Origin of the sequence: Spirillospora sp. NPDC000708 (assembly GCF_040299565.1) — a bacterium.
Lineage (GTDB): Bacteria > Actinomycetota > Actinomycetes > Streptosporangiales > Streptosporangiaceae > Spirillospora.
This window is the reverse complement of the sequence record NZ_JBEPCJ010000075.1, coordinates 1-54524: the sequence shown is the minus strand read 5'-3', so window position 1 is coordinate 54524 and position 54524 is coordinate 1. Positions and strand designations below refer to the sequence as shown.

The following is a 54524-nucleotide window of genomic DNA, read 5'->3' as shown; positions in this document are numbered from 1 at the left end:
ATCAGCTCGTCGGTGCCGACCTCCGCGTACTCCTTCACGGTGCGGCGGATGGTCTCGGCGTCCTTGAGCGTCGCGTCGGCGACGCGGTCCGCCACCCATTCGGAGAACGAGTAGTAGCTGCGCAGGTAGTCGCGCGCGTGCCGGTCGGCGTCCTCGCCGACCGAGAAGTACGCCAGCGCCTGCAGGAAGGGGGCGCCGTCGCGGCCCGCCGCCTTCCAGGCCCGCCGCGCCTGCTCGGCGCCGCCGGCGAAGGAGTCCGCGCCGTCCGCCCCGGCGATCCAGCCGTCGCCGAAGCGCGCGACGCGGCGGAACGACCGGGGGGCGAACCCGCCGATGATGATCTCGGGGGCCCGGCAGGACGGGCCGATCCCGCCCTCGCCCGCCCAGACCGCGGTCATCTCCGCCAGCATGCGGTCGAACTCCTTCCCGCGCTCGGCGTAGGAGGCGTTCGAGGCGACGTAGTCGTCATCGCGGCCGCCCGGGGCCATGCCCAGCACCAGCCGCCCGCCGGACAGCTTGTTGACCGAGGCCGCCTGCTTGGCCAGCAGCGCCGCGTTCAGCCGGCAGGGCGCGATGACGACGCTGGTGGCGAGCCGGATCCGGCGGGTGACCGCGGCCGCCGCGGCCAGCGCGACCAGCGGCTCGTAGTTGTCGAAGACGATCCGGTCGATGGCGGACAGGCAGGAGTACCCGCGGTCCTCGGCGCGGCGCGCCCATTCCAGGATCTGCTCGGGGCCGGCGCCGGGGATGTTGGCGGGCAGGCCGATGCCGATCTGCATGTCGGCTCCTTTCGGGGGTCGGTCGTACTGTTCGCCGGGCACGTGGACGGAGCGCCCGCGGGTGTGGGCCGACACCGCGGGCGCTCCTCGGCGGGGCGCGATTCGGGACCGTCAGGGGGTGAGCAGGACGCGCCCGCGCACGCCGCCCTTGGCGAGCATCGCGTGCGCCTGGGGCGCCTGCTCGAACGGGAAGTCCTGCGCCACCCGGAGGGTGAACCGGCCCTGCTCGGCCAGCGACACCAGCTCGGCGAGCCGCGCGCCGTCGGCGGTCACGTGGACGCGGTGCACGCTGATGCCCCGCTCGGGCTCGGGCGTCTTCGGCGGGGTCAGCCCGGCGTACGCGCCGCCGTCGCGGACCGCGGCGATCATCTCGGGACCGATGGTCGCGGCGTCGACCAGCGCGTCCACGCCGTCCGGCGCGTGCGCCCGCAGCGCCGCCACCGGGTCGTCGGAGCGCGGCACGAACACCGCGCCGAGCCCGGTGAGGAACGCCTCGTCCTGCGCCGACGCGACCGCCAGGACCCGGTGGCCCCGGCCCGCCGCCAGCTCGGTGGTGTAGCCGCCGACGGCGCCGCCCGCGCCGGTGACGGCGATCGTCGCGCCGGGCGCGGGGTCGAGCAGCTCCAGGATCCGCAGCGCCGTGAGGCCGTTGACCGGGATGGTCGCGGCCTGCAGCGGGGTGGCCCCCGCCGGCGCCCGCGTCACCGACGCGGCGTTCAGCACCACGTACTCGGCGTAGGTGCCGGCCTTGGTGTCGAGCCAGTCCGACATCCCGATGACGGCGTCGCCGGGGGCGAGGCCGGTGACGTCGGGAGCGACCGCGTCGATCTCGCCCGCCACGTCCCAGCCGAGGACGTACCGCGGCCCCGCGGGGAGCATCCCGCCGAGCCGGCCGGCGCGCGCCACCAGGTCGAAGTTGTTGACCGTGGCCGCCGCGACCCGGACGCGGACCTGGCCCGCCTCCGGCTCCGGCGTGGGGATCTCGACCACCGACAGCACCTCGGGGCCGCCGAACGAGGTCATCGCCACTGCTCGCATCGTCGCGTCCTCTCCGCCTCAGGCCTGGTCGTGGAGGTAGGCGAGCCGGCAGGGGTTCGGGTCCACCGAGGTGATGATCCCGCTGACCTCCTTGAAGTAGGACTGGAGGTCGGAGCGGGCGCGCATGTCCTCGAAGGCCTCCTTGCTCTCCCACTCGGTGATGGTGATGAGGCGCTTGCCGTCGTGGCTCAGGTGCATGGCGACCCCGACGTTGCCCTTGTGCGCGCCCATGACGTCGGCGCCCTTGGACATCACCTCGAACAGCCTCTCCTGGTGCTCGGGCTCGGTGTCGAAGATGTTGACCATCGTGAAGTGCGCCTTGTCGGCGGGAATGCGTGCCATCGGGTTGGCGTCCTTTCAGTCGTGCCCGCGGTGCGGGCCGTTACCTCGTGGTGGGGGCGATCTCGTCGTGGGTGTAGGCGACGCGGCAGGCGATGAGCTGCACGTCGCTGACCAGGCCGTGGACCTCGCGGAAGTGCTCCTGCCGGTCGGGCAGGGCGCGCATCGCGTCGAAGGCCTCCTTCTTCTCCCACTGCGCGTAGCCGATGAGGCGCGTGCCGTCGTGGCTGAGGTGGAGGCCGGCCGACACCAGGCCGGGGAAGCCGCGGAGCCGCTCCTCGCCCTCCTTGATCACCTCGAAGAGCCGGCGCTGGTTCTCCGGCGTCGTGGTGAAGACGGTGATGGTCGTGTAGTAGTCGTCGTCGGTCGAGATGTGCACCATGGCCGGTCCTCCGCATCGGTGGCTGGCGGGCTCGGGAACGGGCGGTCGGGGGATCAGGGGGTCACGGCGGCGGCGCGGCCGGTGACGGCGTCCAGGACCTTCGTCAAGGTCGTCCCGGCGTCCTCGGCCGCCTCCTCGGCGCGCCAGGCGACGAACCCGTCGGGCCGGACGAGCACCGCGCCCGAGGAGCCGATCCCCGCCGCCTCCGGGAACGCGCCGCCGGGGTCGTCGAGGTCCATGGCGGGTCCGACGGTGTACGCCCGCAGCGGCATGCCCGAACGCTCGGCCTCCCGCCGGGCGGCGCGCGTCCAGGCCGCGCCCTCGGGCCCGGCCAGCAGCGCGTAGGCGTCGCCAGCCAGGTCGACCGAGGACACCCGCTCGCCGTCGCGCTCCAGCCAGACGTGCGGCACGCGCATGCCGGGGCGGCCGTCGATGTTCAGCTCCTCCGGGAGCGCCTCGGTGAACGCCTCCCCGGCGACGGCGTCCGACGCGTAGCGGTAGCCCATGGTGATGGTGGTCTGGTCGCGCTGGTCGTACTTGGCGGCCTCCTTCGGGGCGCTCCACTGGATGTGGCGCATCCACGCCTGGTCGGCCGTCTCCTTCCCGACGGGCCGGCGCTCGGCCTCGTAGGTGTCCAGGAGCGCCTCGCCGGCCCAGCCGTTGATGACCGCGGCCAGCTTCCACGCGATGTTGTTGGCGTCCTGGACGCCCGCGTTGGCGCCGAACCCGCCGGTCGGCGGCATCACGTGGCAGGCGTCGCCCGCGAGGAAGACCCGCCCGGAGCGGTACCGGTCGACGACCTCGTGCGCCATCCACCAGCCCATGGTCATGTGCACGTCGATGGGCAGGTCGGGCACGCCGGTCGCGGTGCGGATCAGCTCCGCGCACTCGGCGTGGGGGATCCTGCCCTCCTCGATGTCCTCCGGCCCGCAGAACAGGCCGAAGATCCACCGCTCGTCGTCCAGCTTGAACAGCATGCCGGGCGCGGTGCGGTTGGTCAGGTAGAGGATGAGGAACCGCCGGCCGCCCAGGATCGCGTCCAGGTCGGCCTTGAACAGCACGTTCAGCACGTGGCCGACGGTGCCCTCGCCCGACCGCCCGATGCCGAGCGCGGTCCGGATCCGGCCGCCGGCGCCGTCCGCGGCGATCATGTACCGGGCGCGCACGGTCCGCTCGGCGCCGGTGGCGCGGTCGCGGACCGCCGCGGTGACGCCGTCGGCGTCCTGCTCGAACCAGAGCATCTCGGTGTTGAACTCGGCCCGCGCGCCGCGCGCGACGGCCTCGCGGAGCATGATCGGCTCCACCCGGTCCTGGCCGCACCAGACGGGCTCGACGGGGCCGACGTCGTCGAACCGGTTGACGCCCTGCTCCATGACGATGACGTCCCCGTTCACGACGTGGGCCAGGGAGTCGGCGCGCAGGATGGCGCGCGGCAGGTGGTGCGGCGGCAGGTCGGTGCGCGACCAGTACTCGCCGCGCACGACCTTCTCGGCGGTGTCCCAGACGGCCTGCTGGACGCCCACGGTGCGGAACAGCTCCATCGTCCGCGGGCTGACGTGGGTGGAGCGCAGCAGCTGGGAGGTCGTCGTGTTGCGTTCCACCAGCAGGCAGTCGACGCCGTTCTGCCGGAGGAAAAGGGCGGCGGCAAGGCCGGTCAGCCCGCCTCCAATGATCAGTACGGGAACCTCGACATCGGGCACGGTGCGTCCTCATTCGGTCGTGGGCCGCATTGATGAGCGACCAGCCTCATGCGGTAAATCACTCTGCGGCAGATGCTGACCAATCGCTCTAGATTCTCACTGAGGGATCTGTGAAAGGCCACGTCAGACTGCATGTGGTGCAGTTATTGGCGGGCCGACGCTGATCGTTCCAGGGTCTGATAAAACCCTGGAGAAACGCTAGAATCGCTTTCCTCTGTCCTGATCCGGACATTGCCGTCCGGCGGCCTTGTGAAAAGAAATGCGCGTGCCGAGTATGGGGAATCGATGTCGCCCGGTAATTGGCATCGGGCAGTGCACATCCAGCGGACAGTAGGACTTGCAGATGAGCCAGATGACCCTGGAAGAGTTGATCGACATCACCCGCGCCCAGGCCGGCGAGGCCGAGCAGGGCGTGCTCGACGGCGATGTCATCGACGTGCTCTTCGAATACCTCGGCTACGACTCGGTGGCCCTGCTCGAGGTCGTCAGCGAGATCAAGCACCGCTTCGGCGTCGACCTGTCCGACGAGGCGGTCGGATCGGCCCGGACCCTGCGCAAGCTCCTCGCCCTGATCAACCAGGCCATCGACGGCGACGTGAAGCGAAGGAGCGCGTGATGCCCGCTACACCGGCCACTCCGGTCAACCCCGTCCCGGACGACCTCCACGCCCAGCACCTGATCCTGCTGGCCTGCTCGGGCCGGCTGTCGCAGCTGGTCGAGCTGCTCATCGAGTTCGAGATCGCCGACCGGCTCGCGGACGGCCCGCTGCCCGTCGAGACCCTGGCCGAGCAGACCGGCACCCACGCCCCCTCGCTCTACCGGATCCTGCGGACCGCCGCGTCGGTCGGCCTGTTCGCCGAGACGGAGACGAAGGGCACCTTCGAGCTGACCCCGCTCGCCGACGGGCTGCGCTCCGGCAACCCCCGCGCGGTTCTCGCCCTCGCCAAGTACAACCGCATGGACCTCACGCAGCGCGCCTACGCCGAGCTGCGGCACAGCGTCCGGACGGGCGAGCCGGCCTTCGAGAAGGCGTTCGGCGTCCCGTTCGTCGAGTACCTGCAGCGGAACCCCGAGATCGACGCCTACTACGACGGCTTCATGTCGCACTGGAGCCGGCAGTTCGTCGAGCAGGAGCTCGCCCAGTGGGACCTGGCGCGGTTCCGCCGGATCGCCGACCTCGGCGGCGGCGACGGCTTCTTCCTCGCCCACGTGCTGAAGGCGTTCCCCGAGACCACCGGCCACCTGATCGAGCTGCCCTGGATGGCGGAGAAGGCCGCCAAGCTGCTCGCCGAGCACCAGGTGGGCGACCGCGCCGAGGTGGTGGCCGGCGACCTGCGGACCGCGGGCGTCCCCGGCGACTGCGACTGCTACTTCATCAAGGCCGTCCTGCACGACCTGAACGACGAGGACGCCGGGCTGGTCCTGCGCCGCGTCCGGTCGGCGATCGGCGACCGGGACGCCCGGCTGCTGGTCGTGGACTCGGTGCTGGAGCCGGGCAACGCCTGGGACCACGGCAAGTTCCTCGACCTGGACATGCTCGTCCTGCACGGCGGCCGGGAGCGCACCCTCGACGACTGGAACGCGCTGTTCGCCGGGGCCGGCTTCGAGCTGATCTCCGAGCCCGTCTACCACTGGACGCTCCTCGAGTGCCGTCCGGTGTGATCACCGAACCCAGGAGGTACCCCATGCCCGCGCCCGCGGTGCCGCGCGAACGGCTGCACGACATCCTCACCACGCACATCGGCCTGGAGCCCGACCAGATCGACGACGCCCTGTCCCTCGCCGAGCTCGGCATCGACTCGATCGGCGTCATCGAGCTGGAGAAGGTCCTGCAGGACGACTACGGGATCAGCCTGCCCGACGAGTCGCAGGCGATGACCATCGCCGAGATCCACGCCCACATCAACGCCGCTCCGGGGAGTGAGAACTGATGGCCAACTCGATCGACAACTCCATCCACATCGACGCGCCGATCGAGCTGGTCTGGCGGACCATGAACGACGTCCGCCGCTGGCCGAGCCTGTTCACCGAGTACGCCTCGATCGAGGTGCTGCACGAGGAGGGCACCACGGTGCGGTTCCGCCTCACCATGGTCCCCGACCCCGACGGGACGGTGTGGAGCTGGGTCAGCGAGCGCACCTGGGACGACGCGACGAAGTCGTCGCGGGCGCACCGGGTCGAGACCGGGCCCTTCGAGTACATGCGCATCTACTGGGACTTCCGCACCGAGGGCGAGGGGACCCTCATGCGGTGGCGGCAGGAGTTCGAGGCCAAGCCCACGGCGCCGTTCACCGACGAGGAGATCACCAAGCGCCTCAACGACAACACCGCGATCCAGCAGGCGGTGATCAAGGAGAAGATCGAGCGGATCGCGCTCGGCGGGGCCGAGATCGGCCGCAAGTGAACCGGACGGCCCGCCCGCGCGCCCGCACGGCGCGCCAGCGGGCCGTCTCGAGGAGACAGCCATGCCACAACGGACCCTGCACTCCCGGTTCGCCGACTCGGCCGCCCGGCACCCGGACGCCGTCGCCCTCGAACTGGCCGGCGACCGCCTCACCTACCGCGAGCTCGACGAGCTGGCGGCCCGCGTCGCCGGCCGGATCGCCGCGCGGTGCGGCGGCGCGCCCCGCGCCGTCGGCCTGCACGCCTCGCGCACGCTCGCCGCGTACGCGGGCTACCTGGCGATCCAGCGGCTCGGCGCGGTGACCGTCCCGCTCAACCCGTCCTTCCCGGCGGAGCGCAACGAGCGCGTCATCGCGGCCGGACGGGTCGAGGCGGTGGTCTCGCAGGACCCCGGGTTCGCGGCCGCCGTGCCCGTCATCGGGCTGGGCCCGTCGTTCCCGGACGAGCTCGCGGGCGAGCGGCCGGCCCCGCCCGGACCGGCCGGGGACACCGCCTACATCCTGTTCACCTCGGGATCGACCGGGGTCCCCAAAGGGGTGCCGGTCGGCCACGACAACCTGTCGGCCTACCTGGACCACGTCGTCCCGCGCTACGGGCTCGGCCCCGGCTCCCGGGTGTCGCAGACCTTCGACCTCACCTTCGACCTCTCCGTCTTCGACCTGTTCGCCTCCTGGGCGTCCGGCGCGGCCGTCGTCGTCCCGCGCCGCGGCGAGCTGATGAACCCGGCCCGCTTCGTCGCCGGGCGGGGGATCACCCACTGGTTCTCGGTGCCGTCGCTCATCTCGGTGGCGCGCCGGCTCGGCCGCCTCACCCCGGCCTCGATGCCGGACCTGCGATGGAGCCTGTTCTGCGGTGAGCAGCTCACCGTGTCGCAGGCGCGGGCCTGGCGGGACGCCGCCCCGAACGGCGTCCTGGAGAACCTGTACGGGCCGACCGAGCTGACGCTGAGCTGCACGCAGCACCGCTACACCGAGGGCCTCACGCCGCTCAACGGCACCGTGCCCATCGGCGACCCCTATCCCGGCCACGACGTCCTGGTGATCGGCGAGGACGGGGTCCCGGCGCCCGCCGGCGAGCTGTGCGTGCGCGGCCCGCAGCGCTTCGCCGGCTACCTGGACCCCGCCGACAACGCCGGGCGCTTCGTCGCCTTCGAGGCCGGACGCGCCACCGCGTGGGACGGTCCCGGCCCGCCGGGGCCCGAGCTCTGGTACCGGACGGGCGACCTCGTCCGGCGCGAGGCCGGCGGCCTGGTCCATCTCGGCCGCACCGACCACCAGGTCAAGGTGCAGGGCTACCGGGTCGAGCTCGGCGAGATCGAGTCGGTGCTGCGCGACCAGCCCGGCGTCCAGGACGCCATCGTCGTGGCGGTCTCGCAGGGCGACGGCGCGATGGCGCTGCACGCCGTCCACACCGGCGAACGCCTCGGCCACGAGGAGCTGAAGGCGGCGCTCGCGCGGCGGCTGCCGCCGCACATGATGCCGCGCTCGCTCACGCACTGGGAGACGCTGCCGCTGAACGACAACGGCAAGGTCGACCGCCGCACCATCGCCGACTCCATCGCCGAAGAGAGGGAGCACTGAGATGCAGCGAGTGCTGTTCATCGACCGGATGCGGCCCGAGGACGCGCCGGCCGTCGCCAAGATCTGGACCGAGCACGACCGCACCGGGCTGCCAGAGCGGATCGGCGTCGTGAACCGGACGCTCTACCGCTTCCACGGCCTCTACGTCCACCTGGTGGAGGCGCGCGACGACCTGCCCGGCGACCTCACCGAGCGGATCTTCGCGGCCCGCACCGATCCGGCGTTCGTCGACACGCGCGACCGCCTGGCCGCCCATCTCGAGCCGTACCTGCCGGAGTTCCGGACCCTGAAAGACACCCGAGCCGAGCAGTTCTACCGCTGGCAAGCATGACGGAAAGGCCTTCCATGTCCGGTCTGACCAAGGTGTCGATGGAGGACGTCAGCCCCAGCCGGCGGCTCGGCGGCGGCATCCGCCCGCTGCTCAGCCCCACGTCGGTCGGGGCGACCGCGGGCTTCCTCGGCACCATGTCGCTCGACCGCGGCGACTTCGTCGCCGCGCACTACCACCCGTACTCCGAGGAGTTCATCTTCGTCGCCGAGGGCCGCGTGCTGCTCCGGATCGACGAGGACGAGCTGCTCCTCGGCACCCACGAGGCCGCGATGGTCCCGAAGACGCGGTCGCACCGCATCGAGAACGTCTCGGCGTCGCCGGCGCTGCTGGTGTTCCAGATGGCGCCGCTCGCCCCGACGCCCGAGCAGGGCCACGTGGAGGTCGAACCCGTTCCCTACCCGGACGCGCCCCCGCCGTCCCTGCGGACGAGGTGACCACGATGCGCAGAGCCGTCATCACCGGCATCGGGGTCGTGGCGCCCGGCGGGGTCGGGACCAAGCCGTTCTGGGAGCAGATCACCTCGGGGCGGCCGGCGACCCGGCGCGTGACCCTCTTCGACCCCGAGGGGTACCGGTCCCAGATCGCCGGGGAGGTGGACTTCGACCCCGTGGCCGCGGGGCTGCGCCCCGACCAGGCGGCGGGCCTGGACAGGATGGTCCAGTTCGCGCTGGTGTCGCTGGCCGAGGCCCTCACCGACGGCGGGCTGCCGCTGGACGGCGCCGACCCCGGCCGGATCGGGGTGAGCGTCGGCACGGCCGTCGGCTGCACGATGGGGCTGGAGAGCCAGTACGCCAAGACCAGCTCCAACGGTCGCGACTGGCTCACCGACCACACCCTGGCCGCCGACAACCTCTACGACTTCTTCGTCCCGACCTCACTGGCCCGCGAGGTCGCCTGGGCGGCGGGCGCCGAGGGGCCGGTCACCGTGGTCTCGACCGGGTGCACGTCGGGCCTGGACGCCGTCGGCCACGCGCTGGAGCTGGTCCGCGAGGGCGCCGCCGACATCATGATCACCGGCGCGACCGACGCGCCGCTGTCCCCGATCACCTACGCGTGCTTCGACGCGCTGCGGGCGACCTCGCCCGACAACCACGACCCCGAGGGCTCCTGCCGGCCGTTCGACCGCACCCGCAACGGCTTCGCGCTGGGCGAGGGGTCGGCGATCTTCGTGCTGGAGGAGTACGAGCACGCCCGCCGGCGCGGCGCGCACGTCTACGCCGAGCTGTCGGGGTTCGCCACCCGCTGCAACGCCTACCACATGACCGGCCTGAAGGCCGACGGCAAGGAGATGGCCGAGGCGATCCGGTCCGCGATGGACCAGTCGCGGATCAACGCCGACGGCTTCGACTACATCAGCGCCCACGGATCGGGCACCCGGCAGAACGACCTGCACGAGACGGCGGCGTTCAAGGACGCCCTCGGCGCCGCCGCCTACCGCACCCCGATCAGCTCGATCAAGTCGATGATCGGGCACTCGCTCGGCTCGGTCGGCTCGATCGAGATCGCGGCCTGCGCGCTGGCGATCGAGCACGGCGTGGTCCCGCCGACCGCCAACCTCCGCGAGCCCGACCCCGACTGCGACCTGGACTACATCCCGCTCGTCGCCCGCGAGTACCCGGTCGGCGCGGCGCTCACGGTCGGCAGCGGGTTCGGCGGCTTCCAGAGCGCGGCGGTGCTGCGCAGACCGGAGGCGGCATGAGCGGCCGGATCGTGGTGACCGGGGCCGGGGTGCTCGCGCCGAACGGCCTCGGCGTCGCCGACTACTGGCGGGCGACCCTGGCCGGGCACGGCGGCGTCGCCGTGCCCGAGCGGCTCGACCTGTCGCCGTACCCGCTCAAGGTGGCCGGGGAGATCGCGGGGTTCGAGCCGGCCGGCGTCGTGCCCGGCCGGCTGATCCCGCAGACCGACCGCACCACCCGGTTCGCCCTCGCCGGGGCGTCCTGGGCGCTGGAGGACGCCGCCGCGGACCCGTCCGCGGCGGGCCGCTACGACGTCGGCGTGGTCACGGCGAACGGCTGCGGCGGGTTCGAGTTCGGGCAGCGCGAGCTGCAGAAGCTGTGGAGCCAGGGACCGCACCGGGTCAGCGCGTACCAGTCGTTCGCCTGGTTCTACGCGGTGAACACCGGCCAGCTCTCGATCCGGCACGGCGCGCGCGGCCACGGCTCCGTCGTCGTGACCGAGCAGGCCGGGGGCCTGGACGCGCTCGCCGCCGCGCGCCGCAAGCTGCGCGACGGGACGCTCCGCCTCGCCGTCACCGGAGGGGTGGAGGCGCCCCTGTGCCCCTGGGGCGTCACGGCCCAGCTGCCCAACGGCCTGCTGAGCGAGGTGCCCGACCCGGACCGCGCCTACCTGCCGTTCGACCGGGACGCCTCCGGATACGTCCCCGGCGAGGGCGGCGCGATCCTCGTCATGGAGACCGAGGACGCGGCCCGCGAGCGGGGCGCGCCGCACGTCTACGGCGAGATCGCGGGGTACGCCGCCTCCTTCGACCCGCCGCCGGGGTCCGACCGGCCGCCCGTGCTCACCAAGGCCATCGCCGGGGCGCTCGACGACGCCGGCGTGCGCGCCGACCAGGTCGACGTGGTCGTGCCCGACGCGATGGGCGTGCCGGCGATGGACCGCGCCGAGGCGGCGGCGCTCTGCGAGGTGTTCGGGCCGCGCGGCGTGCCCGTCGCCGTGCCCAAGACGATGACCGGGCGGCTGTACTCCGGCGGCGGCCCGCTGGACGTCGTCGCCGCCCTGCTGATGATCCGCGACGGCGTGGTGCCGGCCGCGGCCAACATCGGCGACATCCCCGCCGAGTACGGGCTCGACGTGGTCCTGGAGCGGTCCCGCGACCTGCCGGTCCGCACCGTCCTCGTCATCGCCCGCGGGCTCGGCGGCTTCAACTCCGCGCTGGTGGTGCGCGGGGTCCCGCAATGACCCGCCACGGAACGGAGGCCCTCTGATGGGACGGATCTCGGTCGCGGACGGCTACTACACCCTGGTCAACATGTTCACCGTGCGGCCGGAGGACCAGCGCCGCATGTACGACGAGATCGTCGACGTCACCGGCGTCATCAGGCGATTCCCCGGCTTCGTGTCGGCCAACGTGCACCTGAGCGAGGACGGCACCCGGGTCGTCAACTACGCGCAGTGGCGCAGCCGCGAGGAGTTCGAGGCGATGCAGACCCACCCGAGCGTGCAGGACCACTTCAGGCGCTGCCGCGCGCTCGCCGAGATCGACTCGGTGTTCTGCTCGGTCGCGTTCGCGCACGGCGGCGCGGCCGGCGCGCCGGTCGCGGGAGGCGGGCGATGACGGTCACCAACGGCGGGCGGCCGCGGCCCGGCCCGGCCCGGACGGAACCGGCGGCCGAGGACGCGTGGCTGCGCTGCGACGGCTGCGGCGCGCTGGTCTACGGCCGCAAGTTCGACCGCAACCTGAAGGTGTGCCCCGACTGCGGGCACCACGGGAGGCTGACCGTCTGGGAGCGGCTCGAGCTGCTCCTGGACCCCGGCAGCCTGCGCCGTTTCGGCGAGACGGTCCGCTCCACGGACCTGCTCGGCTTCACCGACACCAAGCCGTATCCCCAGCGGCTGGCCGAGAACCGCAGCCGGACCGGCAACCCGGCCGCCGCCGTCTGCGGGCACGCGAGGGTCGAGGGCCGGCCGGTCGTCGTCGCGGCGCTGGACTTCGCCTTCCTTGGCGGCAGCATCGGCGCCGCGGTCGGTGAGCTCGTCGCGCGGGCGGCCCGGACCGCGCTGCACGACCGCGTCCCGCTCGTGATCATCTCCGCGTCGGGCGGGGCCCGCATGCAGGAGGGCGCCATCTCGCTCATGCAGATGGCGAAGACCAGCCAGGAGCTGAACCGGCTGCACGCGGCCGGGATCCTGGTCGTCAACCTCAACCTCAACCCCACCTTCGGCGGCGCCACCGCGTCGTTCTCGATGCTCGGCGACGTGATCATCGCCGAGCCGGGCGCGCGGATCGGGTTCGCCGGGCCGCAGGTGATCCGGCAGACGATCCGCCAGGAGCTGCCGCAGGGGTTCCAGACGGCGGAGTACCTGCTCGACAACGGCCAGATCGACATGGTCGTGCCGCGCGAGGGACTGCGCGCGATGCTCGGCCGCGTGCTGCGCCTGCACGCCCCCCGGCCGCGGAGGCGGGCGCCGCAGGACGAGGGACGTCCGCCCGCCGCCACGGTCACCGACCCCGCCGAGCTGGCGGAGCGGCCCGCCGCCGACGTGGTGGCGCGGGCGCGTTCCGTCGAGCGGCCGACCACGCTGGACTACTGCGCCTACATGTTCGGCGACTTCGTCGAGCTGCACGGCGACCGCGCCCGCGGCGACGACCCGGCCGTGGTCGGCGGGCTCGCCGACCTCGACGGCCGCACGGTCGTGGTCATCGGGCACCAGAAGGGCCACGACGTCGCGGAGATGGTCCGGCGCAACTTCGGGATGCCGCACCCGTGGGGCTACCAGAAGGCGTACCGGCTCATGCAGTACGCGGCCAGGTTCGGGTTCCCGCTCGTCACGTTCGTCGACACGCCGGGCGCCTACCCCGGGATCGAGGCGGAGAGCAACGGGCAGGCGTTCTCGATCGCCCGGTGCCTGGAGCGCATGTCGGACCTTCCGGTCCCCGTCGTCTCCGTCGTCACCGGGGAGGGCGGCAGCGGCGGCGCCCTGGCGCTGGCCGTCGCCAACCGGGTGCTGATCCTCGACAGCGCGTACTTCTCGGTCATCAGCCCGGAGGGATGCTCGACGATCCTCTTCGGCAGCGCGGAAGCGGCGCCCCGCGCGGCCGAGCAGCTCCGCCTCACCCCGCCCGACCTGCTGCGCCTCGGCGTGGTGGACGGCGTGATCCGCGAGCCGGGCGAGGGCGCGCACGCCGAGCACCTGGCGACCGCCGACCGGATCAAGGCCGCGCTGCTGGAGGGGCTCGACGAGCTGGATGCGCTGTCCGCGCGGGAAGGCCCCGGCGCGCTCGTCGAGGCGCGCTACCGGCGGTACGCCCGGTTCGGGGACCCGGCCGGGATCACGACCATCGAGGACCGGGACCATGGACGGCGTTGACACCGGCGCGGGCGCCGGGGACATCGACCGGATCCGCACGCTGAGCAGCACCGTGAGGGAGATCGTCGACGGGCTCCCCGGACGCGTCCAGCGGGTGACCGTCCGGGCGGGCGAGCTCTCGGTCGACCTCAGCTTCCACACGCCCGAGGGCGGGACGCCCGCCGCCGCGGTTCCGGCCGCGGCGGACCAGGCGGTCCCGGCAGGCGCGCCCGCCGAGGCCGGGGCGGCGGACGGCACGGCCGGCGAGGCCGTCCGCGCCCCGCTGGTCGGCACCTTCTACGGGCGGCCGTCCCCGGACGAGCCGCCGTTCGTCGAGGTCGGCGACGTCGTCGAGGAGGGCCAGCAGGTCGCGCTGATCGAGGCGATGAAGCTGTTCAACGCGGTCACCGCGGCCGTCCGGGGCCGGATCGCCAAGGTCCACGTCGCCGACGGCGACATGGTCGAGTACGACCAGCCCCTGTTCGACCTGGTGCCGGAGGGCTGAGGAGGACGCCGTGTTCAGCAGGGTGCTCATCGCCAACCGCGGCGAGATCGCGGTCCGGATCATCCGGGCCTGCCGCGGGCTCGGCCTGTCCACCGTCGCCGCCTACTCGACCGCCGACGCGGACTCGCTGCACGTGGCGCTCGCCGACGAGGCCGTGTGCGTGGGCCCGCCGGCGCCGCGCCGGAGCTACCTCGACATCCCCAACGTGATCGGCGCCGCGCTCAGGACGGGCGCGGACGCCGTCCACCCCGGCTACGGGTTCCTCTCCGAGGACCCGTACTTCGCCGAGATCTGCGCGCAGAACGGCATCACCTTCATCGGCCCGCCGCCGGAGGTCATGGAGTCGGCGGGGGACAAGGCGATCGCGCGCCGGCTCATGGGGGAGGCGGGGCTGCCGCTGCTGCCCGGCACGACCGAGCCGGTGGCCTCCCTCGACGCCGCGCTGGAGGTGGCGGACCGCGTCGGCTACCCGGTGGTGCTCAAGGCGGTCGCGGGCGGCGGCGGCCGGGGCATCTCGATGGCGGCGTCGCGCGCCGAGCTGCGCGAGACGTACGCCAGGACGCGGAGCGGGGCGCAGGCGGTCTTCGGGGACAGCCGCGTCTACCTGGAGCGCTACCTGCCGGTCGCCCGGCACATCGAGTTCCAGGTGCTCGGCGACGCGCACGGCCGGATCGTCCACCTGGGCGAGCGCGACTGCTCGGTGCAGCGGCGCCACCAGAAGCTCGTCGAGGAGGGGCCGTCGCCGGCCCTGGACGACGACCTGCGGGCCGAGATGGGGGAGGCGGCGCTGCGGGGCGCCAAGGCCCTCGGCTACCGGGGCGCGGGGACCGTGGAGTTCCTCCTCGACGACGACGGCCGGTACTGGTTCATGGAGATGAACGCGCGCATCCAAGTCGAGCACCCCGTCACCGAGATGATCAGCGGCGTGGACCTGGTCACCGAGCAGATCAGGATCGCCGCCGGGGAGCCGCTGGCCTTCGACCAGGCCGACGTGCGGCTGACCGGGCACGCGATCGAGGTGCGGGTCAACGCCGAGGATCCCGACCGCGGCTTCGCGCCGACCCCCGGGACGCTCGCCGAGTTCCGCGCGCCCGGCGGCCCCGGGGTGCGGATCGACTCGCACTGCGCGCCCGGCGCCGCGATCCCGCCGTACTACGACTCGATGATCGCCAAGCTGATCGTCTGGGACCGGGACCGGCCCGCGTGCCTGCGGCGGCTGCGCACGGCGCTGGACGAGCTGAAGGTGGAGGGCCCGGGGCTGCGCACCACCGTGCCGTTCCACCGGCGGGTCCTGGAGCATCCGGTGTTCCGCGCGGGCGGGACCCACACCGATTTCGTCGACCGGCATCTGCGGGGGTGACCGGCGATGGCGACGACGAACGACGTCTGGTTCCTCGGCGGGCCCGCCCCGGCGGAGGCCGACCTCGTCCTGTTCTGCGTGCCGCACGCGGGCGGCGGCGGTGTCGGCTACAAGCCCTGGAGCGCGATGCTGCCCGCGTCCGTCCACGTGCAGCCCGTCCAGCTCCCAGGACGGGAGACGCGGGCCGCCGAGGCGCCGGACTTCGACCCCGCCGACCTGGCGCGGGCGCTGGCCGCCCGCGCCGGGGGCCTGCCCTACGCGATCTACGGCCACAGCATGGGCGGCGTGCTCGCCCAGGAGGCGGTCCGCGAGCTGATGCGGCTGGGCGAGCCGCTGCCCGAGCGGCTCGTGGTCGGCGCGAGCCACCCGCCGCACGTCGAGAGCGCGTGGATCGGCCGCTGGCGGAGCCTGCGGGACGAGGAACTGCTGGAGGAGATCATCGCGCTGGGCGGCACGCCGGAGGTCGTGCGGCGGCATCCGCGCCTGCGGGACCGGCTGGTGCGCGTGCTGCGCGCCGACGTCGGCTGGCTGTCCGGGTACCGGCTGCCGCCGGCGGAGGAGATGCCGCGGGAGCTCCCGGTGCCCATCGCCGCCATCGCGGGCGCGCGCGACCCGATCGCCCCGCCCGAGGCGATGGCCGCCTGGCGCGACCTCACCTCGGTCGGGTTCGCGCTCACCGTCATCGACGCCGGCCACTTCTTCCACCTGGACGCCCCGGCCGAGATCGCCGGGCTCCTGCCGGCCGGGCCCGCCCCGGCGAGGACGCCGACCGGCCCGTGACCCGCTCCCGGTCGCGCGGCGTGTCAAGAGGCGCGAAGGTGAGCACCGCGTCACCCGCGCCGCCGGAAAATAAGGGCGCCCTGCGGCCGGGTAATTTGGGCGCCCGGTGCAACCCTCCGTGATGTGCACTCTGCATTCCGTCATTCATTTGCCGCGAGAATGATCATTCGCATTCGCGGTCACTTGTGCCGGCCGCCGGTATCGGGGGTTCATCGCCTCGTCAGCGGACGTTATATCCGATGGCCTCGCCGTTTCCGCCGGACCGGCGGTCGCGGTGGCCGGATACGGCCAACGGATCCCTTGAATCACGCCCGGCGTGGACATAGATTTAAATCACCCGAACACTGCTAGGTTGTATGCGTTGTAAACGTATCGACCGGCATGCGATGAAGGGGGTCCAAAGACGGCGGCCGGCGCATTTACTAGAAAGTTGAATTAGTTTCCGCCTGTGTTGGTCGGATGTTTCTTTGCGGTGCCGGACGGTCTCCGTAGGTGGCGGACACCGGGGCGGCGAGTGCAACTGGGGATGATGATTCCATGCAGTTTCGACTGTTGGGCGGTCTTGACGTCTCTACGGGCGGTGAGGAGCGGATCATGCTCCCGCCCAAGCTGCGCACCATCATGGCGATGTTGCTCATACTGCACGACCAGGTCGTTCCCACCAGCCAGTTCATCGACGAGATATGGCTGGGGGACCCGCCGGTCACGGTCGTGGCCACCATGCAGACCTACATCTACCAGCTCCGCAAGCTGCTCGGCATCGGCGAGTCCGGGCACGAGCAGGGCATCGCGCTGCTCACCGAGCCGTCGGGCTACCAGCTCCAGGTGGCCCCCGAGTGCATCGACGTCCCGGTCTTCGAGCGCTGCTTTCAGGCCGGCCAGAAGGCGTTCGCGGAGGGCGACTACACGCGGGCCGCCAACTCGCTGGAGAGCGCCCTGTCGCTGTGGCGGTCCCAGGCGCTCGCGGACGTCCAGAAGGGACCGTTCCTGGAGTCGTACGCCGCGCACCTCGAGGAGACCAAGATCCAGGTCACCGAGCTGCGCATCGACGCGTACCTGCAGCTCGGACGCAGCCTGGACGCGATCCGCGAGCTGAAGTCCCTGATCATCAACCAGCCCCTGCACGAGGGCCTGCACTCCAAGCTGATGCTGGCGCTGCACCGGTCCGGCCGCCGGCACGAGGCGCTGGCGGTCTTCGGCCGGCTGCGCCGCTCCCTGGTGGACGAGCTCGGCATCGAGCCGTCGCCGCCGGTCCAGCGGCTGCACCGCGCGCTGCTCGCCGCGGACCCGTCGCTGGACCTGCCCGCGGTGCGGGCCGCCGAGGACGTGCTCACCGCGCCCACGGTGGTCGCCGTGCCCGCCCAGATCCCCGCCGACATTCCCGATTTCATCGGCCGCGATTTCGTGCTCGGCCGGCTGGAGCAGACCTTCCTGCAGAACGGCAGAAAGCAGGCTCCGCCGATGGTCTCGATCACCGGAATGGCCGGGGTGGGCAAGTCCGCATTGGCGGTCCGGCTCGCCCACCGGGTGCGGCAGCGCTTTCCGGACGGTCAGTTCTTCGCCGCGCTCCGCCGCAACGGGGCGGCGGTCGATCCGTCCGATGTGCTCGCCGACCATCTGCACGCGATCGGTTTCGCGCACAGCCAGATACCGGCCGCGCTGGAAAGCCGCAGTCAATTGTTCTGCAGCTGGTGCGCGGACCGCCGGGTGCTCATCGTCCTCGACGACGCGATGAGCGAGGAACAGGTGCGGCCGCTGCTGCCGGGAAGCCCGCACTGCGCGGTGATCATGACGAACAGGTCACCGCTCTACGGGATTTCCGGGCTGCGCACGTTCGAGATCAATCCGCTCGCGGAGGACGACGCGATCGAACTGCTCGGGATGATCGTCGGCCGCCGGTGGAGCGGTCCCGAGCGCCAGGCCGCCCGGTCCATCGTCGACTACTGCGAGAACCTGCCGCTGGCCGTGCGCGCGGTCGGCGCCCGGCTCGCCCGTCCGGCGTCGCCCTCGCTCGACCGCTGGGTGGCGAGCCTGGAGTACGGCCGCCGGCGCATCGAGGAGCTGTGCTCGGGCACGTTCGACATGTGGACGCGGCTGGAGCAGAGCTACCTCGAGCTCGACGACTCCGCGCGGACGGTCCTCCTGCTGCTCGGCCGGCACGCGCCCGCCCGCTTCGGGGTCGAGGAGATGGCCCGGCGCTTCCAGATCGACTCCTTCGAGCTGGAGCGGATGCTGTCCACCCTCGTCGACGCCCGGCTCCTGCTCGTCGAGGCCGACGGCGCGGGGGAGACCCGGTACGTGCTCCTCTCCATGATCCGCGCCTTCGCCCTTGAGCGGTTCACGGCCGAGCTCGGCGAGCACACCGAGGCGGCCGTGGAGGCCGGCGACGGAACCGTCGACGACGACTGGGACGAGCCTACGGTCCCCCTCGCCCCGCCCCCGCAGCTCGCGCTGATGAGGCCCGGCCCGAGCCACTGACGCCGGACCCGGCGCGTCCCCCAGAACCCGACCGCACCGTCAGGCACACGGACTGCCTACCGCCGCTCCCCACGCTCCCCTCCACCCGCCTCTTCCAGGCCCGTCGCCGTCGCGAACGCGGCCGAACCATCCGACAGGTCGTTTCACAGCCGTGCGTGCGCCGCACCGAGGCGCTCCTCGTCCGGGCGCGCCGATCGATCGCCGGAGACCTCGTCGGCCCAGTCGAGCAGCCGGTGCAGGTGCTCGTCGACGAGCGCGGCGCCGACGCCCGGGTCACCGGCCGCGACCTCCCCGCCGGTGCCGTCGATGGTGATCAGCGTCCCTTCGGGGACGACGCGTTCGCCGACCCGCGCGCACCCCGCCTCGGCATCGACGGTGAGGCCGGCCGCGTCGACGACCGCGGCCTTGCCCATGGCCCGCGCGACGACGGCGGCGTGGCTCGCCGGCCCGCCGCGGCTCGTGACCACCCCGGAAGCGGCGGCCAGGCCGTGCATGTCGAGCGGTGAGGTGACGGGACGCACCAGGATCACCGGCCCCTCGGCGGCCATCCGGACGGCCCGGTCGGCGGTGACCGCGACGCGTCCGGTCGCGACGCCGGGGCATGCTCCTCGGCCGCGCGTGAGGAGGTCGATCCCGAGGCCGGTCCGTATCCGGGGGGTGCGGGCGCCGCGGAGATGCCGCGGTGAGATCCGCCGCAGGGCCGTGCGCCGGTCGATGAGCCGTTCGTCGGCGAGGTCGACGGCGACCCGGACCGCGGCGCGGCCCGCGAGGCCGCCTGGCCGTACCTGCAGGAACCACAGGTCGCCGGTCTCGAAGGTGAACTCGACGTGGCAGGCGTCGCGGTAGTGCCGTTCGACGCGGTGCAGGGCCGCCACGAGGCGCTCCCATACCGACGGCTCCCGGTCGGCGAGCTCGGACAACGGCCGGGTGCTGGAGCGCCCGGAGACGACGTCCTCGCCCTGCCCGCCGAACAGGACGTCGCCGAACGGCGTCCTGCCGCCCGTGTTCGGGTCGCGGCTGAAGGCGACGCCGGTACCGCTGCGCCCGTCCCGGTTGCCGAACACCATGGCCTGCACGATCACGGCCGTGCCGAGGTCGTGGGGGACGCCGTGCAGTTCGCGGTACGTGACCGCGCGCGGGTTGTTCCAGGACGAGAAGACGGCCCTCACCGCCGCCCGCAGCAGGCTCATGGCGTCGTCGGGGACGGTCATGGCGGCGGACGGCGCCGCCGCGTCCGCGTCGGTCGCGTCCGCGAGGTCCGGGATCCCGTCCGTCGCGGTCGCGAAGCTCATGAGGAACCGGCGGCGCGTCTCGTCCGCGAAGGCCGGGTCGCCGGTCTCGGCGGCCAGCGCGGCGGTCGCCTCGGTGGTGAGACCGAGGTCGAGGACGGTGCTCATCATGCCGGGCATCGACACGGCGGCGCCCGACCGGACCGACACCGCGAGCGGGCGCGGGCCCGCGCCGAAGCGCCTTCCGGTCGCCGCCTCCAGCCGGCGGACGGCGGCGGACAGGTCGGCGTCGAAACCCTCCGGAAGGCGCCCGTCCCGGAGGAAGGCTCGGCAGGCGCGGGTGCCGATGACGAACCCCGCCGGCACGGGCAGGCCGAGGCGTCGCAGGACGACGAGCCCGTGGCCCTTGCCGCCGAGAACGTCCGCCGACTCACGCGCACCGGGGGCGAGGGGATGGATCCAGCGCATCGGAACGCGGTTCACCGGCGCGGGATGCCGAGGGTGGCGAGCAGGTCCTCGTGGAGCTGGAACCACACGGTGTGGTACGAGGTGGTGCTGTCCGTCAGATGCTCCAGAGCACCGGACCGGGCCCGGTCGAGCGCGGCGGTGAGCCGCACCCGGTACCGCCCGAACCGGGGCAGCGCCGCGGACAGGTCCGCGGCGACGGCTCCGGCGCGTCCGTCCAGGTCGGCGAAGCGGTTCAGGACGCGGGCGTCGTACACCGGGTCGGAGTGGTCGTTCGGCGCCATCGCGCCGTCCACGGTGCGCAGCTGCCAGGCGGAGCAGAGTTCCAGCAGCTCCGGGTTCAGCACCATGAACCTCCGGTAGGCCGCCGTCAGGGCGTCCCGGGTACCGGCGGCGTCGAGCTCGCGGACGGTCCGCCGGGCGTCCTCGGCGCGGCCGGCCTCGGTGAGGCCCCAGGCGCCGCACTCCCCGGGCGACCGCGTCACCCAGCCGGCCACGGCGAGGTCGATCAGGTGGGACTCCGCGTCCGCTTCGGGGAGCCCGGCCGCGTCGGCCACGCGGGGCAGCGCGGCGTGGCCGATGCACCGGAGCGCGTGCAGCACGATCGACCCGGTCATCGCCCGTTCGCCCCGCTCGGCCGCTCGGCCGGGGCGGAGGCGGTCGCCGCGGCGTAAGCGGCGCCCCTGCCCCCGGCCCGAGCGACGACCTTCCCGTCCCGTACGCGCACCGCGACCTCGGTGTCCTCGGCCGTGCCGGCGCCGACGGCGGCCGCGAGCAACGCCCGCTCATCGAGGACGAGGCGCATCGGCGGACCGGCCGCCGGGCCGAACGCCCGACGCAGGCACACGGCGAGGTCGGCGATCCGCAGCCGGACGAGCGCCCCGATCTCGGCGGGGTCGTCCGTCACCAGCGCCACGGTGACCGCCTCACCCCGGTGGGGCGCGCGAACCGCCTCCTCCGCCGCACCGAGACGGCCCGTCCCGAGGACCACGACGATCCCGTCCTCACCGAAGCCGGCGGGACGGTCCGTGATCGCATCCGTCAGCTCCTCGGGCGGCGTCCATGTGTCGTCGCACAGGCGCGGCGCGGCGACGTACGGCAGATGGGGCGGGTCCCAGGCGTCGCCCGCTTCGAGATCGGCGAGACGCCGGCAGGCGCGGGCCACCTCGAACGGGTCGCCGAAACCGGGCGCCGTTTCCGCGAGATGGCCCGCCCCGTGCAGCAGGGTCATGATCAGCTCCGCCGCCCGCACGCGCCGTCCCGTCCCCGGTCCCGCGCACGATTCCAAGGCGAGTGCCAGCAGCAGGGCTTCCAAGCTCGCGAGCTGGGCCATCGCCGTGCGGCCCGGCTCATCGGCGAACACCCCGGTCAGCGAACGCGACTTCAGCTTGCTGGCGTCCGGCGCGTCACCGGCCAGCGGCAGCCGCTCGAGCCAGACGCGGGCGAAGGCCTCCGCCCCGTCCGCCGCGCCGGCGGCCTCGAACGCGCCGGCGGCGGCGGGCTCGTCTCGCTGTACGGAGTCGAGCAGCACCGCCAGGTACAAGGACCGCTTGCTCGGGAAGTTCGAGTACACGGCGCCGCGCGTCAGTTCGGCGCGGGCGGCGATGCGGTCGACCTTGGCATCGGCGAAGCCGTGCTCGGTGAACTCCTCCACCGCCGCCGCGAGCACGGCGGCTCGCGTCCGAGCCTGCTGCTGCGCCCGGGTCAGCCGGACCATCGGCCCTCCTCGCGTTCCTCGACGGCGCTCAGGATACTCCGAACATCCGGATGATAAGAACATCTGAATGCGCCTCGGGGACCCGTGCGCCGCGCTAGCGCCGGATGACCGAGCGGATCCAGGCGCGTTGCTGCGAGACCTGCCCGGCCTCGGCGACCCTCTGCCGGTCGGAGCCGTCGAAGACACCGAGAAGGGTCTCGCCGCCGCGCGGCGCGACGCTCATGATCGGGCCGCCGGAGTCGCCGCCGGCGGGAATCCCGGACACCTTCACCGTGCAGAAGTCCGAGCCGCCCGGTGCCGTGTAGCCCTCGCACCGGCGATCGTCCGGCCGCACGACCTGGAGGACCGACTGCTCGAGGACGGGGGACTGGCAGGCGTTCTCGTCCGTGGTGCAGGTGGCGCCCCCACCCGTACTGCCGCACGATCCGGCCGGGGCGGACGCGGGCCGTGGCCAAACGCGCCGTCCGGACCTTCATCGGCGACACCTTGATGAGACGGACCGCCGCGTTTCCGCGAAGGGCGCGGCCGTGGCCGCTTGGGCGCGGGTCCTGCGGCGGGCGCGTTGCACCGTCGCGTACCTGCATTTCAGTCATTCGGCGTATTCGGGCTTATCGCCGTTGCCGGAATCGCGGCGGATTCTTTCGGTCCTGCGTGCGTTACGCGGCCGAATGGGGGAATTCACGATTTTGCGGTTTGACCAAAGGTTGGCGATCGCCGGTTTTTGTGGCATTGGCCTTCGGGGAACCCTGCTGGATGCCGCCCTCCGCATGGGGCGCCGTCGATCGCCATGCGGTCCGTCACTCGCGATAGGAGAGGCGTCCATGGACTCACCGCCGGCGCCGGCGGATGCGCCTGGTGGGCCGTCGCGCCCGCCGGCGGACCGGGCCAAGGAGGGAGTCCTGGCGATCCTGCGGGGGGTGGCCCAGGTCGACCTCCAGCCCGGCCACTGGACCGGGCTCATCTTTCTCGTCGCCCTTTTCGCCGGTGGCTGGCAGTTCGGTGCCTTCGGGCTGCTCGGCTGCGTCACCGCCACGCTCACCGCGTGGTCTTTCGGGGTTCCTTGGAAGCGGGTCTCGGCGGGTCTCGAGGGGTTCTCCGGGACGCTGGTCGGAGTCGGCCTGGTGCTCTACCTCGGAGCGAGCTGGGTGACGCTCCTCGTGGTCATCGGCGCCGCCATCGGGGCGAGCATGGTCAATTCGGCATTGAACGTCCTGCTGAAGCCGTACGGCCTGCCCGCGCTGACCGCGCCGTTCTGCGTGGTGACGCTGCTGATGCTGATCGCGGCGCCGTCCTTTCACCGGGTGTGGGCCCGCCATCCGGGCAACGTCGCGCCGTCGGTCGCCCATCCGGGCACGGCGGTGTCGTGGACGGACGTCTGGCACGGCTTCTTCAACGGGTTCGGGCAGGTGTTCTTCCAGGACAAGTGGTACGTGGGGCTGATCTTCCTGGTGGGGCTGGCGGTGTCGAGCCGGACGGTCGCGGCGGTGGCGTGCGCGGCGAGCCTGATCGGGCTGCTGATGGGCTGGTGGCTCGGGGCGCAGGCGGCGGACCTCGGCGCGGGCCTGTACGGCTACAACTCGGTGCTGGCGGGGATAGCGCTGGCCGGGACGTTCGTCGTGCTGGGCCCGGTCTCTCTCGTTTACGCGGCGGTCGGGGCGGCGACCGCCGCGGTGACGACCCCCGCCATCACCAACACGTTCAGCATCATCGGCGGCCACGCCCTGACCTGGCCTTTCGTGCTGGTCACCTGGGTGTTCCTGGGCGCCGTCCCGACCCTGTCCACACTCCGGCGGACCACATGACAGGGTCGGGAGGCCGCGCCGTGCTGGCGGTCGGCGGGCACGAGAGCCTTCCCGCGCACGGCCCGCCCGGCGGCGGCTCCTCGCCCGGCGCCCACGGGATCTACGACCCCGGACGGGGACTCAGGTCCGCGCTGGGGGACCGCCCGCGCGCCGTGGTGGTGCCGATGACGCTCGGCCGCGACCCCGGCCTCGGGCGGGCGGCCGCGCAGACACTGGCCTGGGCGGGGCGCGACCGGCCGGGCGACCTGCTGCTCGCCCCGCCGTTCGGCACGATCACGCACCTGATCGGGTGGATCCGGGCGGCGGTCCTGAAAGCGATCCGCGAGGAAGGGTCTCGCGGTGCGGTGCTGCTGGTGGCGCGGGCGGCGGACCCGGAGGCCGACGCGGAGCTGTTCAAGGTCGCGCGGCTGGTCGGGCGGTATCTGCCCGTCCGCTGGGTAGAGGTCGCCTTGACGGACGGTGATCCGGACGTGGCCGAGGGTGTCGAGCGCTGCCGCCGGCTGGGCGCCGATGAGGTCGTGCTGGTGCCCGCTTCGCTCGTCCCGCCCCCGCGCTGTCCCGTGGCGGACCGCGTCGCCGGGCCGCTGCTGGGCGCGGCGGCGATCGCGGCGCTGGTCCGCGACCGCGCGGCCGAGGCGGAGCGCCGGTGGCGCCGGGACCGCGACGACGGCCTCGCCGCGGCCGCCCACCACGGCCACGGCCATGGGCACGGGCACGGTGAGGAAGGCGGACCGCACCGTCACGACGCATTTCCTGAATTCACGAGGACGACACCGGGGGAGGGGACCGCGCATGGCTAAGGGCGGTTACATGTTCGGGGACGGGGAGATCGAGCTCAACGCCGGTCAGCGCCGGGAGACGCTGACCGTGCACAACACCGGCGACCGGGCCGTCCAGATCGGCTCGCATTTCCATTTCTTCGAGGTCAACCGGGCGATGAGCTTCGATCGCGACAAGAGCTTCGGAATGCGGCTCGACATTCCGGCGGGTACGGCGGTGCGGTTCGAGGCCGGTGACACCAAGGAGGTGCGGCTCGTCGAGTACGGCGGCGGGCTGCGCATCGTCGGGTTCGGCGGCCTGCTGGACGGGAGCGTCCGCTCCTCGGCCGCGCGCAGGGAGGCGCGCGTCCGGCTGCACGCGCGGGGATACGCCGACACCGGGGCGCACGGTGCGTCGACCGGCGAGCACTGAGGCGCTGGAGCCGCTGCTGGCGCAGTTGCAGCTGACCGACTCGGGATTCCCCAGCGGCCTGTACACCCTGTCGCACGGCGTGGAAGGCCATTTCCAGCTCCGCGCCGTCGGCGCGGACGACCTGTACGACCTGGTGCGCGACCTGGTGCGGGCGGCCGGGACCGCCGACGCGGCGGCGCTGGTGCTCGCGCACCGGGCGGTGACCGCCGATGACTGGGACGCGCTGGTGGAGACCGATCGCCGGCTCTACGCGATCAAGCTCAACCGGGAGCAGCGGACGGCCTCCGTCCGCACCGGACGGCAGGTGCTGGACACGGCCGCACCCGCGTTCGACTCGGCCACGGCGGCCCGGCTCGCGCGCTTGGTCGTCGAAGGGACGGCGCCGGGCAACCATGCGGTCGTCGTGGGCACCGTGCTCGCGGGGCTCGGCGTTCCGGTCCGCGACGCCGTGGCCGGTGACCTGTACGCGTTCGCGGCGGGCTGCACGGCGGCGGCGGTGCGGCTGGGCCGGATCGACTTCCGGCGGGCGCAGGCGCTGCTGCGTGAGGTCCGGCCGGAGCTGGTCGCGGCGGCGGACGCGGCGCTGGCCGTCCGGGACCCGCGGGACCTGCACGCCTCGGTCCCGGCCGCGGACGCCGCGGCCGCCGAGCACGAACGGGCCGAAGCGCGCCTGTTCGTCACCTGACCCGATCGACGTCCGGAGGGACGACATGGAACTGGAAGAGGTGTACAAGGTCGGCGTCGGCGGGCCGGTGGGGTCGGGGAAGACCGCCCTCATCGAGGCGCTGGTGCCGCTCCTGGTCGCCCGGGGCCACCGCCCCGGCGTGATCACCAACGACATCTACACGCAGGAGGACGCCGAGCACGTCCGCCGGACGCTCGCCGGGACGCTGGACGCCGAGCGGGTCGTCGGCGTGGAGACCGGGTCCTGCCCGCACACCGCCGTCCGCGACGACCCGACGATGAACCTGGCCGCGGCGGCCGAGCTGCTCGACCGCTTCCCCGACATCGACGTGCTGCTGTTCGAGAGCGGCGGGGACAACCTGACCCTCACCTTCAGCCCGGCCCTGGCCGACGTCTACGTGTTCGTCCTGGACACCGCCGAAGGGGAGAAGATGCCGCGCAAGCGCGGCCCGGGGACCACCGACTCCGACCTCCTGGTCATCAACAAGATCGACATCGCGCGGTACGTGCGCACCGACCTGTCGGTCATGGAGCGCGACGCGCGCGCGGTGCGCGGCGACGGCCCGGTCATCCTGACCGATTGCCTCACCGGGACCGGCGTCCCCGAGGTCGCGGACTTCGTCCTCGGACGCCGGGAGGCGATGTGCTCACCGGCGGGATGATCTCCGGGGGACCGGCGACGGGGCCGGCCGGCCCGGTCCGGTCCGACCGGACGACCCCGGCGCACTGCGCTCCGGAGCGGGTGCCGCCGGAGGTGGCCCGGTACGCCGCGACGCCCGACACCCTGCCGGTCGGCGCGGCGGGCAAGGTCGGCGTGCTGGAGCTCGGGTTCGCGCTCGCGGGCGGGCGGACGGAGCTGACCCGCCGGTTCCAGAAGGCGCCGCTGCACATCACGCGTCCGCTGTTCCTGGACGCCGCGCTGCCCGACATGCCGTACGTCATGTTCCTGTCGTCCGGGGGCGGGGTTCTCCAGGGCGACCGGTACCGCATCGGGCTGGAGTGCGGGCCGGGGACGTCGGCGCATTTCACCACCCAGACCGCCACGCGCCTGTACCGGATGGAACACGACTACGCCACCCAGGTCGTCGAGCTGGACGCCGGGCCCGACAGCTACGTCGAGTACCTGCCCGCGACCACGATCCCGTTCGGCGGCTCCCGGTTCTACCAGCAGATGAACGTCACCGTCGGCACCCGCGCGACCGTCGTCCTGGGCGAGAAGCTGATGGCGGGACGGCTCGCGCGCGGGGAACGGCACGCCTACGCCGCCTACTGCACGGACCTGGAGGTCCGGGACGGCCGAGGCCGGCTGCTGTTCGCCGATCCCCTCCGGCTTGTGCCCGGCGAGCGCGCGGTGACCGGTCCCGCCGTGATGGCCGACTTCGGGGTGATGGCCACCCTGTACGTCGTCACCGAGATGGCACGGGCGACCGAGGTCGCCGACGCCATGCACGCCGCGATCGCCGGCACGGGGCTGCGCGGTGGCGCGAGCGTGCTGCCGGGCGGCTGCGGGGCGTGGGCCCGGATGCTCGGCGACCGGTCTCCGGAGGTCGAAGCGGCCTTCGCCCGCACGTGGGGGGCGGTGCGCAGACTGCTGCTCGACGTCCCCGCTCCGGAACACCCCACGGGCCGCTGACCGTGGCGCGCGCCGCCCATGCGCCCGCCGCCGTCCCCGGCGGCGATGACGGGGCCGCGGAACGGCGGGCCGCACCGGAGAGCCTTGATCATTGAGGAGTCATGGAGCGCTCTTGGCTTTCCGGTGCGGGATAACGGAGATCAGGATATCGGGTCTCCCTTTCGCTTCGGCTCGCGGGACGTATCGGCCGAGGCTTTATACCCCTGCGACGTCGGCGCCGCCACTCCGGTCTTCCTGTCCATTTTGTCGAAAGGATCGTGGATGAATCTCACGCCACGCGAGATGGACCGCCTGGTCATCTTCACCGTCGCGCAGATGGCCATCAAGCGGCGCGACCGCGGGGTGAAGCTGAACTACAGCGAGGCGGTGGCGCTGATCACCCACGAGGTCGTCGAAGCCGCCCGTGACGGCAGGTCAGTCGCCGACTGCATGGAGCTGGGCAAGCAGGTGCTGGGTCCCGACAAGGTGATGCCCGGAGTCCGGGAGATGCTGCCGCTGCTGCAGGTCGAGGCCGTCTTCGACGACGGCACCAAGCTGATCTCCTGCCACGACCCCATCGGAGCGGAATAGCCTCGCGGATCCCCGGCCGTCCGCCGCGATCGTGCCGTGCCGCGGCGCGCGCAAGAGCAAAAGGCGCGCGAAAGCGAATCATCCAGGAAAGGTGAGTCTCGAATGACCTCCATGAGTCGGCAGAAGTACGCGTCGATGTACGGCCCGACGGTGGGGGACCGATTCCACCTCGGCGACACCAACCTCGTCGTCGAGGTCGAGAAAGACCACAACGAGGGGCATTACGGCGACGAGACCCAGTACGGCGGCGGGAAGACCGTCCGCGACGGCATGTCGAGCGACCCCGCGTCCACCGGCACGGTGGCGCTGGACCTGGTGATCACCAACGCGGTGGTGATGGACCCGGTGATCGGCATCGTCAAGGGCGACATCGGCATCAAGGACGGCCGGATCGTCGGGATCGGCAAGTCCGGCAACCCGCACACCCAGAACGGCGTGGACCGGCGCCTCATCATCAGCGCCGACACCGAGGTGATCTCCGGGGAGAACCTCGTGGCCACGCCCGGCGCGATCGACACCCACGTGCACTTCATCGCGCCCGAGCAGGCGGCCCACGCGCTGAGCAACGGGATCACCACCCTGGTCGGCGGCGGCACCGGCCCCGCGGACGGCACCCGCGGCACCACCTGCACCCCCGGCGCCTGGAACCTGTCGCGCATCCTCCAGGCCTACGAGGACATCCCCGTCAACGTCGGGGTCTACGGCAAGGGCAACAGCAGCCTGCCCGCGCCGCTGGAGGAGCAGATCCGCGCCGGAGCGGCCGGGCTGAAGGTCCACGAGGACTGGGGGACCACCCCCGCCGTCATCGACACGTCCCTGTCCGTCGCCGACGCCTACGACGTCCAGATCGCGATCCACACCGACACCCTCAACGAGGCGGGCTTCGTCGAGGACACCATCAACACGATCAACGGCCGCTCGATCCACACCTACCACTCCGAGGGCGCGGGCGGCGGGCACGCCCCCGACATCCTGCGGGTGACCGGCGAACCGAACATCCTGCCCGCCTCGACCAACCCGACGCTGCCCTACACCACCAACTCCGTCGACGAGCTCCTCGACATGACGATGGTCTGCCACCACCTCAGCTACGACGTGCCCGAGGACGTGGCGTTCGCCGACAGCCGGGTGCGCGGCGAGACGATCTCCGCCGAGACCGTGCTGCACGACCTCGGCATCATCAGCATCATCGGGTCGGACTCGCAGGCGATGGGCCGGGTCGGCGAATCGGTCACCCGCGCCTTCCAGATCGCCCACCACAACAAGGACAAGCGCGGCGCCCTCCCGGAGGACTCGTCCCGCAACGACAACTTCCGGGTCCTGCGGTACCTGGCCAAGCTCACCATCAACCCCGCCCGCGCCAGCGGCATGGCCGACGAGATCGGCTCGCTGGAGGACGGCAAGCTCGCCGACGTGGTGCTGTGGCAGCCCCACTCCTTCGGCGCCAAGCCCTTCATGGTGGTCAAGGGCGGCATGGTCAACTGGTTCCAGATGGGCGACCCGAACGCGTCCCTGCCGACGCCGCAGCCCGTCTACTACCGGCCCACCTTCGGCACCCACTCCGCCGCGCTGTCCGGTACCTGCGTGACCTTCATGTCCCAGGCCGGCATCGAGGCGGGCGTTCCCGAGAGGCTCGGCCTGCGGCGGCTCGTCCGGCCGATCCGCCAGTGCCGGACGGTCGACAAGCGCCACATGGTCCGCAACTCGACGGTCGCCGACATCACGGTCGACCCGGAGACCTACAAGGTCTCGGTGAACGGCGAGCCCGCCCACATCGAACCCGCGCACGAACTCCCCCTCAACCGCCTGTTCTTCCTCACCTGACCGGGCCGCCGCGGACCTCGAAGCCCTCATCCAGCAGGCCACCGGCGACGCCGAGGGGCCTGACTCCCCGAGTGCGCTTGACTTCAAGTGCACTTGAAGCCGCAGGATCCCGCGCATGGACCAGAAGCAGACGACAGGCCGCACCAGCGCCGAGACCGACGCGCTCATCGCCCTGCTCGACATCGGTGACTCCATCCCCGGCGCGAGCGAACTGCGCGCGCGTTCCTACGAGTTGCTCGGCGTCGCGCCGGACGCGGTGGTGGTCGACGTGGGATGCGGTTCCGGCCGCGCGGTCGCCGAGATGGCCGAGCGGGGCGCGCGGGCCGTCGGCGTCGACCTCGACGAGCGGATGGTCGCCGTGGCCGGCGAGCGCTGGCCCGCCGCGGAGTTCCGCGTGGCCAGCGCCTACGAGCTGCCCTTCGCCGACGGTGAGCTGCACGGCTACCGCGCCGAGAAGGTGTTCCACGTCCTGGACGACCCCGCCCGCGCGATCGGCGAGGCGCGGCGGGTCCTCGCCCCCGGCGGGCGCCTCGCGCTGATCGGGCAGGACTGGGACACCTTCGTCATCGACGCCGACGACGAGGCGCTCACCCGCACCATCGTGCACGCTCGCGCCGACCGGGTCCGCACGCCCCGCGTCGTCCGCCGCAGCCGCAACCTCCTCCTCGACGCGGGCTTCGCCGACGCCGCCGTCGAGGTCCACACGAAGGTCTTCACCGACGCGGCGATGGTGCCCGCCCTGGCCGACCTCGCCGAAGGGGCGCGCTCGGCCGGGGCGATCAGCGACGCGCAGGCCGAGACCTGGGTCGCCGAGCAGCGCGAGCGCGGCCGCCGCGGCCGCCTGTTCTTCGCCCTCCCCCTCTTCGTCACCAGCGCCACCCGCCGCTGACCCGAGCTCGTCAGCGGGCGGTGGCTTTGCCGTTCTTCACGGTCAGTGCGGCTTGGACGCCTTCCGTGCCGCACTGCGGGCCGCTGTGAAGGGTGGCCTTCGGAGTGACGACGAGTTCCTGGTCGACGAGTGCGCGGTGGTGGCGGTCGCGCAGGGTGAGCGTTACGTGGACGGGGGATTTCGGCAGATCCGCGATGGCGGCGAATCCGTGGCGGCCGCCGTCGGGCGAGGCGGACGCGCTGCAGAAGGCGTCGGGACCGGTGCCGCGGCATCCCAGCGGGACGCTCGTCGAAGAGGGTTGCAGCACGAGCCGCTTCGTGACGCAGGTCCCGTTCCAGCACACGCGCATCGACGCGGACGCGACGCGGGAGGCGTCCGGAGCGGCGATGTCCACGCCGATGCCCGTCGGCGAGAAGACCAGCGGGCACTCGCGCGGGGGGTTCTCGGAGCCGCAGGCGGCGAGGGCGAGCAGTGCGGCACCCAGCGCCGCGGCTCGAAAGGGCGCCGCCTTCGCGGGGGCGTGCTGGAATCGGCTGACCATCCGCCATGATCAGCACATGACGCGCCCCGGCGGCAGCGGAACGCGGAGAACGACGACGCTGGGGAACTTCTCGGCCGGCAGGGAGGCATAGAAGTGCTTGCGCTGCCGGCGCAGCTCCGCGCTCTCGGGGTCGTCCAGGCGCCCCCACGGGCGGGGCGCTGGTAACCGGCGAACCCCAGCGCGTAGGTGATGAGGAAGGAGTAGCAGCGGACGGCCAGCTCGGGGGACAGGTCGGCCTCCAGGAAGCGGGCGATGACGGCCGCCACCTGGCGCCGCCACTGAGCCGTCCCGCCGCGAGGCCGGGACGGTGCCGGGGTCGGGACGGCGCGGGGCACGGGGCCGATGTTTGCCGGGTGCGCCGGAGGGGAGCGCAGCACAAGAGGCCGATGCGGACGATCAGGAGGGGGCGCGGGATGGCCTGCTTGGTGCGAGGAGCGCTGCGGGGCGCCGCCGCAGGCGCGGCGGGCACGACCGCGCTGAACGGCGTCACCTATCTGGACATGGCCCTGCGCGGGCGCCCGGGAAGCGACACGCCCGAGGAGACGGTGCGCGCGCTCTCGGACAAGACCGGCATCCCGGTGCCCGGCGAGGGCGACGAGCAGGACAACCGCGTCTCCGGCCTGGGCCCGCTGACCGGACTGGCGGCCGGCGTCGGCACCGGGGCGCTGCTCGGGATGGTCACCGCCGCCGGGTGGCGGCCGGGCCGGGCCGTCACCGCAGCGCTGGCCACCGCCGGAGCCATGCTCGGCAGCAACGGCCCGATGACCGCGCTGGGCATCACCGATCCGCGCGCCTGGCCGGTGTCGTCCTGGATCAGCGACCTGGTGCCGCACGTCGCCTACGGCGCGGTCACCGCCGCGGTCCTGTACGGCCTCGACCACTGACGCGCACCGGAGCGGGGGACGCCGCTCAGGCCGGAACCGGGAGGGCCCCCGCCATGCGACCGACCGCGATCAGTGAGCAGGAGCCGGGCCTGACGGTCGGCGTGGAGGAGGAGTTCCTGCTCGCCGATCCGGTGACCGGAGAGACGACGGCGAGCGCCGAGGCCGTTCTCGCGCGCACACGGAACCTTCCCACGCCCTCCGGTGCGCAGTTCTACCTCGAACTCCTCGGCACGCAGGTGGAGGCGGCGTCCGCCGTGTGCACGGATCTGCCGACGCTCGGGCGGCGGCTCGCGGCGGCCCGCGGCGAGCTCGCCGCGTCCGCGCGGCAGGAGGGCGCGCTGCTGGTCTCCTCGGGGACGGCGCCCCTGCCCTGCCCCGTGCCGGCGACCTCCGAGGGGGAGCGGTTCTCCCGGATCCGCGACCTGTACGCGGGCGTCGTGCGCGACTACGAGGTGTCCGGCTGCCACGTGCACGTCGGCGTCCCCGACCGGGACACCGCGGTCGCCGTCGTCAACCACCTGCGCCCCTGGCTCCCGACCCTGCTGGCGGTGTCGGCGAACTCGCCGTACGCCGCGGGCGCCGACACCGGCTACGCGAGCTGGCGGATGCTCCAGCAGGCCCGGTTCCCGGGGGCCGGGCTGCCGCCCTGGTTCCCGTCCGCCGAGGACCACGACCGGGAGACGGCCCGGCTCGCCGAATGCGGGGTGGTCGTGGACCCCGCCATGTCGTTCTGGCTGGCGCGGCCCTCTCCGCGCCTGCCGACGGTCGAGGTCCGCGCGGCCGACGCCGTGCCGACCGCCGAGGAGGCCGTGCTGCAGGCCGCCCTCACCCGCGGGCTGGTGCGGACCGCGCTGGCGGAGCTGGCGGCGGGACGGACCGCGTCCCGCGCGCCGCGCGAGCAGGTCGGGGCCGCCGCCGTCTGGGCGGCGGCCCGCTACGGGCTGGCGGGCGACGGCGTCCATCCGGTCGAGGAGCGGCGCGTCCCGGCCGCACGGCTGGCCGCCGCGCTCCTCGACCACGTGGCGCCCGCCCTGGAGGAGACCGGCGACCTCGACCGGACGCGTGCGCTGCTCGGCCGCGTCCTGCGCGCGGGGACGGGCGCGGAGCACCAGCGCCGGGCGGCGGCCGGCGGCATGCTCGCGGTGGTCGAGGCGCTCGCCCGCCGGACGTCCCCGCATCCCACCTCCGCAAACGGTGACGAACCGGACGTCGATGGCCGAATGGACGGGATAGGAGCGGGTACCGCAGGCCCATCGTCCGAGACGGCCCGGTGATCGGCCGGGACAGCACGAGGAGGGTCATGACGACCGTTGCGACGAGCCCGTCCGAGACCGGCGCGCGGCCGCCGCTGCCCGCGGCACGCGGCGCGCTGTCGGAGGCGGTGCTGGCCGCGCTCTCCCGCCCGGAGCCCGCGGACCCGGCACCGATGCTGGACGCCGCCCGCGCCGCGATCCGGCGGGACGCCCCCGATCCGTTCGGCGAGGACCTGCACCTGGCCCTGTACGTCTGCTACGAGCTGCACTACCGCGGTTTCGGCGGGGTCGACGACGGCTGGGAATGGGCGCCCGCGCTGCTCGCCCTCCGCGGCGAGCTGGAGCGCCGCTTCCTGGAGGCGCTCCGCGCGGAGACCGGCACCGGCGACGACGTGGAGGGCGTCCTCGCCGAGGTGCTCGCCGAACCGGTCGGCGCGTACGGCGTTTCCCACCACCTGCGGGACGAGGGGGGGTGGTGGCAGGTGCGCGAACACGCCGTGCACCGCTCCGCCTACCACCTCAAGGAGGCCGACCCCCACGCCTGGCTGATCCCCCGGCTGCGGGGCCGGGCCAAGGCCGCGCTGGTCGCGGTGGAGTTCGACGAGTTCGGCGGCGGCCGCGGCGAGGACATGCACTCCCGGCTGTTCGCGGACCTCATGGAGGACCTCGGCCTCGACCCGTCCTACGGCCGCTACCTGGATCTGGTCCCGGCGCGGATGCTCGCGATCGTCAACATGATGTCGCTGTTCGGCCTGCACCGCTCGCTGCGCGGCGCGATGGCCGGGCACTTCGCCGCCGCCGAGATCACCACGGCGCCCGCCGCGCGCCGGATGGCCGCCGCGCTGGAGCGTCTCGGCGCGGGCCCGCGCTGCGTGCGCTTCCACACCGAGCACATCGAGGCCGACGCCGTGCACGAGCAGGTGCTCCGGCACGACGTCCTCGGCGACCTGCTGGCCGAGGAGCCCGGCCTCGCCGGGGACGTGGTGTTCGGCGTCCGCGCCACCGAGTTCCTGGAGGGCCGGTTCGGCGAGCATCTGCTGGCGTCGTGGCGGGCGGGCCGCACCTCGCTCCTGCAAGCGCTCCCGTCCGGATCCTTCTAGACCGGCTCCCTTCGCTGCTCAACGGCTCCGTCCGGCCAGAACGGCCGGAAGGAGCCGGACGGGCTAGCTCGACGCAGTGGGCTTGCGGCGGGGCTTGCGGCGGTGGCTGGTGTCGCAGAACGGGTACCGGCGGCTCCGCCGGCACGCGCACAGCGCGACCATGAACCGGTCGGACGACACGGTCGTGCCCTCCGGCAGCTCGATCTCGAGGGGGCCCTCCACCAGCACGGGCCCGTCCGGGTCCAGCCGGACCCGGCGGGGAGCGGGGCGGTCAGTTCCGGTCGGCACGGACCACCACCAGTTCCTCGGAGCGGCCGCCGGGCCGGGCGAGCCCCGCGGCCTCCAGTTCGGCGGCCCGCGCCCGCAGCACCGGGCCGTACGGCTGGGTGCGCCGTGCGGCGACCGACGCCGTCATCCCCTGGGCCCGCAGCGCGTCCAGCGTCGCCTGGACACCGGAGACGGCCGACTGGACTATCAGCAGCGTGCCGCCGCGGCGGAGCTGGCGGGGCGCCCGCTCGCAGATCCGGTCGAGCAGCGCCCGGCCGTCCGGGCCCCCGTTCCACCAGCGGGCCGCGCGTCCCGGCGCGGCGGCCCCGCTCGGCACGTACGGGGGATTCGTCACGATCATGTCGAACGCCTGGCCCGCCACCGGTCCGAACAGGTCGCCCTGCAGCACCCTGATCGGCAGCCGGTTCAACCGGGCGTTGGCCCGGGCGGCCAGCACGGCCCGTGTGGACACGTCCACCGCCGTCACCCGGCCCGCCCCTGCCCGGGCGGCGGCGAGCGCGAGCGCACCGGTCCCGGTGCACACGTCGAGGACGCGGGCCCCCTTCAACAGCGGAGCCTTCCGTAGAACCTCGACCAGTAGGAAGGTATCGCCTTGGGGAGCGTAGACCCCCGGCGGCCTCATGAGCCTCATCCCTCCCGGCTACCCCCTACCGGGTCGCCAAACATGGGGGGCTGCGGGAGCGGGTGAGGCGTCTGTTACGACCGGGGCGTGTCGCGCAGGCGCTCGACGGGGTGCGGGCCGTCGGTGACGACGCGGTACTCGTCGCCGAACTTGTCGCGGTGCTCGTCGATGACGCGCTCCTGCGGCGGGCGCTCGGCGTTGATCTTGTCCTGCATCCGCTCGAACCGCTCGTGCGTCTCCTGGACGTAGCCGGTGCCGAGGGTGGTGCAGTCGATCTGCGTCCCGAGCAGGTGCCGGACGAGCTGCTTGTTGGGTTCGAAGGTGACCGGTTCGGGCAGCGCGGGCGCCAGGACGCTCTCGGGGTCGCGGCCGTCGTGGCGGCGCATCAGGTCGCAGGCGATCCGCAGGTGCTCCAGCTCCATGTTCAGGTGCAGCTCCCAGATGCCCTTGACGCGCGGGTCGGTCTCGGTCTGCATGAACGAGTGGTACAGGTAGCACTCGTTGTACTCGTGGTTGACCAGCCGCTCCCACCAGGACTCGCCCGGGTCGACCAGTGACTCGTAGTGGGTGACGTGCTCCTCCTCCACCAGCCCGATCTCCTGGTAGAGCTGGCGGGCGATCGGCTCCATGTACATGGGGCCGACGTTCATGTAGAAGTTCATCGTCTGCTGCTCGGCCGACATGATCGTCAGGGCGTGCAGCTTGGACAGCGGCGCGGCGGCGGCCCTGTCGTAGGGCTCGCGGACGTTGTCCATCGGGTCGCGGTGCTGCAGGTATCCCGGCCGCCCCGGCATGACCTCGGTCAGTTGGTCGACGATCTTCTCGGCCTTGCGGTGCTCGATGATCTCGTACAGGTTGGCGTACCGGTACAGGTGGTCGAAGTCCTCCAGCAGGCCGAACTCGTACGCCTGCTTGAGGTAGGGGTCGGGCTCCATCCGGGCGACCCAGCCGGTCAGGTCGACCGCGACCTGCTCGTAGCTGATGGTGGTCTCCAGGATCGACGCCTGGCCGGGCAGCAGCCAGTTGACGACCTTCTGCTGCTGCGCCTCGATGTAGCGGACGCGGGCGAGCTGCTGCTTGACGTCCAGGTTCGGGCAGACGCGGGCGAAGTGGTGGCTGAACATGATCGCCTCCACCTCGATGCCGTTCATCGTGATGATGCGGCACTTGGTGTAGGGATCGGACTCGTCGGGGTCGATGGGGGCGACGTCCAGCTGCGCCCAGTTGCGCAACTGGTCCTCCAGCGGGATACCGCGGTGTTCGAGCGGGTTGAAGGCCACCGAGGTCCACCCTTCGTGTGAGAGCCGATCAGGACGATGCTTGCTGCGCCTACCCGGGCGGGGCCGTTCTGCACGCGCGCCGCGATCCGATTGCACGATCTTTGCCGGCGGGCCGGCGGCGCGGTCCGGTCCCGCCGCGCTTAACCCCGCCGACCCCGGGTACGGACGCCGCGTCGCTCACCGCGGGCCTCCGACCTGCGGTGCAACGTCCAGACGCACATCCACATGAGGGACGAGTCCATGCAGACCACACCGACCGACGCGCAGGCCACCGAGGACGTCATCGACCTGCTGCGCGCCCAGCACGCCCGGATCCGCGACCTGTTCGACGAGGTGCTGCACTCCGACGGCCAGGAGCGCAAGGAGTCCTTCCGGCAACTGGTGCGGCTGCTCGCGATCCACGAGACCGCCGAGGAGGAGATCATCCACCCGGTCGCGCGCCGGCTGCCGGGCGGCGGCGGCATCGTCGACGACCGGCTGGCCGAGGAGCGCGAGGCCAAGGAGCTGCTGGCGGAGCTGGACGGCATGGACATCGAGGACCCGCGGTTCCTCAAGTCCCTCGACAGGCTCCGCATGGACGTGCTCACCCACGCCCGCGCCGAGGAGCGCTACGAGTTCGACCGGATCCGCGACCAGTTCAGCCCCACCCAGCTCAGGGGCTTCGCCGCCGCCGTCCGCGCGGCCCAGGCCACCGCGCCGACCCGCCCGCACCCCGGCGTGGAGTCGGCGACCAAGAACATGCTGGCCGGCCCCATGGCCGCGGTCGTCGACCGCGTCCGCGACATGATCCGCAACGCCCGCGACAACGGCTGACCGCGCGCGAGCCGTCCGCCGGCTGAGGAGGACCGATGCCTGACGTGTTCGAGGTGCTGGGCCGCGACCACACCGAGGTCAAGCGGATGCTGGACGACCTGGAGGCCGGGCCCACCGCGGCGACCGGCGCGAACGAGGCCGCGCTGGCCCGGCGCCGCACCCTGCTGCAGAAGCTCATCACCGCGGAGTCCATGCACGAGGCGGTCGAGGAGGAGTACTTCTGGCCCACCGTCCGCGAGCACGTCCCGGAGGGGGACGCGCTCGCCGACCACGCGATCGCGCAGGAGCAGGCCGCCAAACAGGAACTCGACGACCTCATCGCCGCGCATCCGCTGCAGGACCGCTTCGAGGGGCTGCTGTCGGACTTCATCGCCGGTGCCCGCGAGCACATTGCGTTCGAGGAGGAGCGGGTGTGGCCGCGCCTGCGCGGGGTCATCACCGCCGAGCAGGCGAACGAGCTCGGCGGCAGGCTCCGGTCGGCGAAGAGGTTCGCGCCGACACGCCCGCACTCCAACACCCCTCCCAAGCCGGGCCTCCTGAAGGCGACCGGCCCGGTGGTCGGCGTCGCCGACCGGATGCTCGACCGGATGACCGGCCGCGACCGGGGCTGACCCGGCGCCGGGGCCGCGGTGGCGCCGGCGCCGGAGACGGTGAGCGACGCCCCGGATCCCCATCGCTCACCGCTCTCGTCGCGGATCAGGCGTCCGGCGGCGTTCGCGCGCCGGTCGCCCGCGATCGGAGAAGGTCCGCCACGTCGGCGAGGCCCGTCTCTATCCGGCCGTACACGCGGGGGTTGAGCAGCGTGACGCCGTCGAAGTCCCCCGAGGACGCGAAGACCGCCACCGGTACGGTCAGCGCCTGGAAGAAGGCGAAGAGCGGCCGCATGGCGTGCTCCAGGACGAGCGCGTGGTGGTCGCCTCCGCCGGTCGCCGCCAGCAGGACCGGCTTGTTGGCGAGCGCGTACTGGTCGACGAGATCGAAGAAGTGCTTGAACATGCCGGGATAGGAGCCCCGGTACACCGGCGCCGCCGCGATCAGGAGGTCGGCTCGTTCGGCGAGCCCGAACGCGGCCTCCACCTCCGGCGTGACGTCGTCGCGCTCGATCGCCCCGGTGAAGCCCGGCCCCAGGCGGTACACGTCGACCTGGGACGTCTCGATGGGGAGCATCCCCTTCAGCGTGTCGAGGACGGCGGCGACGAGACCCATGGTCTTCGACCGTTCGTTCGGGCTGCCGTTGACGACCACGACTCGCAGCGCTGCGCCCGCGGCGCCTGCGGCGTTCGCGGCGTTCGCGGCGTTCGCGTCCGGGTCCGTGCCGAGCAGGGCGGTCATGCGGCCTCACCCTTCCCACCGCGCTCCGGCCGGCCGGAGGGGCCGGCGGCCTTCCTCTCGCGGGCGGCGACCTCGCGGCGCACGACGGGCGCCACCTCCGCGCCGAGCCGCTCGATCGCTTCGAGGTGCTCCTTCTGCGGCATCCCGCCGAAGCCCATCTGGATGACGGCCCGGTTCAGGCCGTACAGCTCGTGGTAGGCGAGCAGCTTGTCGACGACCTCCTGCGGGCTGCCGACCAGCAGCCCGGCGCCGGGCGCCGCCTGCGCGTCGAACGCGGCCCGGGGGAGCAGGAGTCCCCGGCCCCGCTGGTGGTTGTTCTCCATCATGCCCTTCGCGAAGTACGGGTACATCGCGTCCCTCGCCTGCCGGCTGGTGCGTCCCACGTAGCCGTGGACGTTGATGCTGATCGGAAGCGCGCGGGCGTCGTGCCCCGCCTCCTCGGCGGCCGCGCGGTAGAGCTCGACCGTCCGCTCGTGGTGGGTCAGCGGGCCCAGCAGCAGGGCCAGCGCCATCGGCAGGCCGAGCCTGCCGGTGCTGATCGCGGACGCCGGCGACCCGCCGACGCCCACCCAGATCGGAAGGGTGCCGCCGTCGGCGCGGGGCGCGATGTCGGCGTCGACCAGCGGGGCGCGGAAGCGCCCCTGCCAGGTGAGCGGGTTCCGCTCCCGGATCCGGAGCAGCAGGTCGAGCTTCTCGCGGAAGAGGTCCCCGTAGTCCCGCAGGTCGTAGCCGAACAGCGGGAAGGACTCGGTGTAGGAGCCGCGGCCCGCGATGATCTCGGCCCGGCCGTGCGACAGCAGGTCGATCGTCGCGAACTGCTCCCAGACCCGGACCGGGTCCTCCGAGCCGAGCACGGTGACCGCGCTCGTCAGCCGGATGCGCTCGGTCGCCTCCGCCGCGGCCGCCAGCAGGATCGCCGGCGCCGACCCGACGAAGTCGGAGCGGTGGTGCTCGCCGACGCCGAACACGTCGAGGCCCGCCTCGTCGGCGACCTTCGCCTGCTCGATCGTCTCGCGCACGCGCCGCCGGGGCGACGGCGCCCGCCCCGTGGCGGGGTCCTCCGTGACCTCGCCGAAGGTCATGATCCCGATCTCGAACGTCATCGCCGTCTCCTCTCCACCGGCGGGCCCGTCCCGCGACGCCCCGAATAAGTTATCTGCACAGGCAAATATTCCGGGACGCGGAGCCGCCGCCGCGCGGGACGGAGGGACGGCCTCGGCGCACCGGGCGTCCGCGGGACGCCCGGGCCGGTCAGCGGGGACTACCGCGGTTCGGCGGCGAGCCGCTTCCAGACGCGGGCGAGGTGGCGGAGGTCGTCCTCGTCGAGCCGGTCGAAGAAGAGCCTGCGGAGGTCGCCGTACTGCTGCCGCCAGGCCTCGCGCAGCAGGGCGCGGCCCTCGTCCGTCAGGGTGACCTCGAAACCGCGGCCGTCGGCGGCGGAGCGGCGCCGCTCGATGAGGCCGCGCCGCTCCAGGCGGTCGGCGAGGCGGGTGAACCCGCCGGAGGACATCAGCCGGCGCTCGGCCAGCTCGGACATCCGCATGCCCTGAGGGCCGGCCTCGCCGACCAGGGCGAGCACGCTGTACTCGGACATGCTGACGTTCAGGGGCGCGAGCCCCTCCTGGATCGAACGCCAGATCCGGTCATGGGTGATCAGGAAGCCCCGCCAGGCCTCGTCCTCCAGAGGGCGCAGCCTCTCAGTCGCCATGGCGGCACTGTACCGGCGTGCGGAAACGCGGCGGGGCCGGCCTCCGGCCACGTCGCGCGGAGGACGTGGCCGGAGGGTCCGGTCAGTAGTTGGGGTTGTTGGTCGTCGGGATCTGGATGCTGATCGGGTAGTTCGCGCCGGACAGCACCAGCAGGACGCCCTGCCGGATGATCTCGTCGAACACCCAGTAGAACTCCCGCAGCTCCTTCGGCGCCTTGGTGATGTCGAGGACGCCCTCGCGGACGGCGACGAACGGCGGCCAGAGGTTCTCGAACACCGGGTCCCACACCGGCTCCCGCGGGATCTTCAGCCAGCCGGCGATCTCGTCGCCGAGCACGTAGCGGGTGAGCGCGCCGAGGATGTGCTTGGTGAGGATGCCGCCGTCGATGAACGCGGCGAGGTTCAGCAGCATGTCGGCGAGCTTGATGCCCTCGTCGGTGGGCGCGAGGATCGGGTCGAGGACCTGGGCGGCCTGGGAGTTCGCCTCGTCCCACGACTTCGGGATGTACTCGTCCCTGATGCCGAGCATGTGCGCGGCGAGCTGCCAGGAGTGCAGGAAGGCCGCGGACTCGTCGTCGGGGACCGCCACCTTCCACTTGGCGAACTGCTTCATGACCGTCGTCGGCAGGCTGTGCCAGGTGACCATCATGTCGGCCTGGCTGATCGGGATCTTCTCGTCGGCGACCTTGGTCCAGTAGGCGGACTTGGGCAGCAGGTTGCGCACGCCCGCGTGGGCCAGCCGCGTCTTGACGCAGGTCACGATCATCTCGCCGTCGGGCTGGAAGGCCTTCTCGGTGCCGATGTCGTAGCCGAGCTTGGCGGTCTTGGTGATGCGGTCGCGCATGTCCGCGCCGCCCTTGGAGTAGTAGACCGCGCGCGCCTCGTGGGGGATGGCCGTGCTCATCATCCCGCTGGCGAACCCGTAGGTGACGCCGAGGTAGAGGCCGCGCTTCTGGTTGAACTCGAACGCCTTCGCGAGCTTGCCCTGGTCGGTCCACGAGGGCAGCTGCCGGGCACGCTCCAGGAAGTCGCGCAGATCCGCGGGCAGCCCGCTCGGCAGCGCCTGCCCGTTCTTCGTCCAGGTCTTGAGCAGGTCGTTGACCTTGGGCACGTCGCCGCGTTCGAGCAGCGAGGCCACCAGGTGGTCGGCCTCCTCGTCCCACACCCACTTCGGGTCGGCGCCCTCGCCGCGGCCGACCACCGAGCCCTTGGGCGACCACGTCCACAGTGAGTTCGCTCGCGCGGGTGTCGCGACGGTCAGCGCGCCGAGCGCGCCGAGCGTTCCGCCGGCCATCAGCACGCTGCGCCTGCTGGGTTTCTCCATGCCTTCGCTCCTCCTCGGGGGCCAGACACCTTCCTGACACGCGGTGACGCATCGTCGCGGCCCGCCTTCGGCACGCGGGAAGCCGGTGGCCCGCCGCGGGGGCGTGCGAAGCGCGGTCCGGTCGGCCGCCGCGGCAAGGGACACATCCTGGTTTCCGGTGAGCCACCCGGAACACTAGACCGTTATTGGCGTCCCGCCAATAGTTGTTGGCGAGATGGCTGCGAGAGGGCCGGGGAACGGCCGCGGGGCGCGGGCTTCCGGCGGGGGCGTCAGTGGGATCGCTTGTACTGCGTGAGGAGCGCTTCGAGGCTGCTCACCATGAAGGTGTAGTACTCGTGCATCCGGCGGAGGCGTTCGCGCTGGCGTTCGGGCAGGCCGGTGCTGCGCGCGTGGGCGCTCTCGGCGAGTGCCAGTAGCTCGGCCGTCGCGTCCAGCTGGTGCTGGAGGCAGCCCGCCCAGGCGTCGTCGCGCCATTCGTAGACGTAATGGCGCGAGCCGGGCTGCTTGAACCTCCGGACGGTGCCGTTCTCGACCAGCAGGCGCGTCATCTCCGACATCGAGCCCTTGCTGGCGTCCAGTGCCGCCTGCAGTTCCGCCATGGTCATGGGGGCCTCGCCGAGCATCAGGACGGCCGCGGTGCGCCCGGCCATCGGGGGCCATCCCATCGCGCGGCCGATGCGCAGGCCGAAGTCGTCGATCAGGGCGTTCGCGTCGGCGGGGCCATCGTCGCGGGCGGGGCTCGACACGGCCGGGACTCCCATCGATCAGAAGAAAATGAAAGTTCACTCTTGACTGAACTTTCCCCGAGGAGGCAGTCTACCGGCCAGCAGCGGTCCGGACATCGGCGGATCCGCGCTCCCGAGCCGAACGCAGGAGGTTCGCCGTGACGGACACGGGCTGGGACGTCATCGTCGTGGGGGCGGGGTCCGCGGGCGCGGCCCTCGCCGCCCGCTCGGCCGAGCGCGGCAAGCGCGTCCTGCTCCTGGAGGCCGGGCCCGACTACAGGCCGGCGCAGATGCACGAAGCCTGGCGCTCGCCGAACCCGGCGCGCGCGCTGATGGACCCGGAAGCCGTCGCCGGCCTGGTGTGGGACGGCGTCACCTCGTCCCGGACGGACCGGCAGCCGCAGGCGCCCTACTGGCGCGGCCGCGGCGCGGGCGGCAGCTCGTCGATCAACGGGCAGATCGCGATCCGCCCGCCGATGGAGGACTTCGCGGACTGGGCCGCCGCCGGATGCGCCGGCTGGTCGCCCGAGGACGTCCTGCCGTACTTCGCCCGGCTGGAGGACGACGAGGAGTTCGGCGACGAGCCCTACCACGGGCGCGGCGGCCCGACCCCGATCTTCCGGACGCCGCGGGAGCGGTGGGGCGGCGTGGACGGCGCGCTGGCCGCGGCGGCGCGGGCCGCCGGGCACGCCTGGGCGCCGGACGTGAACGCGCCCGGCGCGGCCGGTGTCTCGCCGTACCCGATCAACTCGCGGGACGGGCGCCGCGTCACCGTCAACGACGGCTACCTCGAACCGGCCCGGTCGCTGCCCGGGCTCACCGTCCGCGGCGACGCCCTGGTCGACCGGGTCCTGTTCGACGGCGGCCGGGCCGTCGGCGTCCGCGTCCTCACCGCCGGCACGGCGGCGACCGAGTACGCCGGCGAGATCGTGCTCAGCGCCGGGGTGATCCATTCGCCCGCGATCCTGCTCCGGTCGGGGATCGGCCCGGCCGCGGACCTGCGCCGCCTCGGCATCGAGGTGCGGGCGGACCTCCCCGTCGGGCGCGGGATGCAGGACCACCCGATGGTCGTCGTCGCGCTGCCGCTGACCGCCGAGGCCGCGGTCAGGACGGCCGACGACCGCCACACCAACGTCTGCGTCCGCTACAGCAGCGGCGCCCCCGGGCTCGTCCACGACATGATGTTCGTGTCGCTGAACATGAACGTGCTGGCCATGGAGAGCGCCGACACCAGGTTCCCGATGGGCGGCTTCGGCGTGTGGCTCAACCAGAACCACTCGCGCGGCGCGCTGACCCTGACGTCCGCCGACCCCCGGGTCCAGCCCGAGGTGCGGGAGCGGATGCTGTCGGACGAGCGCGACCTGGCGCGCCTGCGCGACGGCGTCCGCGCCCTGGTCGAGCTGGCGCGCGGCCCCGAGGCCGCCGCCGTCGTCGCCGGGTCGGTCGAGGCCGCCAACGCCCGCCTGTTCGAGTCCTGGACGACGACGCGGCGCTCGGCGACCACCTGCTGGCCACCGCGGTGGACGCCCAGCACGGCACCAGCACCTGCCGGATGGGGGCGGCGGGCGACGACTCCGCGGTGGTGGACCCGTCCTGCCGCGTCCGCGGGTTCGAAGGGCTGCGCGTGGTGGACGCCTCGGTCTTCCCGTCCGTCCCGCGGGCCAACACCAACCTGGCATCGATCATGGTCGGCGAGCTCATGGCCGACCGCCTCGCCTGACCCCCGGACGCAACGGACCCGGCAAGGAGCACCGTCCAGTGAAGACTCTGCAGAACCTCATCGGCGGACGCCCGGCGGACACCCGCGGCGACACCTTCCACGAGGTGGTCGACCCGGCGACCGGGGAGGCCGTCGCCCGCTGCCCCAGCGGCTCGCCGGAGGACGTCCGCCTGGCCGTGGACGCCGCCGCCGAGGCGGGGCCGGCCTGGGCGGCGCTGCCCGTCGCCGAGCGGGTGGCGCGGCTGACCCGGTGGGCGGACGCGGTGGCCGGGCACGCCGCCGAGCTCGCCGAGATCGAATGCCGCGAGATGGGCAAGCCGGTCGCCCTCGGCACGGCCTTCATCGGCGGCGCGGCGCTCGCGTTCAAGGCCGCCGTGGCCGAGGCCCTCGACTACCCCTTCGAGGAGACGGTCGCCGGGCCGGACGGCGGGACCACCGCCATCCTGCGCACCCCGGTCGGTGTCGCCGCGGTCATCGTCCCGTGGAACTTCCCGGTGCCGATGACGCTCGGCGCGATCGGCCCGCTGCTCGCCGCGGGGAACACCGTCGTGCTCAAGCCGTCCGAGCGGTCCCCGATGTCGGCGGTGCGGCTGCTCGAACTGGCGGACCTGCCGCCCGGCGCGGTGAACCTCGTCCACGGCGACTCCCGGGCGGGCGTGCCGCTGGTCGCGGACGAGCGGGTCGGGCTCGTCCACTTCACCGGCTCCGTCGAGGCGGGCCGCCAGGTCGGCGCGGAGACCGCCGGGCGGCTGACCCGCGCGATCCTCGAACTCGGCGGGAAGGACCCCGTGGTCGTCGACGCCGGCGTGGACCCGGTCGCCACCGCCGCGGCCGTCGCGTTCGGCGCGTTCGCCAACTCGGGCCAGATCTGCACGTCGATGGAGCGCATCTACGTGCACCAGGACGTCGCCGAGGCGTTCGTCGACGCGCTCGTGGACGCGGCCCGGACCTACACCCTCGGCGACGGCCGCGACGAGTCGACGGTCCTCGGCCCGCTCGTGGACCAGCGGCAGCGCGCCATCGTCGAACGGCACGTCGCCGACGCCGTCGAGCGCGGCGCGAAGGTCCGCATCGGCGGCGAGACGCCCGAGGGAAGGGGCTTCTTCTACCCGGCGACCGTGCTCACGGACGTGGACGACTCCATGCTCGTGATGACCGAGGAGACCTTCGGGCCCCTCGCCCCGGTCGCGGTCGTCCCGTCCTTCGAGGAGGGCCTGGCCAGGGCGGCCAGGACGCGCTTCGGCCTCGCCGCCACCGTCTACACCGACGACCCCGCGCACATGGCCGCCGCCCGCGCGATCCCGGCCGGGGTCGTCTGGGTGAACCGGTGGCAGGGCGGCGGCCCCGAGCGGCTGTACGAGCCGGCGGGCGACAGCGGCATGGGCGCGACCGGGTCCAGGGCCGCCTACGACGCCGCCACCCGTCCCGTCTCGATCCACACCGCCCCCGCGCCCGCCGGGCCGGCGGACGAGAGTTCGCATTGATGATGCCGTGGCCCCCTGCTTAGCTGGAGCCATGATCGGAATGCGCGACTTCGACGAGGCCGACGCCCCCGCGCTGGTCTCGTGGGTCGACGGCCCGGCCGCCCTGGTGATGTGGTCGGGCCCCACCGGGTTCACGTGGCCGCTCGACCGCGCGCAGCTCGCCCGGTACGCGGCCAAGGCCGGTCCGGGGCTCCGGATCTGGACGTTCATCGACGAGGAGCACCCCGCCGAGGCGGTCGCGCACGCGTCGCTGACCGTCGACCCGCAGGGCCGGACGGCCCGGCTCGGACGCGTCCTGGTCGACCCCGCCCAGCGCGGCCGCGGCATCGGGGCCGCGCTGGTCGGAGCCGTCCAGCGGGTGGCGTTCGACGACATGGGCGTGCACAGGCTCGGCCTGGGGGTCTTCGCCCACAACGGCACGGCCATCGCCCTCTACGAGCGGCTGGGGTTCGTCCGGGAGGGGCTGTCCCGGGAGGTCGTCGAGGTGGACGGCGCCTGGTGGTCGTCCATCGAGATGTCGATGCTCGACCGCGAATGGCACGGCCGCGGCCCCGGCGCGACTACGTCGACGCCCGGGCGCTGACGCGGGTCGTGAGCCACTGGTCGATCTCGTCGCGCACGGCGATCAGGTCGTAGGTGCGCTGGTCGACGTTGTCGGCGCGCAGCTCGAACACCGGGATGCCGGCGCGTTCGAGCGTCTCGGTGATGAACCAGCCGCTGCGGGCGTCCTCGCCGACCAGGTGCACGACGCCGTCGACCTGGTGCAGGCGGGCCTCCTTGAGGTACCACTCCGTCGACCACGGCGGCCGGTAGAGCTGGTCGGAGAAGGCGGCGAAACGGGCGGCGAGGGCGCGCATCGGGTCGTCGCCGTAGCGGATGTAGCCGTCGGCGGCGATCGCCAGGTACATCGACCAGACGAACACCGCGCCGTGGCGTTCCTCGAAGTGGCGGTAGAAGTCCATGTCGTACCAGAGGCCGCGGCCGATCCACATCAGCCGGAGGCGCTCGCCGGGGCAGGCGGCCTCGCCGGCCGCGACGCGTTCGGCGACCTCGTCGTGGAAGCGCTTGGCCGCGTCGCGGGCCCAGACGGTGCCGCGGTGCCATTGCGGGATCATGACGCTGGAGATGCTGTCGTCCACGCGCAGCGGGACGGGGCGCGTGCGGGCGATGAGGTCGCGGGTGCGCCGGTTCCATTCCTCCTGCTCGTTGACCAGCGCCATCACCTCGCGGAACCGTGACTCGCGGAAAACGCGGCCGGTGGTGGTCTCCAGGAAGCGCACCAGCCCCTCCAGTTCGGAGACCATCAGGTCGAGGCGGGGGGCGCCGAGCGCGGCCTCCCACTGCCCGGGCATGAGGTCCCACCAGTTGACCGGGACGGTGTCGGCGGCGGCGCTCTCCAGCGGGTAGTACGCGACGCCGTCCTGCTCCTCCCAGATGTCGAAGAGCTTGCGGGAGGCGTCGCCGGTGGTCTCCCCGAGGACGATCGTGGGGCGCGGCAGCCCGCCCCACGGCGGGTCGGGGACCTCCGCGAACGCGGACGCCAGGGACGTGGCGCTGTACTGCTCGGAGTAGTCGGGGTAGCCGTGCTCGCGGAGGGTCCGCAGGTACTCGCCCGTGCGCTGCTTGGCGGCGACGACGGACGCCCACCACTGGTTCACCACGTACGGGATGCCCATCGTCCGGAAGATCTCCTGCGGGGCGTCGGCGTTGACCAGGGCGAAGGGCTCGCCGCCGGCGACGGCCTCGCGGAGTCCGGCGAACCATTCCCGCTGGTGGCGGGTGGCCTCCTCGGAGGAGGTCAGGAGCTTGTTCCGCCGGGCCATCAGAGGGCCTCTCCCTTCGGGCGGGCGGCGCCGAGGGCGCCGGTGATGAGGGGCAGGGCGTCGTCGCCGAGTTCGCCGTAGCGGCGGTGTTCGAGGATCACCGCGGGCACGCCCGCCGCCCGGCGCTGGGCCGGGAAGTCCCAGGCGGGCGCCTCGTCCATGGCGCGCACGTAGGAGACGAGCAGGTCGGGACGCGACCGCTCGGCGATGGCGGCGGTCTGGCGGGCGCGGACCTGGATCGACGACCGCGCGGAGGTCGGTCCCCGGTACTGGTACCGCTCGGCGAGCGCGTCGAGGGTGGGCGCGCCGACGAGGGGGTCGGCGAGCGCGTCGCCCCAGTCGTGGTCGTCGGCGACGATCACATGGCCGGCGTCCTCGATCGCCCTGTACACCGCGGGACCGTCGTGGGCGCTGCCGGTGAGGTAGATCCGCCGTCCGTCGTGGCGGGGGAGGTCGGCCTCGGCGCGCAGCAGCCGGTCGAGGAGCCCCGCGTGGTCGCCGGCCGGGAGCGCGGCGCCGGCGCCGATCGCGATCAGCGCCTCCTCGCCGCGCAGCGCGGGGCGGTCGGCGGTGCGCAGCCGCCGCAGCGCGCGCATCAGCCGCCGGGCCTCGTCGTGCTGCCGGACGGCCTCGGAGAGGTCGTCCTCCCCGATGCGCCGTCCCGACCAGCGTTCGAGCAGTTCCTTGGTCTCCGCGAGCCGGACGCGGTTGTAGCGGGTGGTGGTGCGGTGCGGCAGGTGCAGGATGTCGACGAGGTGCGTGCGCGGCAGAGCGGGCTCGACGCCGAGCCGCTGCAGTTCGCGGACGGTGTAGAACAGGCGCAGGGAGCCCGCGCAGTCGTTGGAGACCAGCAGCAGGTCGAGGTCCGGCTCGCCCCGCAGCAGCCCGGCCAGGATGGAGCGGGACGCGGGGTCCAGGCCGGTGCCGAGGTAGTGGTCGGCGAGGGCGCGGTCGCGGCCGGGGTCGCCGGCGAGCCGCACCGGCAGCGCGCCGGCGGCGGTGACGAGCTCTACGGGGACGTCGGCGCCCACGCACCCGACGACGGGCGCGCCGGTCGCCCGCCACCGCCGGATCGCGGCGGCGCGGTCGTCGTAGGCGTCGCGCAGTTCCTTGAGCGCGGCGGGCACGGCGCTCACAGCACGCCCTCGTCGGCGAGCGCGGCCAGGCGCCCGGCGGAGTAGCCGAGCAGCCCGCCGAGCACCTCCTCGTTGTGCTGGCCGAGATGGGGCGCCGGACGGTCGAGGCCGGCGCCGGAGACGGAGAACGTGATCGGGATGCCCGGGCCGAGCAGGCCGGTCGGGCCGTGGTCGGGGTGGACGAGCTCGACGACCTCGCGGCGGGCGAGGACGGACGCGTCCCGGACGGCCTCGGCCGGTTCGCGCACCTCGGCGGCCGGCACGCCGTGGTCGGCGAGCCGCTTGACCACCTCCGCCCGGGCCAGCCCGGACGTCCAGGACCGGATCATGTCGTGCAGGTCCGCGGCGTTGCGGACGCGCCGGTCGCGGGTGGCGAAGCGGTCGTCGCCGGCCAGGTCGGCACGGTCCATCGCGGCGAAGACCCCGCGGGCGAACGCGTCGGTCGGGCCGCACAGGGCGATCCAGCCGTCGGACGCCGGGAACACGCCGAACGGCGCGAGCCGCGGCACCGTCGCCCCGGTGCGGGCCGGCAGCCCCATCGCCTCGAAGGCGTCGAACGGCTCGCACGCCAGCAGGGAGGTGAGCGCGCCGAGCATCGACACGTCGACGTGCTGGCCCTCGCCGGTGCGGTCGGCGTGCAGGACGGCGGCGAGGGTGCCGACGACCGCGTAGAGCGGGGCGAGCAGGTCGCCGACGGGCAGGCCGAACCGCACCGGCGGGTCGCCCGGCTCACCGGCCGTCATCATCACGCCGCTCAGCGCCTGGATGATGGTGTCCATCGCCTTGCCCGTCCCGGACCCGCCGCCCTGGGCGCCGAACCCGCTGATCGAGGTGTAGACGATCCGGGGGTTGGCGTCCCGCGCGGCCCGGTAGCCGACGCCGAGCCGGTCGGCGGTGCCGGCGGCGTAGTTCTCGACCACCACGTCGGCGTGCCGGACCAGGTCGGCGAAGACCTCGCGGCCCCGCGGCTTCTTGAGGTCGAGGGTGATGCTCTTCTTGTTGCGGCCGCGGGTCAGCATCGACACCGACATGTCCCGGGCGTCGCCGCGTTCGGCGGCCGGTCCGTCCGCGCGGGCGTAGGGGGAGTTCCCGCGCGAGGCGTCCCCGCCGGCCGCCGGGTTCTCGATCTTGATGACGGTCGCGCCGAGGCCGGCCAGCAGCAGGGTGGCGTAGGGGCCGGCGAGCGCGGTCGTCAGGTCCAGGACGGTCCTGCCGTCCAGCGGTCGTGCCGTCATCGTGCGCTCCCGTCCACGCCGGTCAGTTCGATCTCGGTGTCGCCGCGCCACCGCGTCGCGGTGTCGAGTCCGGCGCGGCGTCCGATGTCGGCGATGTAGCCGGCGACGTCCTCGCCGCCTTCGCCGCGCCGGCGCGGCACGGGACGTCCGCGGTCGTCGATCCGGCAGGGCACGTAGCCCGCGCCGGTGATGCCGGACGCGCCGAAGCGCAGCGTGGCGATGGCGGTGTTCCGGCTCTCCGGATGGAACGGGTAGTACGGCATGTCCGGGTCGGGCGCGAAACCGTAGAGCTCGACGCGGCGGCGCGCCCAGGCCTCGATCTCGGCGCTGTCGCCGCCGGTCGGGGTGAGGGCGCGGGTGACGGTGACGAAGTTGCCGAGGCCGTGGTAGACGGGGCGGCCGCGGTACACCTCGATGCCGCGCATGATGTGCGCGTGGTGGCCGACGACCGCGTCCGCGCCCGCGTCGATCGCGGCGTGCGCGACCGGCCGCTCGTACATGGCGATCGCCGCCGGGGTGTGGCCCACGCCCTTGTGGAAGGCGACCAGGACGGCGTCGGCCTCGGCGCGTGCGGCCCGCACGTCGTCGGCGAGGCGGTCCAGGTCGTCGGGCTCGGCGAAGGTGTAGACGCGCGGCGGCCCGCCGGGGCTCGCGTGGTCGAGCTCGTAGTGGGTCATGACGTGGACGTAGGCGCACCCGGCCTTGGTGGACGTCGCCCACGACTCGCGAGGGCCGACGCAGTTGTAGCTGAGCACGGCCAGCCGCACCCCGCCGCGTTCGACGACGGCCGGGCGGCGGGCCGCCGGCAGGTTCGGGCCCGCTCCGGTGGTGGCCAGCCCGTTGGCCTCCAGGTGCCGGATCGTGTCGGCGATGCCGGTCGCGCCGGCGTCGTAGATGTGGTTGCCCGCGAGGGTCGCGACGCCGAACCCCGCGCCGGGCAGCGCCGCCAGGGCGGCGGGGTCGGCGGGCGGGGCGGGCACGTCGGTGCTGGTCCGCTCGGTGGAGTCCGAGTGCGGGACCTCGATGTGGGCGACCGCGACGTCCGCGCCCAGCAGGGTCTCGCGCGCCGGGTCGAAGAACGAGGCGGGGCCGGGCTCGTCGAGGATGACGTCGCCGACGGCCATGACGGTGATCTCCGCGCTCATGCGCCGGCCCCGGTCGAGGTCCCGGCCCCTGCTGCGTACGGTGCGGCGGTCAAGGGCTCGGCGACGCCGTTCAACTCGTCCACGAACACGCGCACCTCCCGGACGAGCCGCTCCGGGCTCTCGGTGCCGATGAAATGGCCCTCGTCCTCGAACAGCACGGCCTTGGCGCCCGGCACCGAGCGCGCGGCGCGCAGCGCCGACTCGGGCGAGATGACCCCGTCGCGCATCGCCGCGAGGATCAGCACGGGGACGCGGATGCCGCGCAGCACCTCCGCCAGGTCCTCGTCGGTCCGCGCGTCCGGGAACGGCTTGCCCTGGTTGATGAGGGTCTCCCGCTCCGGCTGGGCGAGATACTGCTCGACCCGGCGGGCGATCTGCTCCTCCCGCTTCGCGCGGCGTACCGGGTCGCCGGTCGGCCCGTACATGATCCGGAGCTGCTCGGCGACGACCCCGGGGGAGCGGCGGTTCTCGATCATCCGGCGGCGCCCGGCGGACGACGCGGTGCCGCCGTCGCGGTCGTGCGGGGTGCCGACCACCGAGATCAGCGCCTTCAACCGCTCGGGCCGGCGGGCCGCCAGGTGCCAGCCGATCCCGCCGCCGTGGGAGATCCCGGTGTAGATGAACCGGTCGACTCCGAGCCGGTCGGCGAAGGCGCGGACGTCGTCGGCCCACTGGTCGAGCCAGCCCTGCGCGGGCGGCTCGTCGGGGTGGCTGGACCGGCCGTAGCCGCGGGCCTGGATCGTGTACACGTGGTAGCCGGTGGGCGGCGCGGCCAGGCAGGCCGGGTACGCGCCCGGGTCGAACGCCATCGCGCACGACAGGACGACCTCGTCTCCGTCGCCGTACTCGTCGTAGTACAGCTCGGCGTCCGCTATCTGCATCAAAGGCATGGGGAGCCCTCCTCATCGTCGGGCCGGTGGTCCGGCGTCGACCGTGGTCCGGTGGGGGCGAGGAACAGCCGGATCTGCTCGATCAGCGGCTCCGGCTCCTCGTCCAGAAGCGTGGTGTGGCCGTGGTCCTGGAACAGGACGAGGCGGGCGCCGGGGACGGCGGCGGCCGCCCGCAGGTTGTCCTCGGGCCGGCAGAGCCGGTCCTGGATCCCGCCCGCGACCAGGACGGGGATGTCGATGGTGCGCAGCGCGTCCGCGACCTCGGCGTCGGTGCGCAGGTGGGGGAGGGCGACGCCGGCCCGCGGCAGGGCGCCCTGGGCGAGCGTTTCCAGGCCCTTCAGATAGGACTCGCGCGCTCTCTCGCGCCGCCGCAGCCGGACCGGATCGGACGTGGGCGGACGCATCGACGCGAAGACCTCCTCGGCCAGCCGCCGGTCGCGGACGGCGGCCCTGCGCTGCTCCCACCCGGACGGCGGCCGGGGCCCGCCGTCACGTCCGTGCGGTGCGCCGACGACCGAGATCAGCGCCCGGAGGCCTGGCGGGCGATCGAGCGCCAGGTGCCAGCCGACGACCGCGCCGTGCGACGCTCCGGCGTAGACGTAGTCCGTCTCGCCGAGGGCCTCGGCCACGCGGGCGACGTCCAGTGCCCACCGCCGGTACCAGCCGTCGCCCAGGTCCTCGTGCGGGTGCGACGTGCCGTCGGTCCCGCGCAGTTCCAGGGACAGCACGTTCCAGCCCGGGGTGGCGGCCAGCATCCGCAGCCACAGCGGACGGGACGGGCCGCCCGGTCCCTGGTGCGCCGCGATGACCGTCCGCGCGCCGTGGCCGAGCCGCGTCCAGCGCAGGTCGGCGCCGTCCACCCGCACCGCGCCCTCGGCGGCTCGCGCGTCCCCCGTCGCGCGCGTGTCTCCGGCCGGCGGCGGGCCGGCGGCCGCACGGCGGGTCATGGCGCCAGCTCCTTCATCAGCCGGTCCCGGACGCCCTCGGCCGCGCTGTCGACCGTCGAGACGATCCGCCCGAGCTTGAGGACGGCCACGCGGTCGGCGACCCGCAGGCTGAGGTCGACGTTCTGCTCCGCCATGAGCAGGGACGTGCCCCGCCGCTCCCGTTCGGCCCGCAGGACGTCGCCGACCGTGTCGACGACGCTGGGCTGCAGGCCGTCGCTGATCTCGTCGATGATCAGCAACCGCGGTTCGCGGAGCAGCGCCAGGGCGAGCACGAGCATCTTCTGCTCCCCGCCGGACAGCGTGCCGGCGGTCTGCCAGAGCCGCTTCTCCAGCACCGGGAAGTACGCGAGCACCTCCTCGCGCCGTTCCGCCTTGTGGCCGCGGCGGGCGTGCATCGTGGCCGCCTGCAGGTTCTCCGCGACGGTCAGGTCGGCGAACAGGTTCCCCTCCTGGGCGGCGTAGCCGACGCCGAGGCGCACGATCCGGTGCGGCGCGCGGCCGGTGATGTCGGCGCCGCCGACGCGGACCGCGCCGGCGGCCCGCCCGGCATGGCCCATGATCGCCTTGAGCAGCGTCGTCTTGCCCATGCCGTTGCGGCCGACGACCGCGAGCGCCTCGCCGGGGGCGACGTCGAACGTCACGCCGTGGATGACGGTCGCGGCGCCGTACCCGGCGTCGAGGTCCCGGACGTGCAGGTCGAGGGTCTCCGCGGTGGCCGCGCTCATCGGACCGCCGTCCCGAGGTAGGCGCTGCGCACGACCTCCGAGCCCCGGACGGTCTCGGGCGGGCCGTCCTCGATGACGCGGCCGCCGTGCAGCACCACGACGCGGTCGGAGACCCGGATGACGAAGTCGAGGTCGTGTTCGATGAGCACGACCGCGATCCCGATGTCGCGCAGGTGCTCCAGCACCCGGCCGATGTCGTGGCGCTCGTGGGCGGTCAGGCCGGCGGTGGGCTCGTCCAGGATGATCACGCGGGGCCGCGCCGCGACGGCCATCGCCACCTCCAGGCCCTGCCGCAGGCCGTGCGAGAGGTCGGACGACAGGGTGCCGGCCCGCCCGTCCAGCCCGGCGATCCGCACGATGTCGACCACGGCCGGGGCGACCTCGACGGTCGCGCTGCGCCGCCACGGCGAGGGCGGCGCGCCGCGCCGGTCGGCGAGCAGCAGCGCCTCGGCCACGGTGAGGCTGGCGAAGACCGACGGGATCTGGAACTTGCGCCCCACGCCCGCGCGGGCGATCCGGTGCGCCGCCGGGCGCTCGCCGAGCCGGTGCCCCGGCAGGAGGTACTCGACCTCGCCCTGCGCCCGCAGCCGCCGGTCGGTGACGACGCTGGTCAGCGTCGACTTGCCGGCGCCGTTGGGGCCGACGACGCACAGCAGCTCCCCGGCGACGACGTCGAGGGTGACGCCGTCCAGCACGCGCAGGGACCCGTAGCCGAACACCAGGTCGCGGATGCGGATCACCGGCCGCCTGCCGCCGGGTTCCCCGGCGGGACGGTCGGGCCGCGCGGGCGCGGCGGTGTCGGCGCGGGCGCGCGGCGGGTAGCGGCGGGGGGGCAGCCG

The 54524-nt window shown here is 73.3% G+C and carries 58 protein-coding genes and 1 pseudogene (1 of these 59 running past the window's edge); 33 read left to right on the top strand and 26 right to left on the bottom strand.

The features are described from left to right. From ABT299_RS38395 to ABT299_RS38375, 5 genes are all read right to left on the bottom strand, one after another. A protein-coding gene (locus tag ABT299_RS38395) for an LLM class flavin-dependent oxidoreductase (RefSeq protein WP_500253728.1) crosses the window boundary here: on the bottom strand, nucleotides 1–779 show its 5' portion. 61 nt of this gene lie to the left of the window's left edge; only the first 779 of its 840 coding nucleotides appear in the window; its start codon is at nucleotides 777–779; the stop codon falls past the left edge of the window. Between the two features lie 111 nt (nucleotides 780–890). Continuing rightward, nucleotides 891–1817 (bottom strand): NADP-dependent oxidoreductase, encoded by a 927-nt coding sequence (locus tag ABT299_RS38390; protein WP_500253727.1) that lies wholly within the window; start codon nucleotides 1815–1817, stop codon nucleotides 891–893. An 18-nt stretch (nucleotides 1818–1835) separates the two neighbouring features. Beyond that, the gene (locus ABT299_RS38385; RefSeq protein ID WP_500253726.1) at nucleotides 1836–2159 is read right to left on the bottom strand and encodes an antibiotic biosynthesis monooxygenase family protein; all 324 of its coding nucleotides are present in this window, start codon (nucleotides 2157–2159) and stop codon (nucleotides 1836–1838) included. Between the two features lie 40 nt (nucleotides 2160–2199). After that, nucleotides 2200–2538, bottom strand: a complete 339-nt coding sequence (locus tag ABT299_RS38380; RefSeq protein ID WP_208265935.1) for an antibiotic biosynthesis monooxygenase family protein — start codon at nucleotides 2536–2538, stop codon at nucleotides 2200–2202. Nucleotides 2539–2591: 53 nt separating this feature from the next. After that, on the bottom strand, nucleotides 2592–4238 hold the full coding sequence (locus ABT299_RS38375; RefSeq protein ID WP_500253725.1) for an FAD-dependent monooxygenase: 1647 nt from the start codon (nucleotides 4236–4238) through the stop codon (nucleotides 2592–2594). A 343-nt stretch (nucleotides 4239–4581) separates the two neighbouring features. Between ABT299_RS38375 and ABT299_RS38370 the strand changes: the two genes are divergently transcribed. From ABT299_RS38370 to ABT299_RS38300, 15 genes are all read left to right on the top strand, one after another. Beyond that, complete coding sequence (locus ABT299_RS38370; protein ID WP_190855288.1) at nucleotides 4582–4854, top strand: acyl carrier protein; 273 nt, start codon at nucleotides 4582–4584, stop codon at nucleotides 4852–4854. Further along, nucleotides 4854–5900, top strand: a complete 1047-nt coding sequence (locus ABT299_RS38365) for a methyltransferase (protein ID WP_433135876.1) — start codon at nucleotides 4854–4856, stop codon at nucleotides 5898–5900. Before ABT299_RS38370 ends, ABT299_RS38365 begins: the two co-directional genes overlap by 1 nt. Nucleotides 5901–5923: 23 nt before the next feature. Next, nucleotides 5924–6169 carry an acyl carrier protein gene (locus ABT299_RS38360; RefSeq protein ID WP_190855292.1) on the top strand — a complete coding sequence of 82 codons (246 nt, stop codon included), beginning with the start codon at nucleotides 5924–5926 and terminating at the stop codon, nucleotides 6167–6169. Next, nucleotides 6169–6642, top strand: coding sequence for an SRPBCC family protein (locus tag ABT299_RS38355; protein WP_190855294.1), 474 nt, complete (start codon nucleotides 6169–6171; stop codon nucleotides 6640–6642). Before ABT299_RS38360 ends, ABT299_RS38355 begins: the two co-directional genes overlap by 1 nt. Before the next feature lie 61 nt (nucleotides 6643–6703). After that, entirely contained in the window at nucleotides 6704–8221 is a 1518-nt protein-coding gene (locus ABT299_RS38350) for an amino acid adenylation domain-containing protein (protein WP_500253724.1), read from the top strand. 1 nt (nucleotide 8222) lies between these two features. Then, nucleotides 8223–8552, top strand: a complete 330-nt coding sequence (locus ABT299_RS38345; RefSeq protein ID WP_190855298.1) for a TcmI family type II polyketide cyclase — start codon at nucleotides 8223–8225, stop codon at nucleotides 8550–8552. 14 nt (nucleotides 8553–8566) lie between these two features. Next, complete coding sequence (locus ABT299_RS38340) at nucleotides 8567–8986, top strand: cupin domain-containing protein (protein WP_190855300.1); 420 nt, start codon at nucleotides 8567–8569, stop codon at nucleotides 8984–8986. A gap of 5 nt (nucleotides 8987–8991) precedes the next feature. After that, nucleotides 8992–10251 carry a beta-ketoacyl-[acyl-carrier-protein] synthase family protein gene (locus ABT299_RS38335; protein ID WP_387026556.1) on the top strand — a complete coding sequence of 420 codons (1260 nt, stop codon included), beginning with the start codon at nucleotides 8992–8994 and terminating at the stop codon, nucleotides 10249–10251. Beyond that, nucleotides 10248–11474, top strand: coding sequence for a ketosynthase chain-length factor (locus ABT299_RS38330; RefSeq protein WP_190855305.1), 1227 nt, complete (start codon nucleotides 10248–10250; stop codon nucleotides 11472–11474). The genes ABT299_RS38335 and ABT299_RS38330 overlap by 4 nt, the downstream gene beginning before the upstream one ends. Nucleotides 11475–11499: 25 nt before the next feature. Further along, nucleotides 11500–11850 (top strand): antibiotic biosynthesis monooxygenase family protein, encoded by a 351-nt coding sequence (locus ABT299_RS38325; protein WP_190855307.1) that lies wholly within the window; start codon nucleotides 11500–11502, stop codon nucleotides 11848–11850. After that, the gene (accA, locus tag ABT299_RS38320; protein ID WP_500253723.1) at nucleotides 11847–13604 is read left to right on the top strand and encodes an acetyl-CoA carboxylase carboxyl transferase subunit alpha; all 1758 of its coding nucleotides are present in this window, start codon (nucleotides 11847–11849) and stop codon (nucleotides 13602–13604) included. The genes ABT299_RS38325 and accA overlap by 4 nt, the downstream gene beginning before the upstream one ends. Then, on the top strand, nucleotides 13591–14088 hold the full coding sequence (locus tag ABT299_RS38315) for an acetyl-CoA carboxylase biotin carboxyl carrier protein (protein WP_500253722.1): 498 nt from the start codon (nucleotides 13591–13593) through the stop codon (nucleotides 14086–14088). The genes accA and ABT299_RS38315 overlap by 14 nt, the downstream gene beginning before the upstream one ends. 10 nt (nucleotides 14089–14098) lie before the next feature. Continuing rightward, entirely contained in the window at nucleotides 14099–15448 is a 1350-nt protein-coding gene (gene accC, locus ABT299_RS38310; protein WP_387026548.1) for an acetyl-CoA carboxylase biotin carboxylase subunit, read from the top strand. A gap of 6 nt (nucleotides 15449–15454) precedes the next feature. Beyond that, nucleotides 15455–16228, top strand: a complete 774-nt coding sequence (locus ABT299_RS38305) for a thioesterase II family protein (RefSeq protein ID WP_500253721.1) — start codon at nucleotides 15455–15457, stop codon at nucleotides 16226–16228. Nucleotides 16229–16822: 594 nt separating this feature from the next. Then, complete coding sequence (locus ABT299_RS38300; protein ID WP_190855319.1) at nucleotides 16823–18706, top strand: AfsR/SARP family transcriptional regulator; 1884 nt, start codon at nucleotides 16823–16825, stop codon at nucleotides 18704–18706. 143 nt (nucleotides 18707–18849) lie between these two features. On the opposite strand, the gene ABT299_RS38295 is transcribed toward ABT299_RS38300, so the two are convergent. The 4 genes from ABT299_RS38295 to ABT299_RS38280 all read right to left on the bottom strand — a co-directional run bounded on the left by ABT299_RS38295 (nucleotide 18850) and on the right by ABT299_RS38280 (nucleotide 22451). Then, nucleotides 18850–20418 carry a pyruvate, phosphate dikinase gene (locus tag ABT299_RS38295; RefSeq protein ID WP_500253720.1) on the bottom strand — a complete coding sequence of 523 codons (1569 nt, stop codon included), beginning with the start codon at nucleotides 20416–20418 and terminating at the stop codon, nucleotides 18850–18852. Next, nucleotides 20415–21017 carry a transcriptional regulator gene (locus ABT299_RS38290; protein WP_387026540.1) on the bottom strand — a complete coding sequence of 201 codons (603 nt, stop codon included), beginning with the start codon at nucleotides 21015–21017 and terminating at the stop codon, nucleotides 20415–20417. Before ABT299_RS38290 ends, ABT299_RS38295 begins: the two co-directional genes overlap by 4 nt. Next, nucleotides 21014–22117: a TetR/AcrR family transcriptional regulator gene (locus tag ABT299_RS38285; protein ID WP_500253719.1), complete on the bottom strand. Its 1104-nt coding sequence runs from the start codon at nucleotides 22115–22117 to the stop codon at nucleotides 21014–21016. Before ABT299_RS38285 ends, ABT299_RS38290 begins: the two co-directional genes overlap by 4 nt. Before the next feature lie 94 nt (nucleotides 22118–22211). Beyond that, nucleotides 22212–22451 carry a hypothetical protein gene (locus ABT299_RS38280; RefSeq protein WP_500253718.1) on the bottom strand — a complete coding sequence of 80 codons (240 nt, stop codon included), beginning with the start codon at nucleotides 22449–22451 and terminating at the stop codon, nucleotides 22212–22214. Between the two features lie 433 nt (nucleotides 22452–22884). Here ABT299_RS38280 and ABT299_RS38275 point away from each other — a divergent pair, with 433 nt between their 5' ends. The 9 genes from ABT299_RS38275 (at nucleotide 22885) to ABT299_RS38235 (ending at nucleotide 30710) form a co-directional block, all read left to right on the top strand. Continuing rightward, entirely contained in the window at nucleotides 22885–23919 is a 1035-nt protein-coding gene (locus tag ABT299_RS38275; RefSeq protein WP_500253717.1) for an urea transporter, read from the top strand. Next, a complete protein-coding gene (locus ABT299_RS38270; protein ID WP_500253716.1) occupies nucleotides 23916–24719 on the top strand; it encodes a sirohydrochlorin chelatase in 804 nt (267 codons plus the stop codon). The genes ABT299_RS38275 and ABT299_RS38270 overlap by 4 nt, the downstream gene beginning before the upstream one ends. Next, the gene (gene ureB / locus ABT299_RS38265) at nucleotides 24712–25110 is read left to right on the top strand and encodes an urease subunit beta (protein ID WP_190855333.1); all 399 of its coding nucleotides are present in this window, start codon (nucleotides 24712–24714) and stop codon (nucleotides 25108–25110) included. Before ABT299_RS38270 ends, ureB begins: the two co-directional genes overlap by 8 nt. Beyond that, complete coding sequence (locus tag ABT299_RS38260; protein ID WP_387026530.1) at nucleotides 25088–25795, top strand: urease accessory protein UreF; 708 nt, start codon at nucleotides 25088–25090, stop codon at nucleotides 25793–25795. The genes ureB and ABT299_RS38260 overlap by 23 nt, the downstream gene beginning before the upstream one ends. A gap of 25 nt (nucleotides 25796–25820) precedes the next feature. Next, nucleotides 25821–26456 (top strand): urease accessory protein UreG, encoded by a 636-nt coding sequence (ureG, locus tag ABT299_RS38255; RefSeq protein WP_190855335.1) that lies wholly within the window; start codon nucleotides 25821–25823, stop codon nucleotides 26454–26456. Continuing rightward, nucleotides 26438–27427 (top strand): urease accessory protein UreD, encoded by a 990-nt coding sequence (locus tag ABT299_RS38250; protein WP_500253715.1) that lies wholly within the window; start codon nucleotides 26438–26440, stop codon nucleotides 27425–27427. Before ureG ends, ABT299_RS38250 begins: the two co-directional genes overlap by 19 nt. A gap of 261 nt (nucleotides 27428–27688) precedes the next feature. Further along, the gene (locus ABT299_RS38245; RefSeq protein ID WP_190855337.1) at nucleotides 27689–27997 is read left to right on the top strand and encodes an urease subunit gamma; all 309 of its coding nucleotides are present in this window, start codon (nucleotides 27689–27691) and stop codon (nucleotides 27995–27997) included. Nucleotides 27998–28099: 102 nt separating this feature from the next. Beyond that, nucleotides 28100–29821, top strand: coding sequence for an urease subunit alpha (gene ureC / locus ABT299_RS38240; protein ID WP_190855339.1), 1722 nt, complete (start codon nucleotides 28100–28102; stop codon nucleotides 29819–29821). 115 nt (nucleotides 29822–29936) lie between these two features. Beyond that, a complete protein-coding gene (locus ABT299_RS38235) occupies nucleotides 29937–30710 on the top strand; it encodes a methyltransferase domain-containing protein (protein WP_500253714.1) in 774 nt (257 codons plus the stop codon). 10 nt (nucleotides 30711–30720) lie between these two features. Here ABT299_RS38235 and ABT299_RS38230 read toward each other — a convergent pair whose 3' ends face one another. Further along, nucleotides 30721–31251, bottom strand: a complete 531-nt coding sequence (locus ABT299_RS38230; protein ID WP_500253713.1) for a hypothetical protein — start codon at nucleotides 31249–31251, stop codon at nucleotides 30721–30723. Between the two features lie 413 nt (nucleotides 31252–31664). Between ABT299_RS38230 and ABT299_RS38225 the strand changes: the two genes are divergently transcribed. From ABT299_RS38225 to ABT299_RS38215, 3 genes are read left to right on the top strand one after another with little or no spacing between them, the layout of a single operon-like run. Next, nucleotides 31665–32135, top strand: a complete 471-nt coding sequence (locus ABT299_RS38225) for a hypothetical protein (protein WP_500253712.1) — start codon at nucleotides 31665–31667, stop codon at nucleotides 32133–32135. Between the two features lie 53 nt (nucleotides 32136–32188). Further along, entirely contained in the window at nucleotides 32189–33409 is a 1221-nt protein-coding gene (locus tag ABT299_RS38220; RefSeq protein ID WP_500253711.1) for a carboxylate-amine ligase, read from the top strand. Between the two features lie 26 nt (nucleotides 33410–33435). Next, nucleotides 33436–34488 carry an iron-containing redox enzyme family protein gene (locus tag ABT299_RS38215; protein WP_500253710.1) on the top strand — a complete coding sequence of 351 codons (1053 nt, stop codon included), beginning with the start codon at nucleotides 33436–33438 and terminating at the stop codon, nucleotides 34486–34488. Nucleotides 34489–34551: 63 nt separating this feature from the next. On the opposite strand, the gene ABT299_RS38210 is transcribed toward ABT299_RS38215, so the two are convergent. The 3 genes from ABT299_RS38210 to ABT299_RS38200 form a co-directional block, all read right to left on the bottom strand. Further along, nucleotides 34552–34776, bottom strand: coding sequence for a CDGSH iron-sulfur domain-containing protein (locus ABT299_RS38210; protein WP_500253709.1), 225 nt, complete (start codon nucleotides 34774–34776; stop codon nucleotides 34552–34554). Continuing rightward, nucleotides 34760–35398, bottom strand: a complete 639-nt coding sequence (locus ABT299_RS38205; protein WP_387026513.1) for a HemK2/MTQ2 family protein methyltransferase — start codon at nucleotides 35396–35398, stop codon at nucleotides 34760–34762. The genes ABT299_RS38210 and ABT299_RS38205 overlap by 17 nt, the downstream gene beginning before the upstream one ends. Before the next feature lie 74 nt (nucleotides 35399–35472). Next, nucleotides 35473–36678: a hypothetical protein gene (locus ABT299_RS38200; protein WP_190855363.1), complete on the bottom strand. Its 1206-nt coding sequence runs from the start codon at nucleotides 36676–36678 to the stop codon at nucleotides 35473–35475. A gap of 240 nt (nucleotides 36679–36918) precedes the next feature. On the opposite strand from ABT299_RS38200, the gene ABT299_RS38195 reads away from it, so the two are divergent. Continuing rightward, complete coding sequence (locus ABT299_RS38195) at nucleotides 36919–37491, top strand: hemerythrin domain-containing protein (protein ID WP_387026509.1); 573 nt, start codon at nucleotides 36919–36921, stop codon at nucleotides 37489–37491. Between the two features lie 35 nt (nucleotides 37492–37526). Continuing rightward, nucleotides 37527–38102 (top strand): hemerythrin domain-containing protein, encoded by a 576-nt coding sequence (locus tag ABT299_RS38190; protein ID WP_500253708.1) that lies wholly within the window; start codon nucleotides 37527–37529, stop codon nucleotides 38100–38102. Nucleotides 38103–38187: 85 nt separating this feature from the next. Here ABT299_RS38190 and ABT299_RS38185 read toward each other — a convergent pair whose 3' ends face one another. The 5 genes from ABT299_RS38185 to ABT299_RS38165 all read right to left on the bottom strand — a co-directional run bounded on the left by ABT299_RS38185 (nucleotide 38188) and on the right by ABT299_RS38165 (nucleotide 42601). Beyond that, entirely contained in the window at nucleotides 38188–38823 is a 636-nt protein-coding gene (locus ABT299_RS38185; protein WP_500253707.1) for an NAD(P)H-dependent oxidoreductase, read from the bottom strand. Further along, complete coding sequence (locus tag ABT299_RS38180) at nucleotides 38820–39926, bottom strand: LLM class flavin-dependent oxidoreductase (RefSeq protein WP_387026503.1); 1107 nt, start codon at nucleotides 39924–39926, stop codon at nucleotides 38820–38822. Before ABT299_RS38180 ends, ABT299_RS38185 begins: the two co-directional genes overlap by 4 nt. 158 nt (nucleotides 39927–40084) lie before the next feature. Continuing rightward, complete coding sequence (locus tag ABT299_RS38175) at nucleotides 40085–40531, bottom strand: MarR family winged helix-turn-helix transcriptional regulator (protein ID WP_190855374.1); 447 nt, start codon at nucleotides 40529–40531, stop codon at nucleotides 40085–40087. An 82-nt stretch (nucleotides 40532–40613) separates the two neighbouring features. Further along, nucleotides 40614–41855 (bottom strand): oxygenase MpaB family protein, encoded by a 1242-nt coding sequence (locus ABT299_RS38170; RefSeq protein WP_500253706.1) that lies wholly within the window; start codon nucleotides 41853–41855, stop codon nucleotides 40614–40616. A gap of 269 nt (nucleotides 41856–42124) precedes the next feature. Then, complete coding sequence (locus ABT299_RS38165) at nucleotides 42125–42601, bottom strand: GbsR/MarR family transcriptional regulator (RefSeq protein ID WP_500253705.1); 477 nt, start codon at nucleotides 42599–42601, stop codon at nucleotides 42125–42127. A gap of 137 nt (nucleotides 42602–42738) precedes the next feature. On the opposite strand from ABT299_RS38165, the pseudogene ABT299_RS38160 reads away from it, so the two are divergent. The 4 genes and pseudogenes from ABT299_RS38160 to ABT299_RS38145 form a co-directional block, all read left to right on the top strand. Then, nucleotides 42739–43974, top strand: a pseudogene (locus ABT299_RS38160) (GMC family oxidoreductase); the annotation flags it as partial. A 125-nt stretch (nucleotides 43975–44099) separates the two neighbouring features. After that, nucleotides 44100–44300: a GMC oxidoreductase gene (locus ABT299_RS38155; RefSeq protein ID WP_500253704.1), complete on the top strand. Its 201-nt coding sequence runs from the start codon at nucleotides 44100–44102 to the stop codon at nucleotides 44298–44300. A 38-nt stretch (nucleotides 44301–44338) separates the two neighbouring features. Beyond that, nucleotides 44339–45784 carry an aldehyde dehydrogenase family protein gene (locus ABT299_RS38150; RefSeq protein WP_387026494.1) on the top strand — a complete coding sequence of 482 codons (1446 nt, stop codon included), beginning with the start codon at nucleotides 44339–44341 and terminating at the stop codon, nucleotides 45782–45784. A 31-nt stretch (nucleotides 45785–45815) separates the two neighbouring features. Beyond that, the gene (locus ABT299_RS38145; protein WP_190855385.1) at nucleotides 45816–46367 is read left to right on the top strand and encodes a GNAT family N-acetyltransferase; all 552 of its coding nucleotides are present in this window, start codon (nucleotides 45816–45818) and stop codon (nucleotides 46365–46367) included. On the opposite strand, the gene ABT299_RS38140 is transcribed toward ABT299_RS38145, so the two are convergent. The 8 genes from ABT299_RS38140 to ABT299_RS38105 all read right to left on the bottom strand — a co-directional run. Continuing rightward, nucleotides 46345–47607, bottom strand: coding sequence for a 2-hydroxyacyl-CoA dehydratase family protein (locus tag ABT299_RS38140; protein WP_190855387.1), 1263 nt, complete (start codon nucleotides 47605–47607; stop codon nucleotides 46345–46347). The genes ABT299_RS38145 and ABT299_RS38140 overlap by 23 nt on opposite strands. After that, complete coding sequence (locus ABT299_RS38135; protein ID WP_347256623.1) at nucleotides 47607–48743, bottom strand: 2-hydroxyacyl-CoA dehydratase; 1137 nt, start codon at nucleotides 48741–48743, stop codon at nucleotides 47607–47609. The genes ABT299_RS38140 and ABT299_RS38135 overlap by 1 nt, the downstream gene beginning before the upstream one ends. Continuing rightward, a complete protein-coding gene (locus tag ABT299_RS38130) occupies nucleotides 48740–49978 on the bottom strand; it encodes a CaiB/BaiF CoA transferase family protein (protein WP_500253703.1) in 1239 nt (412 codons plus the stop codon). Before ABT299_RS38130 ends, ABT299_RS38135 begins: the two co-directional genes overlap by 4 nt. Then, on the bottom strand, nucleotides 49975–51123 hold the full coding sequence (locus ABT299_RS38125; RefSeq protein ID WP_190855391.1) for a CapA family protein: 1149 nt from the start codon (nucleotides 51121–51123) through the stop codon (nucleotides 49975–49977). The genes ABT299_RS38130 and ABT299_RS38125 overlap by 4 nt, the downstream gene beginning before the upstream one ends. Continuing rightward, nucleotides 51120–52013 carry an alpha/beta fold hydrolase gene (locus ABT299_RS38120; RefSeq protein ID WP_500253702.1) on the bottom strand — a complete coding sequence of 298 codons (894 nt, stop codon included), beginning with the start codon at nucleotides 52011–52013 and terminating at the stop codon, nucleotides 51120–51122. The genes ABT299_RS38125 and ABT299_RS38120 overlap by 4 nt, the downstream gene beginning before the upstream one ends. Then, entirely contained in the window at nucleotides 52004–52960 is a 957-nt protein-coding gene (locus ABT299_RS38115) for an alpha/beta fold hydrolase (protein ID WP_500253701.1), read from the bottom strand. Before ABT299_RS38115 ends, ABT299_RS38120 begins: the two co-directional genes overlap by 10 nt. Continuing rightward, nucleotides 52957–53685, bottom strand: a complete 729-nt coding sequence (locus tag ABT299_RS38110) for an ABC transporter ATP-binding protein (RefSeq protein WP_387026478.1) — start codon at nucleotides 53683–53685, stop codon at nucleotides 52957–52959. The genes ABT299_RS38115 and ABT299_RS38110 overlap by 4 nt, the downstream gene beginning before the upstream one ends. Continuing rightward, nucleotides 53682–54524 (bottom strand): ABC transporter ATP-binding protein (locus ABT299_RS38105; protein ID WP_500253700.1); only part of this gene is annotated, 843 nt, incomplete at its 5' end. The genes ABT299_RS38110 and ABT299_RS38105, both read right to left, overlap by 4 nt.

Excerpts from the sequence above, each read along its gene's own strand:
- ABT299_RS38220 (WP_500253711.1), top strand. The coding sequence starts at position 32,189 with ATGCGACCGACCGCGATCAGTGAGCAGGAGCCGGGCCTGACGGTCGGC.
- ABT299_RS38385 (WP_500253726.1), bottom strand. The coding sequence starts at position 2,159 with ATGGCACGCATTCCCGCCGACAAGGCGCACTTCACGATGGTCAACATC.
- ABT299_RS38345 (WP_190855298.1), top strand. The coding sequence starts at position 8,223 with ATGCAGCGAGTGCTGTTCATCGACCGGATGCGGCCCGAGGACGCGCCG.
- ABT299_RS38235 (WP_500253714.1), top strand. The coding sequence starts at position 29,937 with ATGGACCAGAAGCAGACGACAGGCCGCACCAGCGCCGAGACCGACGCG.
- ABT299_RS38205 (WP_387026513.1), bottom strand. The coding sequence starts at position 35,398 with ATGAGGCCGCCGGGGGTCTACGCTCCCCAAGGCGATACCTTCCTACTG.
- ureG (WP_190855335.1), top strand. The coding sequence starts at position 25,821 with ATGGAACTGGAAGAGGTGTACAAGGTCGGCGTCGGCGGGCCGGTGGGG.
- ABT299_RS38355 (WP_190855294.1), top strand. The coding sequence starts at position 6,169 with ATGGCCAACTCGATCGACAACTCCATCCACATCGACGCGCCGATCGAG.
- ABT299_RS38180 (WP_387026503.1), bottom strand. The coding sequence starts at position 39,926 with ATGACGTTCGAGATCGGGATCATGACCTTCGGCGAGGTCACGGAGGAC.
- ABT299_RS38325 (WP_190855307.1), top strand. The coding sequence starts at position 11,500 with ATGGGACGGATCTCGGTCGCGGACGGCTACTACACCCTGGTCAACATG.
- ABT299_RS38300 (WP_190855319.1), top strand. The coding sequence starts at position 16,823 with ATGCTCCCGCCCAAGCTGCGCACCATCATGGCGATGTTGCTCATACTG.
- ABT299_RS38175 (WP_190855374.1), bottom strand. The coding sequence starts at position 40,531 with ATGGCGACTGAGAGGCTGCGCCCTCTGGAGGACGAGGCCTGGCGGGGC.
- ABT299_RS38140 (WP_190855387.1), bottom strand. The coding sequence starts at position 47,607 with ATGGCCCGGCGGAACAAGCTCCTGACCTCCTCCGAGGAGGCCACCCGC.
- ABT299_RS38370 (WP_190855288.1), top strand. The coding sequence starts at position 4,582 with ATGAGCCAGATGACCCTGGAAGAGTTGATCGACATCACCCGCGCCCAG.
- ABT299_RS38170 (WP_500253706.1), bottom strand. The coding sequence starts at position 41,855 with ATGGAGAAACCCAGCAGGCGCAGCGTGCTGATGGCCGGCGGAACGCTC.
- ABT299_RS38275 (WP_500253717.1), top strand. The coding sequence starts at position 22,885 with ATGGGGCGCCGTCGATCGCCATGCGGTCCGTCACTCGCGATAGGAGAG.
- ABT299_RS38145 (WP_190855385.1), top strand. The coding sequence starts at position 45,816 with ATGATCGGAATGCGCGACTTCGACGAGGCCGACGCCCCCGCGCTGGTC.
- ABT299_RS38315 (WP_500253722.1), top strand. The coding sequence starts at position 13,591 with ATGGACGGCGTTGACACCGGCGCGGGCGCCGGGGACATCGACCGGATC.
- accA (WP_500253723.1), top strand. The coding sequence starts at position 11,847 with ATGACGGTCACCAACGGCGGGCGGCCGCGGCCCGGCCCGGCCCGGACG.
- ABT299_RS38130 (WP_500253703.1), bottom strand. The coding sequence starts at position 49,978 with ATGACGGCACGACCGCTGGACGGCAGGACCGTCCTGGACCTGACGACC.
- ABT299_RS38330 (WP_190855305.1), top strand. The coding sequence starts at position 10,248 with ATGAGCGGCCGGATCGTGGTGACCGGGGCCGGGGTGCTCGCGCCGAAC.
- ABT299_RS38335 (WP_387026556.1), top strand. The coding sequence starts at position 8,992 with ATGCGCAGAGCCGTCATCACCGGCATCGGGGTCGTGGCGCCCGGCGGG.
- ABT299_RS38115 (WP_500253701.1), bottom strand. The coding sequence starts at position 52,960 with ATGACCCGCCGTGCGGCCGCCGGCCCGCCGCCGGCCGGAGACACGCGC.
- ureB (WP_190855333.1), top strand. The coding sequence starts at position 24,712 with ATGGCTAAGGGCGGTTACATGTTCGGGGACGGGGAGATCGAGCTCAAC.
- ABT299_RS38225 (WP_500253712.1), top strand. The coding sequence starts at position 31,665 with ATGGCCTGCTTGGTGCGAGGAGCGCTGCGGGGCGCCGCCGCAGGCGCG.
- ABT299_RS38360 (WP_190855292.1), top strand. The coding sequence starts at position 5,924 with ATGCCCGCGCCCGCGGTGCCGCGCGAACGGCTGCACGACATCCTCACC.
- ABT299_RS38245 (WP_190855337.1), top strand. The coding sequence starts at position 27,689 with ATGAATCTCACGCCACGCGAGATGGACCGCCTGGTCATCTTCACCGTC.
- ABT299_RS38195 (WP_387026509.1), top strand. The coding sequence starts at position 36,919 with ATGCAGACCACACCGACCGACGCGCAGGCCACCGAGGACGTCATCGAC.
- ABT299_RS38110 (WP_387026478.1), bottom strand. The coding sequence starts at position 53,685 with ATGAGCGCGGCCACCGCGGAGACCCTCGACCTGCACGTCCGGGACCTC.
- ABT299_RS38290 (WP_387026540.1), bottom strand. The coding sequence starts at position 21,017 with ATGACCGGGTCGATCGTGCTGCACGCGCTCCGGTGCATCGGCCACGCC.
- ABT299_RS38230 (WP_500253713.1), bottom strand. The coding sequence starts at position 31,251 with ATGGTCAGCCGATTCCAGCACGCCCCCGCGAAGGCGGCGCCCTTTCGA.
- ABT299_RS38215 (WP_500253710.1), top strand. The coding sequence starts at position 33,436 with ATGACGACCGTTGCGACGAGCCCGTCCGAGACCGGCGCGCGGCCGCCG.
- ABT299_RS38270 (WP_500253716.1), top strand. The coding sequence starts at position 23,916 with ATGACAGGGTCGGGAGGCCGCGCCGTGCTGGCGGTCGGCGGGCACGAG.
- ABT299_RS38365 (WP_433135876.1), top strand. The coding sequence starts at position 4,854 with ATGCCCGCTACACCGGCCACTCCGGTCAACCCCGTCCCGGACGACCTC.
- ABT299_RS38125 (WP_190855391.1), bottom strand. The coding sequence starts at position 51,123 with ATGAGCGCGGAGATCACCGTCATGGCCGTCGGCGACGTCATCCTCGAC.
- ABT299_RS38305 (WP_500253721.1), top strand. The coding sequence starts at position 15,455 with ATGGCGACGACGAACGACGTCTGGTTCCTCGGCGGGCCCGCCCCGGCG.
- ABT299_RS38120 (WP_500253702.1), bottom strand. The coding sequence starts at position 52,013 with ATGCCTTTGATGCAGATAGCGGACGCCGAGCTGTACTACGACGAGTAC.
- ABT299_RS38185 (WP_500253707.1), bottom strand. The coding sequence starts at position 38,823 with ATGACCGCCCTGCTCGGCACGGACCCGGACGCGAACGCCGCGAACGCC.
- ABT299_RS38190 (WP_500253708.1), top strand. The coding sequence starts at position 37,527 with ATGCCTGACGTGTTCGAGGTGCTGGGCCGCGACCACACCGAGGTCAAG.
- ABT299_RS38390 (WP_500253727.1), bottom strand. The coding sequence starts at position 1,817 with ATGCGAGCAGTGGCGATGACCTCGTTCGGCGGCCCCGAGGTGCTGTCG.
- ABT299_RS38350 (WP_500253724.1), top strand. The coding sequence starts at position 6,704 with ATGCCACAACGGACCCTGCACTCCCGGTTCGCCGACTCGGCCGCCCGG.
- ABT299_RS38285 (WP_500253719.1), bottom strand. The coding sequence starts at position 22,117 with ATGGTCCGGCTGACCCGGGCGCAGCAGCAGGCTCGGACGCGAGCCGCC.
- ABT299_RS38380 (WP_208265935.1), bottom strand. The coding sequence starts at position 2,538 with ATGGTGCACATCTCGACCGACGACGACTACTACACGACCATCACCGTC.
- ABT299_RS38340 (WP_190855300.1), top strand. The coding sequence starts at position 8,567 with ATGTCCGGTCTGACCAAGGTGTCGATGGAGGACGTCAGCCCCAGCCGG.
- ureC (WP_190855339.1), top strand. The coding sequence starts at position 28,100 with ATGACCTCCATGAGTCGGCAGAAGTACGCGTCGATGTACGGCCCGACG.